The sequence below is a fragment of the Neorhizobium sp. SOG26 genome (genome assembly GCF_003491345.1).
GTDB classification, from domain to species: domain Bacteria; phylum Pseudomonadota; class Alphaproteobacteria; order Rhizobiales; family Rhizobiaceae; genus Neorhizobium; species Neorhizobium turbinariae.
Genome location: NZ_CP025512.1, coordinates 2525001 through 2581260 on the forward strand (window position 1 = coordinate 2525001; position 56260 = coordinate 2581260).

The window sequence follows — 56260 nt, forward strand, 5'->3', positions numbered from 1 at the left end:
ACAAACAAGTCAACACACCTCAAAACAAAAAATACCAAAATCAGACAACCTGTTGATGATGCTCGTGAAATTCGGACAATCTGTCGAAAGCGGCTCAATTTGCCTCTGTTCTCGCTCCGCAACCCTGACCTTTCCTCCACTCTTTGGGTGCCTGCCTCAAATCCGCCGCGACATCTCCACAATCGCGTGGTTACCCGGCATCATGTGGAGCGCGAACCATTGCGTCGCCCGCGGGTTCTTCCCCGTGGCAACCGGCGGCAACCTTGGTTTGACTCTCCCTGTCGAAACGGGCACATGTTTGGCCCAAGGTTCCAAAGGCAGTATGATAAGCTGCATGCGGTTATAACGAGTACGAGGGACTGGCTAAACTGGCATGACGACAGCCCGCAGCACAGCACGCGCGCTTGGCAACGAACCGCCGATCCTGGCGGACGGTCGTCGTGCACCCGATCGCCGCGAAATCTCGCTGCGCTGGCTGTCAGGCACCTTCCTGACCGGCATCACCTCCTCCATTCTCATGGGCGTGGCGCTTTTTGCAGCGCTTGACGGGCGCCAGCAGCTGGCCACCCCGGCCGAAGCCTCCGTTGGCATCATCGATGACGAGCCGGATACGGCCTCGCGCGGCAAGCGCCTGCTGGCGAGCAACATCGTCGCCATGCCGACCGACCGAAAGGTTCTGGAAGTCTCCACCGTCGTGCACGAGGGCAACAAGGAAGTCATTCGCCGACGCCCCTTTGCACATGTGAAGATGAACCTTGCCGCCAACCACGTGGCCCAGGAAGATTATCCGGACTTCAATCCCCTGACGATCTTCGCTTCGAGCGAGACCCTTCCTCCCCCCGCCGCCCGCACCGGCACGCTATACGGCTCCAATGTCGAGTCCGAAGTCAGCCTCCAGACGGTTTCCTTCCCCGCAAGCGGCATCACCTACGAATTTGCCCCGGCGATGACGCTGGAAGAGGTCGAGGAGAACGTCCGATCCAACGGTTCGGTGCTCACCGACGGCAATACCCAGCTCTCGGCCCTCTATTACGTCGACCCGCAGCGCTTCTCCTCCCGGGATGATGGCACCGGGCTCGATATCACCGCAGGGCTTGCGGCGCGCATCGTTGAGGAAAACATCTCCGTTTCGGCGCCTGAGCCGATCACCAAGCGCACCCGCGAATACGCGGAAGACGTCATCCCGGTCCGCAAGCCCCAGACCGTGACCCAAGCCATGGTCGAGGTCGGTTATCCGGAAGCCAAGGCCCGCGAGATCTCCGGTTACCTGCAGTCGCGCCTCGGCGAAGCGGATCTGGTCGCGGGCGACGTGCTGCGCATCGGCGTCATCCAGGAAGGCCAGATGGTCATGGTGGTGCGTGCCAGCCTTTACCGGCAGGCCCGTCATCGTGTGACGGTGGCGCTTGATGATCGCGGTCGCTTCGTCGACGGCGAGGAGCCGCCGATGCTCGACGCGGTTGTGTCGGCCTTCAGCGAACAGCCGCCGCAGGTGCTGACCGGTCGCGAATTACCGCGCGTTTATGACGGCATCTACCGGGCAGCCCTCTCCTACGGGATGAGCAAGGAAATGACCTCGGTGCTGGTCAAGCTGCTCGCCAGCAGCGTTGACCTTCAGGCGCAGCTGAAACCGACCGACAAGATCGAGGCCTTCTTCTCGGTTGCCGACGAAAAGGGCCAGGCGAACCGCAATTCCGAACTGCTTTACGTCAACGCCCGCTTTGGCGACACGACGACCCGCTTCTACCGGTTCCAGAATCCGGAAGACAACTCGATCGATTATTACGACCAGGACGGCAAGAGCATCCGGCAGTTCCTGCTGCGCAACCCGCTTCCGAACGGTCGCCTGAGCTCCGGCTTTGGCATGCGCAGCCACCCGATCCTTGGTCGAGCCCTGATGCATACCGGCACCGACTGGGCCGCACCGCGCGGCACGCCGATTATCGCCGCCGGCAACGGCGTCGTTGAAAAGGCAGGCTGGGATTCCGGCGGCTACGGCAACCAGACGATCATTCGCCACGCCAACGGTTATGCCTCGTCCTACAACCACCAGAGCGCGATTGCCTCCGGCATCCGCGCCGGGGTGAAGGTCACCCAGGGCCAGGTCATCGGTTATGTCGGCTCGACCGGACAGTCCACAGGTGCGCATCTGCATTACGAGTTGATGGTCAACGGTACCAAGGTCGACCCGATGAAGGTGCGCCTGCCGGGCGGCAGCTCGCTCTCCGGCAAGTCGCTTGAGCGTTTCGAGGAAGAGCGCCGACGCATCGACGCGCTTCTCAACACCCAGCCACCGGATGAAGTGGCGAGCCGCTGATCAGCTCTCATTTCCAGAACGTTCAAACGAAAATGGCGGCCGAGCCGCCATTTTCGTGTTCGTGCTGCCGGTTACGCAGCTTCACTCAGGTCGCCCTGCCGCTTGACGCGGAACAGAAGCCGGTCCGAGCCTGCCGATACGGCCACCGTCGAACCATCCGGCACGTGACCGCCCAGGATCTGTTCGGCGAGCGGATCCTGCACGTATTTCTGGATCACCCGCTTCAGCGGACGTGCGCCATAGACCGGATCGTAACCCTTCTCGGCCAGCCACTCGCGTGAATCCTCGCCGAGCTCGATGGTGATCTTGCGTTCGGCAAGCAGGTTGAGCAGGCGCTTCATCTGGATATCGACGATCGCACCCATCTCATCGCGCTTCAGGCGATGGAACAGGATGATCTCGTCGACGCGGTTGAGGAACTCCGGACGGAATGCCCCCTTCACCACGTCCATCACCTGGTCACGCACGCTGTCGACATCTTCGCCGTCGCTCAGGTTGGTCAGGTATTCGGCACCCAGGTTCGACGTCATGATGATCATCGTGTTCTTGAAGTCGACCGTGCGGCCCTGCCCGTCCGTCAGGCGCCCGTCATCAAGCACCTGCAGCAGGACGTTGAACACGTCCGGATGCGCCTTCTCGATCTCGTCGAACAGCACGACCTGGTACGGCTTGCGGCGAACCGCTTCCGTCAGCGCACCGCCTTCGTCATAACCGACATAACCCGGAGGTGCACCGATCAGCCGGGCCACGGAGTGCTTCTCCATGTATTCCGACATGTCCATGCGCACCATCGCCGTCTCGTCGTCGAACAGGAAGCGCGCGAGAGACTTGGTCAATTCGGTCTTGCCCACGCCCGTCGGGCCGAGGAAGATGAACGAGCCAATCGGCCGGTTCGGATCCTGCAGACCGGCGCGCGAACGACGCACGGCACGGGAGACAGCCTGGACGGCATCACCCTGGCCAACGACAGACTTCGCCAGTTCGTCTTCCATCCGCAGCAGCTTTTCACGCTCGCCTTCCAGCATCTTGTCGACCGGGATACCGGTCCAGCGGGAAACGACATGCGCGATCGCATCCGGATTGACGACTTCCTGAACCATGGCATTGGCCGAACTGTCGTGGGCTTCCGCCTCGACAAGCCGCTTTTCGAGATCCGGGATCACGCCATAGGTGAGTTCGCCGGCGCGCTGGTATTCGCCCTTGCGCTGGGCGGTCGCCAGTTCGTTGCGTGCCTCGTCGAGCTGCCGCTTCAGGTCCGCTGCCAGGCCAAGTTTCTGCTTTTCAGCCTGCCAACGCGCGGTCAGCGCATCCGCCTGCTCCTCGAGCGCGGAGACTTCGGCTTCAAGCCGCTGCAGACGGTCGGCCGAGGCACTGTCGGTTTCCTTCTTCAGCGCCTCGCGTTCGATCTTCAACTGCATGATGCGCCGGTCGAGTTCATCGAGTTCCTCGGGCTTTGAATCCACCTGCATGCGAAGACGCGAAGCGGCCTCGTCCATCAGGTCGATCGCCTTGTCCGGCAGGAAGCGGTCGGTGATGTAGCGGTTCGACAAGGTCGCCGCCGCAACAAGTGCCGAGTCCGAGATTCGCACCTTGTGGTGCTGCTCGTACTTCTCCTTCAGGCCGCGCAGGATCGAGATCGTGTCCTCCACCGTCGGCTCATCCACCATCACGGGCTGGAAGCGCCGGGCAAGGGCCGGATCCTTTTCCACATGCTTGCGGTATTCATCAAGCGTGGTCGCGCCAACGCAGTGTAACTCACCGCGGGCAAGTGCCGGCTTGAGCAGGTTCGAGGCATCCATCGCACCGTCGGACTTGCCGGCACCGACCAGCGTGTGCATCTCGTCGATGAACAGGATGATCTCGCCATTTTCCGCCTGCACTTCGTTGAGCACGCTCTTCAGCCGCTCTTCGAACTCGCCCCGATATTTCGCGCCGGCGATCAACGCCCCCATGTCGAGCGCCATCAGCCGCTTGTCCTTGAGGCTTTCCGGCACGTCGCCGTTGATGATGCGCAGCGCCAGGCCTTCGGCAATCGCCGTCTTGCCGACGCCCGGCTCACCGATCAGCACCGGATTGTTCTTGGTGCGGCGCGACAGGACCTGGATGGTGCGGCGAATTTCATCGTCGCGGCCGATCACGGGGTCTAACTTGCCGTCGCGGGCTTCTGCGGTCAGGTCGCGTGCAAACTTCTTCAGCGCCTCGAAGCCCTGTTCGGCATTGGCGCTGTCAGCGGTGCGGCCCTTGCGGATATCGTTGATGACCTGGTTGAGCGCCTGCGCGGTGACGCCGGCCTTCTTCAGGGTCGCGGACGTCGACGCCGTGGTTTCGATCACCAGCGCGAGCAACAGGCGCTCGACCGTGACGAAGCTGTCGCCGGCTTTCTTGGCGGCGTCTTCGGCGGTCGCGAAAACCTTGGCAAGCGGCTGCGACAGGTAGATTTCGCCATTGCCGCCCGAAACCTTCGGCAGCTTGGCGAGTGCGGCGTCGTTGGCGATACGCGCTTCCTTGGCATTACCGCCGGCGCGTTCGATCAACGAGGATGCCATGCCCTGGTCGTCATCGAGCAGGACTTTCAGCACATGTTCTGGCGAAAACTGCTGGTGGCCTGATGCCAGCGCCTGCGTCTGCGCCGATTGAAGGAAACCGCGGACGCGCTCGGAATATTTTTCGATGTTCATACTTCGACCTCCTGAATCGCCCTGCCCTTATAAGGCGCAGGCCGATGGTTGAGATTGAGCTCCCTCAAAGGCGAGCCCTGCCGGCGAACCGGCTTGACGAAGATATGGTGGGTTTTCAGTACGATTTAAAGAGCCGAACCGGTCTGAAACATGCGCTCCGAAACGCAAAAAACTCCAGCCTTTCCGGCTGGAGTTTTTCTGTTTGCTAGGTCCGTGAGGAGCTTATTCGCCGGCGGCTTCCGCCAGTGCCGGCTGGTCTGCCTCTCCGTCACCGCTGGCGTCTTCGCCAGCGCCTTCACCACGGCGCGGACGACGCGGACGGGCGCCGGCTGCACGGCGGCGACGCGGTGCCGCTTCGGTCTGTGCGGCTTCTTCGGCAACCACTTCCGCAGGCGTGCCTTCGATGACCGGCTGAGGGCCGGTGCCATCGACGGTTACCGGTGCTGGAGCAGCCGGTGCAGGTGCTACACCTTCGCCACCCTCACCGCCCTCGGCGGCAGCAGGACGCTGCGGACGGTCGGGGCGCCGTTCGCGGCGCTGATTGCGGTCGCCATCGCGACGGTTTTCGCGCGGCTGCTGATCCTGGCCCTGCGCCTGCTGTTCGCGGCGCGGCTGCTGGGATTCGGAAGCCTCTTCGCCAACCGTCGGCTGCTGGGAATTGCCCAGTTCGTCGCCATCGGCCGTGTCCAGGTCGTCCTGGTCAATCGAATTGCCGTCGCGGTCCTGGAAATCGCTGCGGTCCTGATGCTGGAACCGATCCTGCATCTGCGCCTGTGCGGCTGCGATGATGCGGTTGTAGTGTTCTGCGTGCTGCAGGTAGTTTTCCGCCATGACACGATCGCCGGAGCTTTGCGCATCCCGGGCAAGTTGGGCGTACTTTTCGGCAATATGCTGAGCGGTGCCACGGATCTTGATGTCCGGTCCGGAGCTATCGTAGGTCCGGCTGAGGGGATTGCCCCCCTTGCGGTTGAAATTGTTATTGTTGCCGCCGCCGCCGTTGTTGTTATTGCCGCGCCCTCGACCGCGATTTTTCTGCTGTCCTGGCCTCATATATCGTTCACCAACTCTCTGTCTTCGCTGATAAGGGCCACGCGGCCTTCCGGTCCAAGCCGGAACAAGACTTCGCGTGCCGCGCACAGGCCGACTTTGGCGTCCTGCCGCTTGTTCTAAGTCAAATTAACTGAATCACACACAAGGGACCGTTCAACCTTAGCAGTTCCCCGAAAAGAACTGGTTCAAGGGTTGACCTGATAACCCGAACGAATCGCTGTTCATTCCCAGCCGTCCCAGTGCGTGCTTTTCAAGCTATCCCGCTTCCTCCGGGAATCCAAGCCTTTTCTTTTGCTATGCAAAATCATGACTTGGCCACGGAAAACACGAGTACACGATCATTGTCACCATAGTCCCGTCTTGCTTGCGCGAGCGTAAAGCCGGCGGAGCAAAATATCGCAGAAACAGTGTCCTTCTGATCGTATCCAATTTCGACGCCGATCACGCCGTCCTTCTCAAGGAAATCTGCCGCCTGCGCGGCGATCGCGCGATAGGCTTCCAGGCCATCGGGCCCGCCGTCTAGTGCGGCCATGGGATCGTAATCCCTCACTTCCGGTTCAAGTTCCGGAATGACATCGCTGCGTATATAGGGCGGATTTGACACGATTATGTCGAACCGCCCGGAAATCTTGTCGAACCACCGACTGTTGATCGCGCTGAACCGCTCGGCCAAACCCAGTCGTTCTGCATTTCGCTGTGCCGTTGCAAGAGCATCGTCTGAAATATCACTGCCGATGCCTTGGGCTTCAGGACATTGCGCAAGAAGCGCCAGCACGATCGCACCGGTTCCGGTGCCAATATCCAGGACGCGTGCCGCACCCTTGGTTGCGACGATCTGCCTCAACTGGGGAAGAACGGTTTCAACCAGGACTTCCGTGTCCGGGCGCGGCTCGAGCGTTTCTTTCGAAAGCAGGAGCTCCAGTCCGTGAAACTCACGTGAACCTAATATGCGGTGCACCGGCTCCCTTTTCAAGCGGCGCTCAACCGCTTTCGAAATCCGCTCGTCTTCAGCCGCTGATACCGGCCGGTCCGTGCCGGTGAAGACTTCCGTGCTGGTCAATCCCAGCAGCCCGCCCACCAAAAGCCGCGCCTCGATGGCGGAGTCGGGAAAACCGGCTTCAGCAAGGCGGCTGCGGGCATCCGCGACAGCTTGCCCGAGCGTCCTCATCCCTGCTGCTCGCCGAGCTGCGCAAGCTGCCCAGCCTGGTAGTCAGAGATCAGCGCATCGACCACTTCGTCGATATCGCCCTCCATCATGCGGTCGAGCTTGTAGAGCGTCAGGTTGATGCGGTGGTCGGTCACCCGCCCCTGCGGGAAGTTGTAGGTGCGGATGCGCTCCGACCGGTCACCGGAACCGACCTGGCTCTTGCGGTCCGCGGACCGTTCGTTGTCGATCTTCTGCCGCTCCATGTCGTAGAGCCGCGAGCGCAGCACCTGCATCGCCTTGGCACGGTTCTGGTGCTGCGACTTCTCCGACGACGTCACCACGATGCCCGTGGGGATGTGGGTGATGCGCACCGCCGAGTCCGTTGTGTTGACGTGCTGGCCGCCAGCGCCGGACGAGCGCATCGTATCAACGCGGATGTCTTCGTTGCGGATCTCGATGTCGATGTCTTCTGCCTCGGGCAGTACGGCAACGGTTGCCGCCGAAGTATGGATGCGCCCTTGCGTTTCCGTGTCCGGCACGCGCTGCACGCGATGGACGCCCGATTCGAACTTCAGCTTGGAGAACACACCGCGGCCGGAGACATTCGCGATGATTTCCTTGAAGCCACCTGCTTCGCCTTCGCTGGCGGAAAGCACCTCCACCTTCCAGCCCTTGCCGGCGGCATAACGCTCATACATGCGAAACAGGTCGCCGGCGAAAAGTGCGGCCTCGTTGCCGCCCGTTCCGGCACGGATTTCCAGGATCGCACTCTTCTCGTCGGCTGCATCCTTGGGAAGCAGCAGGACCTGCATGTCCTTCTCGAGCGCCTCGACCCGCTCTTCCGCCTCTGGCAGTTCCATCTCGGCGAGTTCACGCATCTCGCGATCCGTCGACTTGTCGGCGAGCATCGCCTTCAGGTCGGAGACTTCAGCGATCGTCTTTTCGTAATCCCGGATCTTGCGCACTACGGGCTGCAGTTCGGAATATTCGGAGGCGAGCTTCACGTAGACATCGGCGGCCGGACCTTCGGACATACGCGCTTCGATTTCACCGAAGCGACGTTCCAGCTCACGCATTTTTTCGACAGGAAGCTTAGCCACCCTTCACGCTCCGTTTTCTTCTTATCGTTCTAGATCGGGATGTTGTTGGTTTCTGCATACCGGAGGAGCAAATCGCGGATCGTCTCGTTCGATCGCGTCTCGTCCAGGGCAGCATTGAGTTCGCCCGCCAGGTGATCGACATCCAGCCCAAGCAGCATCGCCTTGACTGGGCCGACCGAGGTCGCCGCCATGGATACCGAGCGGAAGCCGATGCCAAGCAACGCCATGGCCGAAAGCGGCTTGCCGGCCATCTCGCCACACAAGGTCACCGGCGTACCGTTGCGCTCCCCGGCGCGGGCAATATCGCGCAGGATACGCAGGAATGGACGGCCGAGGTTGTCGAAGCGATCCGACACCCGCGCGTTGCCGCGATCGGCCGCCATCGAAAACTGGAAGAGGTCGTTCGAGCCGACCGAGACGAAATCCACTTCCTGCATCAGCTCATCGAGCTGCCACATCAACGCCGGCACTTCCAGCATCGCCCCGAACTGCAGCTTGCGCGGCAGGCTGTGCCCAAACTTGGAGAGATGCTGCACTTCCTTCTGCATCAGGTCGCGCACCGCATGGATCTCGGAGACCTCCGTCACCATCGGCAACATCATCTTGAGTTCGGAGCCGGCCGATGCGCGCAGCAGTGCCCGAAGTTGCGTGCGCAAAAGCCCCGGCCGGTCGAGCGCCAGGCGGATCGCCCGCCAACCGAGCGCCGGGTTTTCTTCCTCATGTGCGCGGAAATAGGAGACGACCTTGTCGCCGCCGATATCGAGCGTCCGGAAGGTCACCGGCCGGCCAGCGGCCTGCTTGATGACATTGCGGTAGAAGGCTTCCTGTTCCTCGAGCTTCGGCATGGTCGAGGCGATCATGAACTGCAGCTCGGTGCGGAACAGTCCGATTCCGTCAGCGCCGGATTCGGCAAGTTGCGGCAGGTCGACCATCAGGCCGGCATTCATCTGCAGGCTGATCCGCTTGCCGTCCTTGGTCACCGGTTCGACATTGCGCAGAGCCCGGAACTGCTCCTGCCGGCGTGCCCGCAGGCGCACCTTCTCTTCATAAGCCTTCTGAAGATCGGCCATCGGCCGCAGGTGGATCTGCCCGTCGTCGCCATCGATGATGATCGGGTCGCCGTTTTCGGCAAGCGCCACCACGCCGGTCCCCTGCCCGACGACCGGGATGCCCATGGCGCGTGCAACGATGACCACATGGCTCGTCACCGCGCCGTCTTCCAGAACCAGGCCGCGCAGCCGTTCGCGCGGATAATCCAGCAGTTCTGCCGCACCCATGGCGCGCGCAAGAATGATCGCGTCGGCCGGGAAGCCTTCGCCCGTCATGCGGCCGGAATAGCCGGTCAGCTGCCGCAACAGCCGGTTGGCAAGGTCGTCGAAATCATGCATCCGCTCACGCAGATACGGGTCGGTCAGGCGCATCATGCGCGCCTTGGTATCGCTCTGGACCTTCTCGACGGCGGCTTCCGCGGTCAAGCCGTTGTGGATCGCCTCTTCCATGCGGCGCACCCAACCCTGGTCGTGCGCAAACATGCGATAGGTTTCCAGAACCTCGCGATGCTCGCCTTCCTGCGCCACCTCCCGGCGCGAAAGCATGTCATCAATGGAGATACGCAGGCTGCCGAGCGCTTCAGCCAATCGCTCGATTTCGGTGTCGGAATCCTCGTTCAGAAGATTGGTGACAACGATGCGCGGCTCGTGCAGCACCACATGGCCAAGCCCGATACCTTCGTTATAGCCGTCGCCATCGATCGTCACCGCACGGGTAAGGTCGAGCTCAAGCCCTGGACGGGTGATCTTCTTCAGCTCGCCGGTGGCGATCATCTCGGCGATCACCATCGCCGTTGTTTCAAGCGCCTCGAGCTCATCCTCGCGATAATTGCGACTCGCCCGGTTCTGCACGACCAGAACGCCAAGCGTCCGCCCGGCCCGCAGGATCGGCACACCGAGGAAGGAGTGGTAGATTTCTTCGCCCGTCTCGGGAAGGTAACGGAAAGCCGGATGCGCCTGTGCGTCGGAAAGGTTCAGCGGCTGCGCCGACGCGGCAATCGTGCCGACGAGGCCCTGCCCCATCTTCAGCTGGGAAAGATGCACCGCTTCCTTGTTTAGGCCCTCGGTCGCATAAAGCTCGAGAACGCCGTCTGAACGCAAGACATAGACCGAGCAGACCTCGGCCACCATGTTGCTGGCGATCTGTCGGACGATCCGGTCAAGACGCTCTTGTGGATCGAGCGGCTCCGCCATCAATTCGCGCAGCCGCTTCAACAGTACGCGCGGACCTGCCGACAGGTCTCTCATCGGCATCACTGCTCCCGAAACGAGATCATCCTATCCGGGATGGCACAACCTGACGGTGCACCGAACCGGCTCATGTTTAACTCTTATCGAGACCGTAGGAGGAATGCAAAGTCCGAACTGCGAGTTCGGCATATGCGCCGTCGATCAAAATGGAGATTTTGATCTCCGAGGTGGTGATCGCACGGATATTGATGCTCTTGTCGGCCAGCGCCTTGAAAGCCTGCGCGGCGACACCGGCGTGGCTGCGCATGCCGATACCGATGACGGACACCTTGGCGAGGCCCGATTCGGACTGCACGACGTCAAAGCCAATCTTTTCCTTGTTGTCCTCGAGCACGCGCAGCGCCTTCGGCACGTCACCGGACGGCACAGTGAAGGTCATGTCGGTGCGCGAGCCGTCCTCGGAAATGTTCTGGACGATCATGTCCACATTGATATGCGCGTCGGCCAGTGGCCCGAAGATCGCGGCCGAAACGCCCGGCCGGTCGGCCAGCCGCCGCAGCGAAATCTGCGCTTCATCCTTGGCATAAGCGATGCCGGTGACGACTTCCTGTTCCACGATTTCTTCCTCGTCGCAAATCAAAGTGCCGGGCGGGTTAAGCAGGTCGCCCATGCCCGGCGCATCGGGATCCTCGAAACTTGAACGTACGAATGTCCGCACCTTGTGGACCATGGCGAGTTCGACGGAGCGCACCTGCAGCACCTTCGAACCGAGCGAGGCCATTTCCAGCATTTCCTCGAAGGAAACCTTCTTCATGCGGCGCGCGGCCGGCACGATGCGCGGATCGGTCGTGTAGACGCCGTCCACATCCGTATAGATGTCGCAGCGATCGGCCTTCACCGCAGCCGCAATCGCCACCGCAGAGGTATCCGAACCGCCACGGCCGAGCGTGGCAATGCGGTTATCCGGGCCAATGCCCTGGAAGCCGGCGATCACCGCCACCTGGCCTTCGCCCATCCGCTTGATGATGTCGCTGCCGTCGATATCAACGATGCGGGCGGCGCCATGCGTGTTGTCGGTGCGGATCGGGATCTGCCAGCCCTGCCACGAACGTGCATTGATGCCCATCGACTGCAGTGCGATCGCCAGCAGGCCAGATGTTACCTGCTCGCCGGATGCCACGACGGCATCGTACTCGCGCGCATCATAGAAAGGCGACGAAGCACCGTTGACCTTTGGTGTTTCCTGGACCCAGCCGACCAGTTCGTTTGTCTTGCCGGACATCGCCGAAACCACCACGGCCACTTCATGGCCGGCGGCGACTTCGCGTTTGACGTGGCGCGCGACATTGTGGATGCGTTCGAGATTGGCGACGGACGTGCCGCCGAATTTCATGACGATGCGAGCCATACGACAAACCATTCGTTCGCCCGGACTTTGGGAGCGCCCCGGCGTCTGCTGACAAGAATCTTGGACGCCCGCCCTGAGGCGGGATCAACAAGTTGCCGGTCTCATATCGAAAAGGGTTTGCCGGTGCAATGCCTCCAAAGGCCGCAAACGGTACGGCTCCCAGGCTTATCATTGGCACACAGAAGAAGGGCCGCTCTGCGCGGCCCTTCGTGTTCATTCAGATGGAATATCGATCAGCCCGGATTCGGCAGTGCCGGGCATCCCGGGCCGCGCGGACGATCGGTCGGGCACGGGTCCGCACTACCGCCACCACGGTCTGGCCGGCGGATCTCGCGGTTCCTGTCGCGGTCGCGCGCATTGTCACGATCCCTGTCGCGGTCGCGGGCCTGTTCCCGACCCCGGTCCCGGTCCCGATCACGGGCTTGGTCACGATCCCGATCGCGGTCCCAGCGTGGGGGTGCCGGCGGCTGCCGATCGCCAGGGCGCCATTCGCCGCGGTCCCGGTTGCGATCACGGTCACGATCCCATCCGCCGCGGTCGCGGTCGCGGTCACGTTCCCAGCGGGGCGGCGGCGGCAGCGGACGTTCCGAACGCCAGTCGTAGCGGCGCCAGCGGTCGCGCTCGCGGTAGAAGTCGCGGTCGCGATAATGGCGGCCCCAATAGGTGTTGACGTCGAAGGTCACCGTCGGGATGCCGAGGCCGCGATAATAATCCGGCGCGATGTAGACCCGGTTGGAGCGATAGGTCGCCTGGATATAATTACCCGACACCCAGCCGCGTCCACCAGCAAAGGATACGTCGCACCAGTTGACCGTGCTCATGCAGCCATTGATCGTGATTGGCGAACCGACTGGAATGACCACCACGGCCGGGTACTGCGTGCTCGGCCCGGAACGCATGTTCACGTTGGCGGTTGCCTGCCCACGCACGGCCGCATCTGCGATAGTCGGCGCAACGAACATGGCGCCGATCGCTGCAAGCGACATCAGAAATTTCTTCACTTGGGCTTCCTCCTGAGAAACCAACAAAAGTCCAAGCAGGTTCATGACCCTGGACCACCACGCCTAACAATGTCGTGGCCGCATCATAGTTCCCTGAACGTCCTGAACCGTCGATGAATGATGTTCCCGACCTCATTCACGCCGGCTGGCGCGCCGGTCCGGTAGACTGCCGCTCGGCAATCCGGCAGGCCAGTTCCACCCGCCGCGCCGGATGCGCAAGCCCGGTGAGCGACTCCCTCAACAGGTCGAGCGCCACCCCGCCAAGCTCCCGCATCGGGATATGCACGGTGGTCAGCGGCGGATTGAGGAAGGCTGCTTGCGGCAGGTCGTCCATGCCCATCACCGAAACGTCGCCCGGCACCGTGTAACCCATCTGCTGCACGCCCATCATCGCGCCGACGGCGAGGCTATCACCGGCCGTGAGCACGGCGGTGAAATCAAGCCCGCGCTTCTTCACCCGCTCGCTCACCGCCTGCGCCGCGAGCTCCGGCAGCCAGTCGTCCACCTGCACCACCAGATCGTCGGGACAGTCGAGGCGATGCTGCCGAAACGCATCCTGCCAGCCTTCCCGGCGCCGCTCGATGGTGCGTCGACCCGGCCGCATCAGGAACAGGATGCGCTCGTGGCCAAGCCGGATCAGGTAGTCGGTGGCGACGTGCGCTGCGGAGCGATTGCAGGGCGACACGCTGGAAAGCAGCATGTTCGGATCGTCGCCATTGATCAGCACCACCGGCTTGCTGAAGCCGCGCGTCGCCTTGAGGATCCCCTCGTCGTCAACCGTGAGAAACAACAGTCCTGCGACATCCGGGTCGGCGCGGGCATCGTCCAGAACCAGCTTTTCTTCCGCCTGGTCGGCAATGGCGCGGGTAACGATCTCCAGCCCCAGCGCCTGCGCCCGGTCGCGCAAGCCTTCCAGCACATAGAGTGTGAACTGGTTGCGGACATAGTCGATCATCGCCGCACTCGAGGCCGCCAGCACCACCTTCTTGCCGGCGACGGAGGCGGAAACGGAATAGTTGCTGTCCTTGGCCGCCTCCAGGATCCGCTCTCGGATATCCGGTCGCACGCCTTTCTCGCCGGCAAGCGCGCGCGAAACCGTGCTCAGCGACACTCCAACCTTGTCGGCAATATCCTCCAGCCGAACGCGCCGGCTCTTCTTACCGCGCTTTCCCGGAACGACGCTTGCAGCCATGCAACCCTCCCACTTTTCGTGCGCAACCTGCAAAAAATTTTCATATTGCGCAATCAATTTCCCAATGTTTTGATAGGTTACCGTCCGGAGAGGCGGATAAATGATGCTGCCTTCTTCGCGGGGCGGTCATGGGAGGAGACATACGATGGGCCTGTTCGCCCGGGACATTCGTCACAAGCTCGACCTGTTGGTGGCCGGCATGACCGGGCTCAAGGCCGATGGTCGCTTTCACGAACCCAATCTCGATGGCACGGCCGGTGACTATATCTCTTTCGACAGCTGGGAATGGCCGCAGGGCGTCGGCCTTTACGGCCTGATCCGCCTTTGGCTCTTCACCGGCAACAATGACCTGAAGACGCTGATCGAGAATTGGTACACCTCACGCATCGAGGCTGGCCTGCCAACGCTCAACGTCAACACCACCGCGCCGATGCTCGGCCTTTCCGTCCTCTGGCGCGAAACCAGGGATCCCCGCTGGCAGCCGGTTCTGGACGCCTGGGCCAACCGCGTCATGAGCGAAATGGGTCGCACCCACGAAGGCGCCTTCGAACACCACGTTTCCGACAAGGTGAACAATGACGAGCTATGGGACGACACGCTTTACATGGTCGCCCTCTTCCTCGCCTCTTATGGCCAGGCAAGCGGGCGGAGCGAACTCGTGGATGAAGCGGCGCGCCAGTTCCTCGTCCACACCCGTTACCTCGCCGACAGGAAGACCGGCCTCTGGTTCCACGGCTGGACCTTCCAGGGCCACCATAATTTCGCTGAAGCCCGCTGGGCGCGCGGCAATGCCTGGATCACCGCCGGCATGCTCGATCTGTTCGATCTCGCCGACATGCCGACCCCGGTGAAGGATTACCTGCTCGGCGTCCTGATCGCCCAGGTCAACGCGCTGCTGCCTTTGCAGACCGCCTCCGGTGCCTGGCGCACCCTGCTGGACGATCCAAGCTCATATGAAGAGATTTCCGCGACGGCCGGCTTCGGTTACGGCTTCCTGAAAGGCTATCGCCTCGGCCTCGGCACGCCGGAATGGCGCACGGCTGGCCTGAAGGCAGTGGAAGCGGTGCTCGCCAACATCGACGCGAGCGGCACCGTCCTCAACGTTTCTTATGGTACGCGCATGGGCCATGATCTCCAGTTTTACCGGGATATCCCGATCCAGCCGACCGGCTACGGCCAGGCACTGGCGATCCTCTGCCTGTCGGAAGCCATCCGGCATGTGGACGCCCATGGCGACGAACAGGAGCAGGCGGCATGACGATGAAGGTTCTCTACGGGGCAGGCCCCAACGACATCAAGACATATGACACGCAGCGCCTGCGTGACGAATTCCTGATGGAAGACCTCTTCCAGGCCGACAAGGTGAGTTTCACCTATACCCATGTCGACCGCCTCATTGTCGGCGGCGCGGTTCCGGTTTCCTCGACCTTGTCCTTTGGCTCCGGCGAGGACATCGGCACGCCTTATCTCCTGTCGGCACGCGAAATGGGCATCGCCAATCTCGGCGGCACCGGCACGATCACCGTCGACGGCCAGAGCTTCACACTCGAAAACCGCGACGTGCTTTACCTCGGCCGCGGCGCAAAGGAAATCTCCGCACAGAGCGCCGACGGCGCCAATCCCGCCCGCTTCTACATGAATTCCGTGCCGGCCGGCGCCGATATCCCGCACCGGCTGATCAAGCGCGCCGAGTCCAAGATGCTGACTTTCGGCGACGCGAAGCGCGCCAACCTGCGCAATCTGCGCATGTACATCCACCCGGAGGTCGCGCCCTCCTGCCTGCTGCTCCTCGGGATCACCGATCTCGCGGACGGCAATGTCTGGAACACCATGCCGCCCCACCTGCATGAGCGGCGCATGGAAGCCTATTGCTATTTCGACCTGCCGGAAGACGAGCGCGTCATCCACATCATGGGCCGTCCGGAAGAAACGCGCCATCTCGTCGTCAAGAACCTTGATGCGGTGCTGTCGCCGGCCTGGTCCATCCACATGGGTGCCGGCACCTCGCCTTATGCCTTCGTCTGGGGAATGACCGGCGAAAACCAGGAATACAACGACGTGGCGCCGGTCGCGCTGAAGGAACTGAGATAAGCATTGCCATGAATCCCGAAGCGAACTGGATGCGCAAACCTTTGAAGCCGGGCGATGCCGTCCGATACTGGCAGCTCGGCCGTATTGCCGAGGAACGCTTCGACGTACCCGACGCGCCGATGAAGGGGGAGATGGACCCCTTTTTCTTCCTGACGAAGGTCAAGAACTTCATCCCGCACGAATATCCCTGCCGCACCATCTTTGCCCAAACCTATCGCGGCAAGCGTCCGGATGTGCGCGGCGAATTTGAAGCTGCGCGCTGGTGGCTGCCGTTCGGCTCGCCGCGGCTTGATCTGTCCGGCTTCTGGTTCCGTCCTACCCGGCTCGCCACCTGGAGCCACACCTATATCGAGGCCGATAGCGCCGGCACGGCGAAGATCCGGCTTGGCACCTGCGGCGGCGCGGTTCTCTGGTTGAACGGCACCGAAATCGGCTGGATGGCACCCTATAGCCGCAACCTCGAAGCCAAGCAGGAATTCGAACTACCGCTGGAAGCCGGCCTCAACGAGATCGTCATCTTCTTCGATGACCTCGCCGAGCGCGATGCGCGTTACTTCTACCAGTTCGACTACCTGTCGGGCCCGACCGCCAGCGTCGCGATCCCCGTACCCGTCGCCGGTGCTGTCGCCGAAAGCCTGGAAACGGCACTTGACGGCATGCATCTCGACCGCCAGCATTATTTCGGCGGCGACATCACCGTCCTTTTCGCTGAGCCGCTGCCGATCGATGTCGAGGTCAACGTGGCGATCGAAGGCGACTTCATGTCCCGCGAGCGCTTCGACTACGATTTTGCTCTTCCGGCCGGCTCCAGCAGCCTCAACGTCGGCCCCTCCGACAAGGCACCAGCCGACTTTCGCCACCTGCGCGTCACGCTGAATGCCGGCGGCTTCGTCGCCGCCCGCTCGGTCGGCGTAGAGATCTGCCATGCCGCCCGCCAGAGCAATGCGCCCGCCTCGCTTGCCGAGCGGATCACCGAAACGCTCACCGAAGTATCGGAACATTCCGAACGCGATACCGTCCGGGCCTTTGCCCGCCTTGCAAGCGGACGCGCCGGTGAAGATACGGATGCCATGATCGAGGAGATCCTTCCTTCGATCGAGGATTGCCACGACTGCGCCGATTTCTCGCTCGTCCCGCTTATCTGGTCGCGCACCGTCTGGGGCAAGGACATCAATGAGAAGACCCGCGCCCGCATCGACAACGCCATCCTCAACTATCGCTACTGGATGGATGAGCCCGGCAACGACGTGCAGTGGTATTTCTCCGAAAACCACGCGCTGCTCTTCCACACCTCCGCCTATCTTGCCGGCAGCCTCCTGCCCGACGCGACCTTCGTGCGCTCCGGTCGCAAGGGATCCGAACAGGCCAAGGTCGGCGCCGAACGTGTGCGCGCCTGGCTCGACCACTTCGAGAAATGGGAAATGGCCGAGTTCAACTCCGCTCCCTATTTCCCGATCGACCTGAAGGGCCTCACCGCGCTTGCGGCGATCTCGCCCGACAAGGACATCGCCGACCGCGCCACGGCCGGCATCGTTCGGCTGTGCGAAGTCATCGCCCGCTCCGCCCATCACGGCATGGTCACCGCCGCCCAGGGCCGCTCCTACGAGCACACGCTTTGCGCCGGCCGCTCGCTCGAACTGTCCGCCGTTGCCCGCCTCATCTGGGGCAAGGGTTTCTACGGCCGCCGCGTCCACTGCCTGCCGCAGATGGCGGTCTGCCTGCGCGACCACGGGCTGGAGATCCCCGCGGAATTTGCCGCCATCGCCGATCACCAGGATGCCCGGGACCAGGAATGGCGGTTCGCCCAGGGCGAGAACGCCTTTGCTGCCCTCTACCACTACAAGGGCCGCAACTACGCGATGGGCTCCACCGTCCACTATCGCTGGGACGAATGGGGATACCAGGAAACAGTCCTGCACCTGCGGATCGGCGACAAGCCGGAAGCGGCGATATGGATCAACCATCCGGGCGAGACCATCCAGTTCGGTTACGGCCGACCCTCATTCTGGGGTGGCTGCGGCACCATTCCGCGCGCCCAGCAGTATCGCGGCCTTGCGGTTCTTCAGTTCACCACTCATGAGGAACAGCCGGACTTCACCCACGCCTGGTTCCCGCAGGCCGAGTTCGATGAGAGCCGCGTGTCCGGAACTCTCGCCCTTGCCCGCTCCGGTCACGGTGCGGTCCTGCTGCGCTCGAGCGCAGAGCTGCAGGCCGTCACCGAAGGCCCCTCTGCCGGTGCTGAACTACGCCAATATGGCCGCAGCACCCGCTGGATCGTGCGCGTCTGCGAGGCATCCGATCTCGCCGCCGTCGAGGCCCGGTATGGCGCGCTTGCCGTGACCGAGAATTCGGATGGCGCCTTCATTGTCGAAGACCCGGAATATGGTACCGTCATCTTCCGGGCCGATGGGGCAGTGGAAGCCGAAGGACGCATCATCGAACGCAAGGATTACACCGTCCGCGGCGACACGATGATGCTCCAAAGAGCCTGAGGTCTCAATCATAACCAAAAGGGACGGAAGGAGGCTCCGTCCCGCAGAGGAGGAAGTAAAACATGACCATGAAATCGATCCTGGCGGGTGCAGCACTCGCCCTGATGTCCACGACGGCAGCCTTTGCCGGCGATGTCCGCATCATGTGGTATTCCGACGGCGTGGAAGGCGAGGTCATGAAGGACCTGGTCGACCGCTTCATGAAGGAAAATCCGGGCATCAACGTCATTCTCGACAACGTCGCCTATGGCGTCGTGCGCGAACAGCTGCCGGTGCAGCTCGAAGCCGGCAACGGCCCGGATATCGCCCGCGTGGCGCAGATCAAGGATCTGTCCCGCCACTGGCTCGACCTTCGCCCGCTCGTCAAGGATCCGGCCTACTGGGATGAGAACTTCGGCGCCCAGGCAGACTGGATGCGCCCCGACGGTTCCAACCAGATCTCCGGCTTCATGACGCAGATCACGCTGACCGGCGGTTTCGCCAACAAGACCCTGTTCGACCAGGCCGGCGTGCCGGTCCCGGGTCCGGAGGCAACCTGGGAAGACTGGGCAGCCGCGACCAAGAAGGTCAAGGAAAGCCAGCAGATCCCTTATGCCATGGCGATCGACCGCTCCGGCCACCGCATCACCGCACCGCTTCTGTCCTATGGCGCGAACTATATCGGCGCCGACGACAAGCCGGCCCCGATCGACGCAGGCGCCAAGGACTACCTCACCAAGTTCGTGGGTTGGGTCGAAGACGGCACCATGGCCAAGGACGTCTGGGTCTCGGCTGCCGGCACCACCTATCGCGCCGCCGCCGACGATTTCATCAACGGCCAGCTAGCCTTCTATTATTCCGGCTCCTGGCAGGTTGCGAACCTTGCCACCAAGATCGGCGACAACTTTGACTGGGTTGCGACCGGCAGCCCGTGCGGTCCGGCCGCCTGCACCGGCATGCCGGGTGGCGCAGCCCTCGTCGCCATCAAGTACACCAAGAACCCGAAGGACGTTGCAACCTTCATGGACTGGTTCGCTCGCGAAGAGATCGTCAAGGAATTCTCCGAGCGCACCCTCTTCCTGCCCGGCCACAAGGCCGTGGTTGAAAAGGGTGGCCTGAGCTTCAAGAGCGACAACGAGCAGGCCAAGGCTGCGCTCACCAAGTTCGTCGAAGCCAGCAAGACGACCTCGGACATCGCGCTGAAGCTGCCGGCCTGGCGCTGGTCGGATACTTTCTATGCCGCCATCGTCACCCGCGTCAGCCAGGCGCTCGCCGGCGAGTTGAAGATCGAGGACGCATTCGGCCGCATCGACGCCGACATCGCCCAGAAGGTCAAGGATGCCGGTCAGTAAGAACAAGTCGGGAGCCGGCGGAGCGGGTTAGGCCCCTCATCCGCCTGCCGGCACCTTCTCCCCGTTCTGACGGGGAGAAGGACGTATGCCGCGCCGTCCCGGTTTCCCCTCGCAGCGCTTGTGGGGTTTCCAAGGACGGGCGAGACACGTGGCTCTCTGAGCTGGGTGCACCGAGCGAAGCGGAGGCGGGGTGAGGGGCAGCCCCAGCGATGATCGTCGGGAGTGACTTTTAAAATATGACAAAAACAGCTTTCTCCTCCCTCCTGATGACACCGGTGAATGCGCTGATGCGCATCGTCGACGCGCCGCTGCGCCGCCTGCAGAAGGCGACCGGCATCAGCGGCATGGCCGCCTTCTTCCTGGCGCCGAACATGCTCATCTTCGGCATCTTCGTGTTGCTGCCGCTCGTCATCAACTTCGTCTACTCGATGACCGGCGGCACCGCCTTCTTCCTGTCCGAGCGCAGCTTCGTCGGCGGCGAGCAGTATGCCCGCCTTTTCAGCTGCGTCGATTACCTTGACCCTATGTCCTGCCAGGAGGATGCCTTCTGGACTGCGGTCGGCAACACCTTCTGGTTCGTGCTGTTGCAGGTCTCGCTGATGATCCTGGCGTCGCTGGTGACGGCGCTGATCCTCAACCGCGATCTCGTTGCCCGCTCCTTCTGGCGCGCCGTCTTCTTCTTTCCCGTGCTTCTGTCGCCGGTCGTCGTCGGCCTCATCTGGAAATGGATCCTGCAGCGACAGGGCCTGCTCAACTACATCCTCTACCAGTTCGGCGCCGAGCCCTACAGCTGGCTGACCGACCGCACCTGGACCTTCGCCGCCACCATCGGCGTCTCGATCTGGGCGCATATGGGCCTCTACACGCTCATCCTTCTCGCCGGCCTGCAGGCGATCCCGAAGGACCTTTACGAAGCCGCCGAAATGGACGGCACCCGTCCTGCCCGCGTTTTCTGGCGTATCACGCTGCCGCTTCTGGCGCCGAACCTTCTGGTGGTCGTGGTGCTTGCCCTCATCAAGGCCGTGCAGGTCTTCGACGAAGTCTATGTGCTGACCGGCGGCGGCCCCGGCACCAGCACGCTCTACCTCACGCAGTATATCTACGAGACCGGCTTTGCCTCGGCGCTGCGCAATCCGGGGCTGGCGGCCGCCGCCTCCATCCTCATGGGTCTCGTGCTCGTTGTCCTCACGCTGCTGCAACTGGGCGTCGGACGACGCAGTGAAAACAAGGGAAAACGCTGATGGGTGCGGCTGCGCGTTTCATTCTGCGCCGTAAAGGCGGCCCGGGCGGCAGAGGCTGGCACTGGACGGACATCGTCACGTGGGTCTGGCTCATCGGCGGGCTCGTCATCATGTTCGGCCCGGCCGTCTGGCTCACCTTCTCGTCCTTCAAGACGCCGGCGGCGCTCAACGAGTTCCCGCCGTCGATCCTGCCTTACGTCACCAGCCAGGCGACGGTCGAAGGTTACGACAAGCCGCTGCAGCTCTATGACGCCAAGATGCCGGACGGCTCGACACGCGTGCTCGCCGAAGTGCGCCGCATTGGCATCATGGCGCAGATGGTTGATCCGAAGGCGCCGGGCGAGATCATCCGAGTCAACATCAACGACCGCACACCGGTTCGCAGCGTCTCCTTCGCGACGGAGAACTACACCGAGCCCTTCGTGCATTTCGATTTCCTGCGCTACCTGTGGAACTCGGTCTTCGTCACCGTGGTGGCGACGCTGATCACCCTGATCGTCAATTCCATGGCCGCCTTCGCGCTGTCAAAATACGAGTTCAGGGGCCGCAACCTCGCCATGCTGATCATCCTGGCCACCCTCATGGTGCCGCTCTCGGTCATCATGGTGCCGCTTTATTCGATCATCTCGACGCTGGGCATGTTCAACAGCCTCTGGGGTGTCATCCTGCCGACGGTTGCCACGCCGACGGGGGTCTTCATTCTGCGCCAGTACATGCTGACGATCCCCGATGAACTGATCGATGCCGCGCGCATGGACAAGGCGTCCGAATGGCAGATCTACTGGCGCATCGTCCTGCCGCTCACTGCGCCGGCGCTCGCCGTGCTTGCCATCTTCTCGGTGGTCTGGCGCTGGAACGACTTCCTCTGGCCGCTGATCGTGCTGTCGCGCCGCGAGCTCTACACGTTGCAGGTGGGCCTCAGCATCTATTCCGGCGAGCTGAACGTCCAGTGGCACTTCATTCTGGCCATGACCGTCGTCACCATGATCCCGGTCGTCCTCGTCTTCATCTTCTTGCAGCGCTTCATCACCACCGGCATTGCCGGCACCGGCTTGAAATAAGGAATACCTATCGATGGGCGAAATCAAACTCAGCGATGTCAACAAGTCCTACGGCTCGGTGCATGTCCTCAAGGATATCGACCTCCACATCAAGGACGGCGAGTTCATCGTCTTCGTCGGTCCGTCGGGCTGCGGCAAGTCCACCCTGCTGCGCACCATTGCCGGGCTGGAGAAGATCACGTCCGGCGAGATCAAGATCGACGGCAAGCGCGTCAACGATGTTTCCGCTGCCGATCGCGGGCTCGCCATGGTGTTCCAGTCCTATGCACTCTATCCGCATATGACGGTGCGCCAGAACCTCGCCTTCGGGCTCGAAAACTCCAACATGCCGAAGGCTGAGATCGCCGAACGCATCGGTGAAGCGGCCCGCATGCTGGAAATTGACCAGTATCTCGACCGCCGCCCGGGCCAGTTGTCCGGCGGCCAGCGCCAGCGTGTTGCCATTGGCCGCGCCATCGTGCGCCGTCCCACGGCCTTCCTGCTCGACGAGCCCCTGTCGAACCTCGATGCCGAGCTTCGTGTTTCCACCCGCGCCGAGCTTGCCGCGCTTCACGCCCGCATCGGCTCGACGATGATCTATGTCACCCACGACCAGGTGGAGGCGATGACGCTCGCCCACCGCATCGTCGTGATGCGCGCCGGCAAGATCGAACAGGTCGGCACGCCGCTCGACCTCTACAACACGCCAGCGAACCGCTTTGTCGCCGGCTTCATCGGCGCCCCGCACATGAACTTCCTCTCCGCCCAGGTGGTTGAGGTCGACCCCGCGTCGGTGACGCTCACCATCGGCGGCAGCCACAGGCTCCTCGTGCCGCTGGCTGGCCACAAGCTGTCGGTCGGCGAGAAGCTGACCGTGGGTATCCGCCCGCAGCACATCACGCTGGCAAGCGACCCGGGCAGCCTCACGGTCAAGGTCCGCCTGGTCGAGGCGCTGGGCTCCGAAACGGTGATCCATGCCGACCTGCATGGTGAAAAGCTGCTCGCCGTCGTTCAGGGCCAGAAGCAGATTACGCCCGGCGACGAGGTGCATTTCTCGGTGGCCGGCGCGCCGCTGCACCTCTTCGACAACAACGGCCTGCGCGTCGGCGCCTGATCCACGCTGTCCTCGTTGGCAAGGATGGCGGGATCAAACTGAAGACAACCGATGTGCTCGGGGAGAGCGACCTCTTCGGCCTCATCGACCGCATGCCTATGCGCCAGAACGAGAAGAGCTAACTCGTCGCGTTGCGCAGCCATCGCCCTGATTGACCTACGTCCCTGCGTTGCCCCTCATCCGCCTGCCGGCACCTTCTCCCCGCCCGCGGGGAGAAGGGATATGCCGCGACGTCCCCACACGCCCCGACATCGAGCAGGGCACGTCCCCTCTCCCCGTTCAAACGGGGAGAGGGTTAGGGTGAGGGGCAACGACATCGCATAGACGAACTTGGTGAGGGGGTCACAAATCCGCCAACCTCGCTTGAAGCGTGGAAGTTTTTCCACCCCACCTTCAACAACATCAGCGACTTAACCAAATTATCGCCCCCGTTTATCCACGCTCTTCCGCCTGCCTCTACACTAAGCCCGTTCCGCTTCGGCTACACCGGTCCGCATAACCGGCGAGGCGGGACCGGTGGTCTGGGAAGGCGCCCTTATGCAGGCGCCCGCCCGGAAGCTGCGCAGAAAATGGTCTGCCCCTGAACAAGGCGTGCGTGTGTCGCACACAACCCGGCCCACCAAGAACAACAAGAGGGGCCGCCGCAGACGGACCGGAGTTGCGCGGAAAAACACACTGAACGGGGCGCTGAGAGGTGTCACATAAAACTAAAACTTAAGAGGCAGCTTTCAGCGCCCCGGCCGAAATCAAAAATCCGAGATCGCCAAGGGATGAGTCTGCCCACTGGGCCGCACAGGGATGCCGAACATGAGCCAGCAGGAACTTACCGAATACGAAGAGCGGCGCCGCGCCGATCATATCGAAATTTGCCGCGCCACAGCAACGTCCTTGTGCATCCGCAACCGACTCTGCAACCTGCGCGAATGCCGTCGCAAACGTGTCTGCAGCGGCCCCATGGTTGCCTCCCCGCATCAGGCATGGACTGTTCGCGCCCAACAGGAAGTCGGCCTCAGCGGAAAAGCCTGCGCCGACCTTCCCTTGTGCATTGCGCACAAGAGCAGGGAGACCTTCGCCATCTACATGACCGTCATGGGCACATATCGTAAGCTATGGCTCGATGACCCCATGACCGACCTTATGCCAACCGCCGTCATGTCTGTGGCCATGCGGCGCCTGTCTCCAAAGAGGTCTTGACTTCATGACCCCGCCGTCCGACTTCATCGACGACAAAAGGAAGGAATGAGCCCATGACCGAAGCCGCCAGAACGACCGTTGATCAGGAACAGGTGGAATGGTTCTCGCAGCGCGCGGCCGAGTGGTGGGATCCGACCGGCAAGTTCAAGCCGCTCCACAAGTTCAACCCGGTACGGCTTGGTTATATCCGCGACCGTGCCTGCGAAAATTTTGGTCGTGACCCGAAGGCGCATCTGCCGCTGTCGGGCCTGCGGGTTCTCGATATCGGCTGCGGCGGCGGCCTCCTGTCAGAACCGGTGGCCCGCATGGGCGCAACCGTGGTTGGCGCCGATCCGTCTGAAAAGAACATCGGCATCGCCTCCACCCATGCGGCGGAAACCGGAACCTCGGTGGACTACCGCGCCGTCACTGCCGAACAGCTTGCCGAAGCGGGCGAGAGCTTTGACATCGTGCTCAACATGGAAGTGGTCGAACATGTCGCCGACGTCGACTTCTTCATCAGCACCTGCGCCAAGATGGTCCGCCCCGGCGGCCTGATGTTCATCGCCACCATCAACCGCACCTTCAAGGCCGGTGCGCTTGCCATCTTTGCGGCCGAAAACGTCCTGCGCTGGCTGCCGAAGGGCACCCACCAGTATGAAAAGCTGGTCCGCCCTGAAGAACTGGAAAAGCCGCTCAATACCAGCGGGATGCATGTCATCCACCGCACCGGCGTCTTCTACAACCTGCTGCAGGACCGCTGGAATTTGTCGTCCGACATGGACGTCAACTACATGCTGCTCGCCAGGCGCGAGGGCTGATCGCCGATCGCGCCCTTGGCCTTTGAATGGCCGGGACGTCTGGCTGTCAGTTCGCGTCTTCCGGCAGGACCGGCAGCGGCGCAACGTCGATGCCTTCCTCGAGCAGTTCCTTCACCTCGACCAGGCTCGCCTGGCCGATGATGCCGCGGGCGTCCGCTTCGCCGTAATGGATCTTGCGGGCCTCTTCGGGAAACTTTTCGCCGACATCTTCCGCGTTGGATTTGATCTCGGCGATCACCTGCTTGATCTTGGCGATCGCTTCCTGGCGCGCCATGTCCATCACCATCTCGCGCTTGGCTTCCTTCTTGCGCGCGGTGGAAACGGAAGGCGACATCAGCGTCTTGGAGATCGACGCAGAATGGCAGGTTGGGCAGGTCAGGAAGCCGCTCTTCACCTGGCTGTCAAAATCGGCGCTCGTCGAGAACCACCCCTCGAACTGATGGGCGTTCTCGCAGGACAGGGAATACTTGATCAAGCGGCAACACCTCCAACCGCCTCGGTTACGGTTTGAAGCGTGAACTCGCGGGCGTTCTTGAGGTTCGGGATCTTGGCGCGTGCTGCATGCACGGCACTGAGATCGATGTCAGCGACGAGGATTTCTTCGCCTGCCCCGCCGGCCACGGCGAGCACCTTGCCCCATGGGTCGACGATCATCGAATGGCCATAGGTTTCGCGGCCATCCTCGTGCACGCCACCCTGGGCAGCCGCAATCACGAAGGCGCCGTTTTCGATCGCACGGGCACGCAGCAGGACTTCCCAATGCGCCTCACCCGTCTGGCGGGTAAAGGCCGCCGGCACGGTCAGGATCTCGGCCCCGGCCAGAGCCTGCGTCCGGAAGAGCTGCGGGAAACGCACATCGTAGCAGATCGCAAAGCCGAGCTTGCCGATCGGCAGCGTGGCAACGCGTGCCTCGGCGCCCGCCTGGTAGGCGGAACTTTCCCGCCAGCTTTCACCATTGTCGAGGTCCACGTCGAACATGTGGATCTTGTCATAGGTCGAGACCAGCTTGCCGCCCGGCGCAAAAAGAACCGCCCGGTTGGCGATCCGGCCGCCTTCCTGCTGCGGATCGTCGATCGCGATCGCCGTGGAACCAACATGCAGATAGATGTTCAGCTCCTGCGCCAGCCGGCGGGCGGTGGACACCACGACATCGGTCGCCTCGTCGCGCAGCTGTGCACGCATCGCCTTGCGGTCACGCTGCAGCGCGCCGGTCATCTCCGGCGTCTGGATATAGGTCGCACCTTGCCGGGCCGCCTCGCGCACCAGCCGCTCCATGTCGGCAGAATTGCGCTCGGTATCGACGCCGGAACACATCTGGATGGCGGCAGCCTTGAAGGTCATCTCGGTCCTCAGGCGGCAAGCATCGGATCAAGCTTGCCCGCGCGTTCCAGCGCATGCAGGTCGTCGCAACCACCGACATGCTCGCCATTGATGAAGATCTGCGGGAAGGTCGCGCGGCCATTGGCCTTGCTGATCATTTCCTGGCGCAGTTCCTGCGAATAGGTCGCGTCGTGCTCGGTGTAGGCAACGCCCTTGGATTCCAGCAGGGACTTTGCACGAGCGCAGTAGCCGCAATATTCGCGGGTATAAATGGTGACATCGGCCATGATCATCTCCAACGCGCCCGGCTGGGGAGGAAGCAGAAAACGGGCGTGGGTTTAAACTGTCATCACTTGTCATATAGGCCCGGTGACGGCCATTGCAAAGGTCAAAACCGTGACCTCGGCGGCACCTGCTTTCTTCAGCGCCCGGATTGCGGAGGCGACGGTGGCACCGGTCGTATAGACGTCATCGACCAGCACCAGCCGCTTGCCGAACACATCCGGCTCATGCCCCGCCGCCACCTTGAAAGCAGCGCGAAGATTATCCTCGCGCGCCGTCGCCGAAAGCCCCACCTGCCGTTTCGTGCGCTTCACGCGCTGCAGCGTCTCGGGAAGAAACGGCCGGCCCGACAGGATCGACAGATGTCGCCCGAGTTCTGCCGCCTGGTTGAATTTGCGCCACACGAAGCGGCTGCGATGCAAGGGAACCGGTATGATCCCGTCGCAGTTGGTGAGGTGACCTTCCGCGGCCCGCAACATCCATCCGGCCATCATCGGGGCAAGGTCGGTGCGGTCGCGATACTTGAGCGCATGGACGAGGTCGCGGGCCCTGCCTTCGAAGATCACCGAGGATCGCAGCCGATCGAAGACCGGCGGATTGGCAATCGCCTCGGCCGAAAGCATGCCGGGACCGGGGTCATAGGAGAAAGGCAGCCCGAGCACGTCGCAGAACGGGCGTTCGATGAAACGGATCTCGCTCCAGCAGGATGGGCAGAAGGCGCGATGCGTCCCGGTGATCACCGAGCAGCCGGGACAAACGGACGGAAAAACCAGATCGCCTAGCCATTTCGTCCACCCCGCGGCGAACGAAGCTATAGTTGAAACAGCTTGAGCCCCTGGTTTGGCGGACATGGGTTGACAATATGGGTTGCGAGACGCTTCTGCGCCTCCAGGAAACAAGTGGACGACAATGGACGTAATCTTCGACGAAAAACTCATCCAGGCAAGGCGGAAAAAGGCCTACCTGGCGCGGGATGAAAAGGCAGGCTTCCTTCTGGAGATCGCAAGCCAGGAACTGGCCGACCGGCTGGCTGTCGTCGAGCGTCATTTCGATGTCGCCGTCGAACTGCATGGCGGCAGTGGCGTCACCGCCACGGAAGCGACTGCCACGGGCAAGATCGGCAGCATCCGTCGCATCGAGACAGACGAGATCTACGCCCGCCCGGGCGAGCAGATCGAAGTCGCCGGCTTGGAAGAGATCCCGCTGGAACCGGCCTCCGTCAATCTTGTACTGTCACCGCTTGCCCTGCACCTCGTCAATGATACGCCGGGGGCGCTCATTCAGATCCGCCGCGCCCTCAAGCCGGACGGGCTGCTGCTTGCCGCCATCCCCGGCTCCGGCACGCTCGCCGAACTGCGCGACGTTCTGCTGTCGGCCGAGGCCGAGCTGACGGGCGGCGCCAGCCCGCGGGTCATTCCCTTTGCGGATGTGCGCGATATCGGCGCGCTCCTGCAGCGTGCGGGATTTGCCCTGCCGGTGGTGGATATCGAGACCTATACGGTCCGGTATGACTCGCTGTTTGCGCTGATGCGCGACCTGCGCGCCATGGGCATGGCCAATCCGCTGGTTGGCCGCAGCCGCACGCCGGTGACGCGGGCCTTCTTCATGCGGGCGGCGGAACTTTATGCCGAACGCTACTCTGACCCCGATGGCCGCATCCGGGCGACCTTCTCGATCATCTATGTCTCGGGCTGGGCGCCGCACGAGAACCAGCAGAAGCCGTTGCGGCCGGGTTCGGCAAAGGTGCGACTGGCTGACGCGCTTCGGGCGGCAACCGAAAGCGACGGCAAGGAGAACTGATCAGGGAGCCGGCTGCTCGATCTTGGTTTCGATCGCGCCGAATGTGTCCTTCAGGGCGGTGGCGAAGGTCCCGAAGCCGCCGATCAGGGCGACGGCCATGATCGCGGCAAGCAGCCCATACTCCACGGCAGTCGCGCCGCATGTATTGCGCATGAATGTCCGCAGGAGACGCATGAACCGCCTTTCGTTGTCGGCAACCACCGTTGATAAGGGTGATGATAGCCGCAAAGTGTTAATCAGCAGTCATCACCGTTGCTATAACCTTGCACAACACAGACCGCGCCCGGCGTATCCTGCAGAATGCTTCGGCGAATGGTGTAATTCTTCTTGCCCTTGTCGGAGGGCTTGATCGAGCCCGTGGTCAGAAGGTCAAAATCCTGATGGATCTGCGCCATGCGCTTGCCGTCATCGCGGTTGGCAAGCATGGGGGTGACGATGAGGGACAGAGCAATGGCAGCGGTGCCAAAAAGCAGCGCGATGTTCAGCGCGCCGGTCCTGCTGGAACCATGTGCCCGCTTGCGGACCGGCACGGTTCTCCAGAATTCCTCGTCCATGCCTCAAAAACCTCGTCTACGCGACACCTGAGATAGCTCAAGGAGAGTGGCACGTTCGCCTAAACGATCAGTTAACGCGAGGTGAATTCGAAGCTTCTAATTTGACCGGTTTCTGCCGTGATCAGAGGAGATCCTGGAGGATCGGGATCAGCGGCTCGTCGGCGGGCGGCATCGGGTAGTCGCGCAGCGCGTTCGGCCGCACCCACTTGATCGCCTGGCCTTCGCGGCCGGTCGGGATGCCCTCGAAGCGACGGCAGACGTAAAGCGGCATCAACAGGTGGAAGGTCTCGTAACTGTGGCTCGCGAAGGTGAGCGGCGCAAGGCACGGGATGCGGGTGGTGATGCCGAGCTCTTCCTCGAGTTCGCGCACGAGCGTTTCTTCCGGAGTCTCGCCCGGCTCCACCTTTCCACCCGGAAACTCCCAGAGCCCGGCAAGCGCCTTGCCTTCCGGGCGCTGCGCCAGAAGGATGCGGCCGTCGCTGTCCACCAGTGCGCAGGCGGCAACCAGAAGCAGCTTGCGTGGGGTCTCGCTCATGCGCCTGATCCTTCCTTTGCCGACCGCCAGTAACGGTACTGGTAGGCCCGGCGGAAACCGAATTTTTCGTAGAGCGCCAAGGCCGGCAGGTTTTCTGAGACGACTTGCAGCCAGGCGGTGCGGGCGCCGCTGATGCGGGCCCAGCGAAGGGCCGCGGTCAGGATCTCGGTGCCGATCCCGGCCCGTCTCGCACTCTCGGCAACCGCAAAGGACATGATGCCGGCAAGGTCGTTGTCCTGCACGCAAAGGAGCGTGGCGACCGAACCGAGATTGCGATCCTGCTTGATGAAGAAACCGGAATTCGGCCGGATCCCGCTCAGGATCTGGCAAAGCCCGTCCCTGTGCGTCGGATCTTCCGCGCCGACCGAAAGGCTCGCTTCAATGAAGCGGTTGACATCATGGCTTGGCAGGTAATCCAGCGTGTCTGGCAATTCCATGCCAACGAGATCCGCCGTCAGGACATCGACGGTCTCGAACACTCGCCAGCCGATCCTGTCGAGATGTTCGAGCATCGGAACCGGAGCCAGTGGCGTTTCACGCACCAACAGCCGGCGCCCCCCGGCAGCAAACTTTGCGGCAGCCTTTTCCAGACGCCGGTCCATGTCCCGATGGTCAGACGGGTCGAGCGGCACGATGCAGTTCAGGCGCTTAGACGGATGGCCGGGGGTGAGCCGCACCTGCCAGCTGCCGTCATAAACGACGGATGCCGCAGGCCATGCCCTGAACCCGACCGCTTCGAGCCTGCGCACGAGCGGCAGATCGTTTCCTGATGATAGGCTTTGGATCAACGTCAATCAGCTCCGGTAGTCGCCGTTGATCGCTACATATTCCTTCGTGAGGTCGCAGGTCCAGACGGTGGCACGCCCTTCACCAAGGCCAAGATCCACCCGCACCGGAATGTCCTGCTGCTTCATCACGTTCGACGCCGCTTCCTCGGAGTAATCCGGATCGCGCTCACCGTTGACGGCAACCCGCACGTCGCCGAACCAGATCGCCAGGCGGTCGCGGTCTGCAGCCTCACCCGCCTTGCCGACGGCCATTACGATACGACCCCAGTTGGCGTCCTCGCCGGCAGCCGCCGTCTTGACGAGCGGGGAATTGGCAATCGAAAGCGCGATGGTCTTTGCCGCCGCATCGCTTTCTGCGCCGGTGACGGTGATCTCCAGCATCTTCGTCGCACCTTCACCATCGCGCGCGACCTGGATCGCAAGGTTCTTCAAGAGGTCGTTGAGTGCGGCACGGAAGCCTTCCAGCGCCGGATCATCGGCGGTTTCGATCCGCTTCTGGCCATCGGCAGCCGCGGCACCCGTCGCAAACAGCATCAGCGTATCGGAGGTCGAGGTGTCGCTGTCGACCGTCATGGAGTTGAAGCTCGGGCCGACACCCGCCGAAAGCAGGGCCTGAAGGGCAGCAGGGGCGATATCGGCATCGGTGACGACAAACGAGAGCATGGTCGCCATGTCCGGCGCGATCATGCCGGCACCCTTTGCGATGCCGTTGATCGTGATCTTCACGCCGCCAATCTCCGCGGTACGGGTCGCGACCTTCGGATAGGTATCCGTCGTCATGATCGCCTTGGCCGCTTCGTGCCAGAAGTCGCCGGTGGCGGTCTTGTTCATGTCGCCGAGCACGCCGGCAAACTTGCTTGCATCGAGCGGCTCGCCGATAACGCCGGTCGAGGCGAGGTAGACTTCATTCTCGCTGCAGCCGACGGCTTCGGCTGCCGACTTCGCCGTCAGCGCCGTCGCAGCCTTGCCCTTCATCCCGGTAAAGGCGTTCGCATTGCCGGAATTGACAACAACGGCACGGGCGACGCCGTGCGGCAGATTGGTGCGGCAGAAATCGACCGGTGCCGAGGGGCACTTCGACTTGGTGAACACACCCGCGACCGCGGCCGGCTTGTCGAACACCATCAGCAACACGTCGGTGCGGTTCGTATACTTGATGCCGGCTGCAGCCGTTGCCATGCGAACGCCGCGCACTGCCGGCATGTCAGGATAGGATTTGGGAGCGAGCGGAGAAATGGAAGCTGACATGGGCGGAGAACCTGCAAGGACATATGGAAAAGGCCCGGAGTGATCCGGGCCTGGTTTCGCGAAACGATGGCTTACTGCTGGGCCGGAGCCGCCTCGGGGGCGTCTGCGCCTTCCTGCATCTTGCTCACATCCTCATAACCCTTCTTGAGGGCCGGATCGACGATCTCGATCTGCTGCTCGGCCTTGGCCTTGTTGATCAGCGCGATGTACTTGTCGCGCATGACGAGCTGCTTCACCTGGTCCTGGACCTGTTCGAAGGCCGGCGGCGGCGCGTCGCGCTTTTCTTCAAGCTTGATGACGTGGAAACCGAACTGGGTCTGCACCGGAGTCTTGGTGTAGGCGCCCTTCTCAAGACCGAAGGCAGCCTCTTCGAATTCCGGAACCATCTGGCCACGGCCGAACCAGCCGAGATCACCACCTTCGTCCTTGTTGGAATCCTGCGACTTTTCCTTGGCGAGCGCTGCGAAGTCACCGCCCTTGTCGAGGTTGGCGATGATGTCCTTGGCCTCTTCCTCGGTCTTCACCAGGATGTGGCGTGCATGGGCTTCTTCCTGCTTCGGAAGGGCCGCAATTTCCTTGTCGTAACGCGCCTTCACCTCTTCAGGCTTGGTGGCGTCGATGACGTGCTTGCGGAAGTATGCGTTATGAAGCTCGCGGCCTTCGATATAGGCCATGCGCTTCTTGAAATCCTCGGAGTCCTTGAGGCCTTCCTCAGTGGCGCCGGATGCCAGGAGCTTCACGTCGATTGCGCCGGAAAGGGCTGCAACCTTCTTCTGCTCGTCCGGAAGCTGCGCCAGCTGCGGGTCGAGGTTCTGCACGGCCAGGTCGAGTTCGGACTGACGGATCTCAAGCGCGCCGACCTTGGCAACAACGGGATCTTCGGCCGCGAATGCTGGTGCTTGGCATAGTATCGCTGCGGCAAGAGCAGCCGTTGCGAGGAATTTATGGCGCAACATCAAGTTACCTTTCAACATAGGTGCCGGTCTCAGCCTAGCCTGATTCCGGCCGGAAATGCTTCACAAACACCGGATTGTGGCCATTCTGTATCGGCCATCACCGTTGACATCATTCGACCCCCCTCTTATCTGTCACGCAACTTCGCGTCCAGCAGAGTTTCCGGGCGTTCCGGCTCATTTTGTCGTCATCCGAATGCGACTCCCCGTCGGCTTCGAGATAGACTGGAGCACGGTCCGCACCACACGAAACTGATACCAGAAAGGACCATTTGCATGGTCAGCTTTGGCGGCATTGCCCGCAAACTGTTCGGTTCGGCCAACGATCGCCGCGTCAAGGGCTACAAGCCCAAGATCGATGCCATTAATGCCATCGAGGAAAAGACGAAGGCGCTGACAGACGAGCAGCTAGCCGCACAGACGGCCGAGTTCAAGAAGCTTCTGGCGGAAGGCAAGACGCTCGACGACATCCTCGTCCCGGCCTTTGCCGTGGTTCGCGAGGCATCGCGGCGCGTGCTTGGCATGCGGCCCTTCGATGTCCAGTTGACTGGCGGCATGATCCTGCATGACGGCGCCATCGCCGAAATGAAGACCGGTGAAGGTAAAACCCTCGTCGGCACCCTGCCCGTCTACCTCAACGCGTTGTCCGGCAAGGGCGTGCATGTCGTGACGGTCAACGACTACCTCGCCCAGCGTGACGCTGCCACCATGGGGCGCCTCTACGGCTTCCTGGGGCTGACGACCGGCGTCATCGTGCATGGTCTCGACGACGACCAGCGCCGCGCGGCTTACGCCTGCGACATCACCTACGCGACGAACAACGAACTCGGCTTCGACTACCTTCGCGACAACATGAAGTACGAGCGCTCGCAGATGGTCCAGCGCGGCCACAACTATGCGATCGTCGACGAAGTGGACTCGATCCTCATCGACGAAGCGCGCACGCCGCTGATCATCTCCGGCCCGCTCGACGACCGCTCCGACCTTTACACCACGATCGACGCCTTCATCCCGAAGCTGTCGCCGGAAGACTACGAGATCGACGAAAAGCAGCGCTCGGCCAACTTCTCCGAAGCCGGCACCGAGAAGCTCGAAGGCCTGCTTCGCGAAGCTGGTCTCCTGAAGGGGGAATCCCTCTATGACGTCGAAAACGTCGCGATCGTCCACCACATCAACAACGCGCTGAAGGCCCACAAGCTCTTCACCCGCGACAAGGACTACATCGTCCGCAACGACGAGATCGTCATCATCGACGAGTTCACCGGCCGCATGATGCCGGGCCGCCGCTATTCGGAAGGCCAGCACCAGGCGCTCGAAGCCAAGGAAAAGGTGACGATCCAGCCGGAGAACCAGACCCTCTCCTCGATCACCTTCCAGAACTACTTCCGCATGTACACCAAGCTTGCCGGCATGACCGGCACGGCCTCGACCGAAGCGGAAGAGTTCGCCAACATCTACAAGCTCGAAGTGGTCGAAGTGCCGACCAACTTGCCGATCCAGCGTATCGACGAGGACGACGAGGTCTACCGGACCTTCGACGAGAAGTTCAAGGCGATCATCGCCGAGATCAAGGACGCCCACCAGCGCGGCCAGCCGGTGCTTGTCGGCACCACCTCGATCGAGAAGTCCGAACTTCTCGCCAACATGCTGCGCCAGTCCGGCTTCAACGACTTCAACGTCCTGAACGCCCGGTACCACGAGCAGGAAGCCTATATTGTCAGCCAGGCGGGTGTTCCCGGCGCGGTGACAATCGCCACCAACATGGCAGGCCGCGGTACCGACATCCAGCTCGGCGGCAATATCGACATGCGCCTGGAGCGTGAGCTGGAGGGTATCGAGGACGAAAACGAACGTCGCGCCAAGGAAGCTGCTATCCGCGAGGAAGTAAAGCAGCTTAAGGAGAAGGCGCTCGCTGCCGGCGGTCTCTACGTCATCGCCACCGAGCGGCACGAAAGCCGCCGCATCGACAACCAGCTGCGTGGCCGCTCCGGCCGCCAGGGCGACCCGGGCCGTTCGAAGTTCTACCTGTCGCTTCAGGACGACCTGATGCGCATCTTCGGCTCCGACCGCATGGACAGCATGCTGCAGAAGCTTGGCCTGAAGGAAGGCGAGGCAATCGTCCATCCGTGGATCAACAAGGCGCTTGAGCGTGCACAGAAGAAGGTCGAAGCCCGCAACTTCGATATCCGCAAGAACCTTCTGAAATACGACGACGTGACCAACGACCAGCGCAAGGTCATCTTCGAGCAGCGCATCGAGATGATGGATGCCGAGGACCTGTCCGACGTCGTGGAAGAAATGCGCAACGAGGTCATCGATGTCCTCGTCACCAAGCACATTCCCGAACGCGCCTATGCCGAACAGTGGACGGCAGCCGAGCTTCGCCAGGATGTGGCCCGCTTGCTCAACCTCGACCTGCCGATCGAAGAATGGGCGAAGGAAGAGGGCATCGGCGAAACCGACATCCGCGAGCGCATCACCGAAGCGGCCGACAAGGCTGCTGCCGATCGTGCCGAACGGTTCGGCCCCGAGATCATGCGCTATGTCGAGCGCTCTGTGCTGCTCCAGACGCTGGATCACCTGTGGCGCGAGCACATCGTCAACCTCGACCACCTGCGCTCGGTTATCGGTTTCCGCGGCTACGCTCAGCGCGATCCGCTGCAGGAATACAAGGCGGAAGCCTTCGAGCTCTTCCAGGCGCTTCTGGCCAATCTGCGCGAAGCCGTCACCTCGCAGTTGATGCGCGTCGAGCTGGTTCAGAACCCTGAGCCGCCGCAGCCGCCGTCGGTCTTCGACGAGCAGCATATCGACCCGCAGACGGGCACGAACGAGGCAAACGGCTTCAGCGGCGAAGACTTCATCGCCGCACCGGAAGACCGCCGCCCCGAAGATCCGTCGACCTGGGGGCGCGTCGGCCGCAACGAGGCCTGCCCCTGCGGTTCGGGCAAGAAATACAAGCACTGCCACGGCGCCTTCGAGCAGGCCTGAGGCAGGAAGCTTCAGAAGTTGAAACGCCGCCTTCGGGCGGCGTTTTGCGTTGTGGACTACCAGTTCCGCCAAGGTTCCGGCGAACCGTTTGTTAACCCTGCTGTGGCAACACTTGCCCGCATTGTCCCGTCGGCTCTACGAGTATTGCGTGCCCCTCATGGCGGTCATTGAAACAGCGGAAAGATTGCTTCCGCCTGGCTTGAGGGCCCGGCTTTTTCCGCTTACGCAAAAACTCCAGTCGATGCTGACGAGCGATAGCGACACAGCGCAGGCGCAACGGCGCGCGCTCACCGCCTTCGTTATCCGCATTGCCAGTGCCGCCATCGCCTTCATCTCGCAGATCGTGCTGGCGCGGCTGATGGGCGAGTTTGAATATGGCATCTTCGCCTTCGTCTGGGTGCTGGTGATCCTCGCCGGCAACCTCTCCTGCCTCGGCTTCCACACCTCGATCATCCGCTTCCTGCACCAGCATATGGCTGAGGGTGATATCAATACCGTGCGCGGCCTGAACCTTGCCGTACGCGTGATCGCAGTCGGTTCGGCCAGTGTGGTTGCTGCGCTCGGCTTCCTGTTCCTTTCCATCTTCGGTGAGACGATCGAGCCCTATTATCTCGTGCCGGTGACGCTGGCGCTCTTCACCATGCCGATGATCGCGCTCGGCGACGTGCTTGACGGCACCGCCCGCTCCAACAACTGGACGGCGGTGGCGCTGACGCCGACCTACCTGATCCGCCCGACGCTGATCCTCGTCTTCATGCTCATCTCGCTTTGGCTGGGCGCGCCGCATACGGCGATGACTGCCATGGAGGCGGCGCTTGCCGCAACTTATGTCACGACGCTTTTCCAGTTGCTGCGACTGACGTTCCGGCTTCGCAAGCTCTATGGCAGGGGCGATATGCGCTTTGCGCCACGGCCATGGCTGCGGGTCTCCCTGCCGCTCTTCCTGGTCGACGGCATCGGCTTTCTGCTGACCAATGCCGACGTCGTCGTCGTTGGCCTCTACCTGCCGCCGGACCAGGTCGGCATCTATTACGCTGCGGCGAAGACCATCGTGCTCGTGCAGTTCGTGTATTTCTCGATCAAGGCGGCTGCCGGTCCGCGTTTCTCCGCCCTGATGGCCGAGGGCGACATGGCTTCGCTTTCCGCCTTTGCGGGTCAGACGGTGCGCTGGACCTTCTGGCCATCGCTTGCCGTCGGGCTTGCCGCGCTGGCACTCGGGGAGCTGCTGCTGTCGCTCTTCGGCAGCGCCTTTACCGCCGGCTACCCACTGATGGCGATCCTGTTTGCCGGCATCCTGGCCAAGTCTCTCGTGGGGCCGGGCGAAGTGCTGCTGTCGATGACGGGACGGCAGAACCTCTGCGTGCTCGTTTACGCCGCCACCCTTCTCGCCAGCATCGGCCTTTACATGGTGCTGATCCCGCGCTTCGGCCTGACGGGCGCGGCGATGGCGGCCGCGCTCGCGATGATGATCGAGGCGGTGCTGCTGCATCTCGTCGTGCGCCGCACGCTGGGTATCGTGCTTTTCGCCTTCGCCTCCCCCTCCCCTTCCGCATCTTCAAGGGCCTTGTGACCATGGCGCAACCTCCCATCGGCCAGGATCCCATAGGCAGCGGCGGCAGCCTTCTTTCGATGATGCAGCCATTCCGCGCCAACCGCCCCGATGCCGACATGCGGCTGCAGATCGGCCGCCCGAGCCGCGAGCTCTGCCTTTACCCGGCAGCCTTTGGATACGACCTTCAGGAAGAACTGGAATTTCTCTCCAACCGGGCGATGGAACCCAACATCTTCTTCTCGGCCCGACTGCTGGCACCTGCCATGCCACGCGTCGAAGACAAGCAGGTGCGTTTCGCATTGATCCGCGACGAGCAGGGCGAGCGCAGCCGCATGCGGCTTCTGATGCCGTTCACGGTGGAGAAGCCGGGCTTTTCCATGGGTGCCTCGATCATCCGCGTCTGGGCAAACCCGTTCGGTCCGCTCGGCACGCCTTTGGTGGATGCCGAAGATGCGGCCGAGACCATGGACAATCTTCTCGAGGCCTTGGCTTCGCGCGAACTGCGGTTGCCGCCGGTGCTCGTGCTGCCGGAGATGCGGCTGAACGGACCCTTTGCCCAGTTGATGAAAGCGGTCGCGATTGGTCGCAACCTGCCGGTCTCCGTTACCAGTCCTTACCTGCGGCCGATGCTGCAGAGCGACCAGGATGGCGAGACCTACCTGAAGCACGCCGTCTCGCCGCATCACTTCCGGGAACTGCGCCGCACCTGGCGCAATCTTTCAGCCCAAGGCGATCTCACCTATTCCGTCGCCCGCCAGCCGGAAGAGGTACGCTTGCGGATGGAGGAATTCCTGGCGCTTGAGGCAAAGGGCTGGAAGGGTCGCCGCCGCTCGGCGCTGATCAACGACCGCTACCGCTCGGCGTTCGCCCGCGAGGCCATCACCAACTTGGCCGAAATCGATGCCGTGCGCATCCACACCGTCGACCTCGACGGGCGCGCCATCGCCTCGCTGATCGTCTTCATCATGTCCGGTGAAGCCTATACGTGGAAGACGGCCTATGACGAGGCCTATGCCCGCTACTCGCCCGGCAAGCTGCTGATGATGAAGCTGACCGAATGGCATCTGGAAGACGCCAACATCATGCGCACCGACAGCTGCGCTGTGCCGGACCACCCGATCATGAGCCGCTTTTGGGAAGAGCGCGAGGAGATGGGAACGCTGGTGATCGGCCTTGACCAGAACGGCGACCGCGACGTGCGCCAGGTGGGCGCCCAGCTTCACCTTTACCGCAACACGCGCAACGTTGCCCGGCTGTTGCGCGAAAAGATCCTGTCAATCGCCGGCCGTTCAGAATAATTCCTGCTCGGCCGCCGCCTGTTCGCGCAGCAGCCGGCGGATGACCTTGCCGGTGGTGGTGAGCGGGATCTCGTCCACGAAAACCACCTCGCGCGGATATTCGTGCATGGAAAGCCGCGTCTTCACCCATTCGCGGATCTCGGCCGCCAATTCATCGCTCGGTGAATACCCTTGCGCGAGCACAATACAGGCCCGGACAATCTCCGTGCGCACCGGGTCCGGCTTGCCGACCACGGCAGCGAGTTGCACTGCTGGATGGGCAATCAGGCAATCCTCGATCTCGCTCGGGCCGATGCGATACCCGGACGAGGTAATGACATCATCGTTCCGGCCGACGAACTCGATGTAACCGTCCGTATCCTGCCGCCCGAGATCGCCCGTCAGCAGCCAGTCGCCCGCGAACTTGGCTCTGGTCGCCGCCTCATCGTCGAAATAGCCGATGAACATCACCGGATCCGGCCGTCGCGCGGCGATCTGACCGATTTCGCCAACCGGCAAGACGTCACCATCCTCGTCCACGATCGCTACCTCGTGGCCCGGCACCGGCTTTCCGATGGCGCCGGCTCTCGAGATACCGAGGCCCGCAGATGAACCAAGCACGAAATTGCACTCCGTCTGGCCAAACAGCTCGTTCACTGTTACGCCGAGTGCTGCCCTCGCCCACTCAAACGTTTCGCGACCGAGCGCCTCCCCAGCCGAGGTGACCGTGCGCAGGTCGAAATCGAAGCGACGGCGCGGATCGGCAACCGCCTTCATCAGGCGCAGCGCCGTTGGCGGGATAAAGGCATTGCGCACCTGCATTTCGGCCATGATGCGGAAGGCCATCTCCGCTTCAAACTTCTGCGCCGGCGACGACACGACCGGGATGCCGAGCATCAGGGCAGGCAACAGCACGTTGAGGAGGCCGCCAGCCCAGGCCCAGTCGGACGGGGTCCAGATGCGGTCGTCGGGCTGGGGCGCCTGCTCATGCCCGAACTGGAAGCCGGGGATGTGGCCGGCCAATACCCGGTGGCCATGCACCGCCGCCTTCGGCGGACCGGTGGTGCCGGAGGTAAAGATCATCAGCGCCGGATCGTCAGGCCCGGTCTCGACAACATCGAAACGCGACGGGTGCGCGCAAACAAGCTCCTCGAACGACAGGGCACCGGGCACCTCGGCTTCGTCGCCGCAGAAGATCACATGCTTGAGATCGGCAAGCCGTTCCGCCAGCCCATCAAGCCGCGTCAGCCCGAACTTGTTGGTGATGATGGCGACCGCACCGGCAGCCCGCAAACGGTATTCCAGCGCTTCCGCGCCGAACAGCAGCGCCAGCGGCAAGGCGACAGCGCCCATCTTGTAGATCGCCACATGGGCGATCACCGTCTCGAAACACTGCGGCAGGAGCAGCGCGACGCGATCGCCTTTCTGCACGCCAAGCGAGACGAAGGCATTGGCCAGCGCGGCGGAACGGGCCGAGAGCTCTCCGTAGGTGAGGCTGAGGTGCCGGCCATCCGGCGAAAAATGCTGCAGGCAGACCCGGTCGGGCGACGTGGCCGCGCAGGCATCGCTGACGATCTCGCCGATGTTGAATCGCGCCGGGATATTCCAGACGAAGCTCTCGCGGAGCTCCTGGTATGATGTGCCGGCAGGCAGTTTCATCGGCGGTCATCTCGCTTTTTGCCGCAGCTAACATCGTTGAAGCTTGAAATACAAGCGGGTGCACCCGGGACTTGGCGGCTCCTGTGTGGTCATCGAGATCCTGCAGTTCAGCCTTGCAAGGCGAGGCAGGGCCATGTTAGAGCGCTTGACATACCGACCGTGCCCCGTTGGCGGAATTGGTAGACGCGCCTGACTCAAAATCAGGTTCCGAAAGGAGTGCTGGTTCGATTCCGGCACGGGGCACCACCTCAATTTTTCGGCATTGTTTTTATTGGTCTTTCTGGTACCGAGTGACCAGATAATTTAAATGACCAGAAATTTCTGGACACATTTGTTCTTGTTCAGTCCCTCTCCTCCTCTTCCTGATCATCGTCCAGAAGATTGATCGCGCTCTCGGCGAGAAGCCTTTGATTCGCCGCTTTGGTGTACCGTGTCACCTCCTTCGAGGTGGTGTGGCCGGTCACCGACATGATCTGCTTCTCGGTCGCGCCACGCTCCGCCAAGCGAACTGATGCTGCCTTGCGCAGGCCGTGAGCGCTGCAATGCGGAAGGCCTGCAGCATCGCACTGGTCGCGGAACCAGTTGCCGAAACCGGCCGACGTGAACCCTTTGTTGAAGGCTGTGACCAGGAACGTCAGGTCTCCCACTGGCGAGGCATCGATGATGCGCTGCAGCTTCGGGTGGATCGGGATCTCCAGCGTGATCGGCTTCCGGTTCCGCCCCTTGAACTGAGTGAACTTCAGGCTTCCGTTGCTAATGTGCTGCCGGCCGAACTGGACAATGTCGCTTCGGCGCTGGCCGGTGTAGAGCATCAAAGCCAAGGCGAGCCGCGCCTTGGTGCCGATCGGATGCGCGGCCTCGAAGGCGGCAATCTCTTCCTCCGTCCATGAATGAAAGCCGTCGCCGTGCTGCGGGAAGTAGGCCACGTCGCGCGCAGGGTTGTTCGGCATCAGCTCAACATCGGGCTTGCAGGCCCATGACAGGACGGCGCGCAGAGCCTTGATGCGGCTGTTGGCAGCCTCGGGCGTCTCAGCCTTCCTGTCTCGCAGAACGCGCACGGCCTTGGCCGTGAATGCCGACAGCGGCATATCCTCGTACAGCCGTTCGCTGTCTTTCTTGAGGGGTTCGGCCCACATGTGCTCGATGATCAGCTTACGCACATGGCGGGTGCGCTGATCGAGACGCTTGTATTCGGCGGACTGGAAGTATTGCTCGCAGAGCCACCGGAAGGTGTTCTTGGTGGACAGCTTCGGGCCTCTTGGCTCGGCATCACCCGTGCCGTTCAACGCCTTGTAGTAGGCCTCGTTGAACTCGTCGCTTCCCGGCACGCCCGGAAGGCGCACCTTCTTCTGGCCGCGCCTCCGGAAGTAAAAGCGCAGCACTCCATCGGTGGTATCTTCAACGATGTATTTCTTGGCGAACTTCTTTGGCATCAGACTTCCACCGACCAGTCATCCGCGTCGTCGGTATCTCCACCAGGCAGACGCGTGAACGCCCGGTCAAGCGCCAGGCGGTCCCAGATCGTGCGGGCGTTCGCCTTCTTCGGCTTCGGCATTCTGCCATCGCCTACCATTTCGTCAAACAAGCTCGCCGATACGCCGACATAAGCCGCGGCCTGTTCTCGCGCGAGGCCGCGTGGTGGCAACGAGATCGGAAGAACCTCAGCGCGCTGTGCTCTCATCTTTGCCTTCCTTGTTTTTGCGGATCGCGCTGGTCTTGTGATCGAGGCGAACGTTCGTCAGGATAGCCGGCCGTCGACTGGGGCGCGGACATAGCTCGTCGGGAGTAGCCCCTCCGCCCAAATGAGTAGTGCGGTCGGACTCGCGCTTATTGTAGAAAAAGAGAATATATCTTCCGAGCTCGCGCAGATGAGCTAGGGGGAGAAAGCAATGTCCAATATCGTTCCGGTGCTGTTCGGTGCCCGGTGGTACCCGCCGGTGAACATTCTCGACAAGAAGCGGGTTCGGCAGATCCGCGGGCCTGCAGAGGCTGTTCACTACATGCGGGCCAACTTCAAGTTTGCCGGCCCTGCACTCTCCAGGGCGGTGAGCGTGTGTTTCGCAGCGCTCCGCCTCGAAGCGGAGAGCGATACTGCCAAGATGTTCTTCCTGGCGGCATACGAGAGCGAGATCCAAGCCAGAAAAAGCCATTAGTGGGTCTCCTCCCTCGATTGCGGCGATGGGGTGCGGCGGTTCCAGCCGTCTGGGTTCAAAACGCCATGGTTTCGGCTGGTGTCCTGATACTCCACGACATGGATGTATTCGATGATGCACGGCTCCACGTCATCCTCGAGCAATGGATGCATGTAGTGAGTTTGACCGCGGGTTGAGAACGCGTCGTTGCGCTCGAGGCGCTTGCCGCAGAACGGGCATGGTGAAAGATCAGCCATCGGCCTGTCCCTCCGATGCGAGGGCGGCGTGCAGCGCCTGCATCGTTGTGCAGAGGCGTTCAAAGTCTTCCGGTCTCTGCCGTTTATGGTCCGCGGCTAATTCATTGCCGTTCATCCAATCAAGCAAAGCCTCAGTTGCGCCCATGAAGTCACGAGCGGCCCCATCCACATTCGTCTCGGGCGCGGGGAAACGGCGGTTCCAAGCGTTGATGTTCGCCATGGCGCCGCAATTCGCATCGAGACACGCGATCACGAAGTGCGCCTTCTCATCCTGCTCGATCTGATCTCGATGCGCAGGACCGCCGCAGAACGGGCAAGGCAACAGCTTATCGGTCATTGCGCAAAGCTCCCGTGATCACGTAAACGTCGCCATTCTTCATGTGCAGCTCGCACTGGTCGCCCCGCTCAATGCGGGTGAAGATGGCTTCAAGGTCGCCGCGAGCCTGACGAATAGAGGTCTCCAAAACCTTGATTGTCGCCTCCAGTTTCGCGACCTTGATGGCCTCGTATTCCCAGCGGTCACCCTGATCTGGATGATTGATGTTAATGTGGTCGCTCATTCTGCCTGTCCCTCCGATGCGAGGGCTCGGATGCGCTTGGCGACGACGCGGGCGGACGAACCGTCAGTGTGGCCCCACATCGCGGCTTCTTCGTCGGCAATCTTGGCCGCTTCTTCCAAGATCGACGCCCGCACATTCGTCTGCGGCGGCGGGGGTGCAAAAAGGGCCTCATGGATCCTCTGTACTAAATCTTGCTGAGCCGCAGACTTGGCATCAGCCTCATAGCTGAGGGGACCGGCGATCTCTTTGCCTAAGCCGCCCAAAAGGATCCACCACTTATCGTCAGCGTCCTTCTCCAAGGAGTAGCTGCCGTAGGGATGTTTAGCCCGTGCTACGATCCGGCGACCGGTGTGGCCATCGTGCGAGACATAGTCGAGCGGGGTCCATTCGAGCGGCCGCACATTCGTCTGCGGCGCTGGGTCAGGATAAGCGCAGCCGTCGTCGCAGTTGTATCCATCACAGTCGCGGCAGCGTGTCTGTCCCTCCGATGCGATGGCGGACAGGATGCGGCGCTCGTAGTCGGCTTGGGCGGCTGCTACGACGTCTTCTCTCTTCTCGAACCACGTCTGTGTCTCGAACAAAAAGAACTGCTCGCCTAAGCCAGGGCGGAATTTAAGGGTGAAGCGGTAACTAATCGCCGCTCCCTTGGATGACCACTGAGGTTCGTCGTTGCAGTTGAGAGACTTCTCCCATTCCAGCGCCTTCACTCGCGCTTGCGACTCGGGTGGTGGGGTGATGACGTCCAGGACCACGCGGGCGTAGTCACGAGCATCCGGCCAATGCATCGCGTAACGATCGTCGGCGGAGTTCGGATGCTCCATGATTGCCGTTGCGGCAAGTTCGACGAGATCTACGTTGATGGTTGGCGGGAGGGGGTGACGACCCCCCTCCCTAGCAGTCTCTCCGGTTATGGCACGGTTTCCCGGTGACTGCTTATCCTGTGGCGCCACGTTGGCGCCGAAACCTGATGTAAGGCCGCTCTCGTCGAGCGCGGCCGCAACGTTCTCATGCACGCCTGGCGTAGGCTGACGCTCCGTCATTATGGCATCCTCTTCCATGCTTCGAATTCAGCGCGGAGGGATATCCAGCGCGCGGCGGCTTCAGGATCACTGTTGAGTTCTGCGCGCGACGAGACGGCGAGCATGCTGCGCACCCTTGTCGCAACCCGCTCCAGATCCGACGTCTCCAGCCCATGCTGCTCGGTCAGGAACCGGCGAAACATCGGGTCATTGCAGCGCATGCCGCACTCGGCGGCATAGTCCGGCGCCTTTTCCGATTTCGCTGGCGCCGACGCCAGCTTCCGGTATTCCCTGACGGCTTCCTCACGCAGCAGCAGAAGCGCGCGCAGGTAAGTTGGAACCTTCCGGATGATCTCGCGTGCATCACTCGGGCACGACTTGTGGATCGTCACGAGCGGGTAGACCTCGCCCGTTTTGACATTGACGTCGCAGACCTGTGACGAGCCGGACTTGACGTCGTAGCTCTCAGCCCATTCGGGGCCAATCGTTTCCAGGTTGAGCCTGATCTCCGGCAGCAGGGCCTTTGCGGTGGCAATGTCCATCACAGCCTCCTCGGCATGAGGACGAACTGCTCGTCGCGGTCGATTGTTGGACGAAACAGCCCCGGAGTGACGGCATCCGAGAGATGCATCTCGACGTCCTGCGTGCCGACGCTGGAGAGCATCGCCGTGAGGTAGCGGCCATTGAAGCCAACCTCGACGGGTTCTCCGCTGTAGTCCACAGGCATATCTTCTGCCGCCTCTTCGCCAGCCGTCGTGTTCATCGACACTTTCAGGCTGCCGGGGGCGAGCTGCAGTTTGATCGTGTCCTTCTCCAGATCGCCGGCCACCAGGCAGACGCGCGAGACAGCTGCCTTGAAGGTGGCGACAGATGCAACAGCGGCATGGTTGGTGCGCGGCGGGATTACCCGGGCGTAGTCGGGGAAGATCCCGTCGACGAGCTTCGAGACCAAGGTTACGCCGTTCAAAGCGATCCTGATCATCGCGTCGCTGATCGTTACGTCCGCCCGCCCCTTGCTGTCGCCAAACAGCTTCTTGACCGCTTTCACCGTCCTGATCGGAACGATCACCGGTGGAAAGGCGACCTCTGCCCCCGCCTCCACGCGGGAGGCGGCAAGGTTATGGCCATCACATCCTACAACCGAGATCCTGGTGCTATCATGGGGGTGAAGGAAGGCACCCGAGAGATAGTTGCGCGTCTTGTCTTCTCGTATCGCGTACAGCACCCGCATGAACGCGTCGATCAGTGGCGCGATCTCCAGCTGAAGGTTGGAGCCGCTCACCTTGTCGCCGATAAGCGGGAAGTCCTTTTCAGGCAGGGTCAGGAGCGAAAACCGCGACCTTCCAGACTGGATCCGCACCTGATCCGGGAAGGCTCCTGGAGAAAAAACGACCTCAGCGTTTTCAGGCAGGTTCTTGACGATATCCCGAAGGCCAGAGCCGGCCACTGTGAGGCCGGATCCTGAAGCCGCCTCCAGCAACTCGCAGCTCGTCTCCACTTCGATAGCGAGGTCGGTTGCGCGCAACGTCAGTTCGCTGCCTTTCGGAACAAGCAAGATGTTGCCAAGGATCGGGATCGTCGCGCGCTGATCGACGGCCTCGATAACGGCATCTAGAGCAGGAAGCAGCGCGGAACGGTGGACGCGAAACAAGAACTCAGGCACGTGCATCACTCCCGCTCGCGCATCGACGCGCAAGGTTGAGTTCGGCAACCGGGCTTCGTAGCTGGCACCTGTCGCCGAAGAGATCGTAGATCATCTGCATGATCTCGCGCTGCGGTTCGCCGTCCGCAACCGCACGGTAAAGCCGCTCGACAGCGGGAACGTCGCTGGTGTCCAGTTCCAGATCTTCTTCGATGGTGTCGCCGCATTCAGCGCAAACGGGCATTTTGCTTTACCTCCGCAAACTGTTCCACACGGTAGATGCGGGCGCAGTTGCGCTTGCGCACATAGGCCATGGCGTCTTCCCGTCGTGCGGCCAGGACGTCGAATAGGACGCCGCCGGCGCAGTGCACGCGGAAGTGAAACATCGCCAGATGCGGCTTCACCGGCGCGGCGACATTCTGGAAACGGACGTGCTGGTTCATTGCAGCTGCCCCCACGCCTGAATGCCGATTGCCAGCATGATCAGCAGCACGAGCAGCCCGGTCATGCCGTCGAAAACGGCTCCGTTCGCTTCGATGAGTTGCTTCTTGAAAGTCCCAAGGTCCACGCGGCGCTCTTCAAGCTCCGGGCTCGACGTTGTCATTGGCGTGATATGGATCATTGCCATCAGCTCCCGATTGATCCGGTTCGGATGCCGCACCACACTCGGTGCGGTCACCGAAGCGGATCAGGCCGCCCGAGTGGAGGGAACGGAAACGCGGACGTGCCGCGTGCTGCGCGCCGTCGCCAAAGCGCGTGCATCATCAACCACGGACAGCAGATCTTTCCTGGTGATGCCGAGGGCATTCTGGATGTCGGTGTCCGTGCATCCTTCGCCCAGGTGTGTTTCGGCGTGGAATATTGACCCCTCTGGCGGGGTGATCGGCGTCCAATTTTGACCCCCCACCTGTTTCGTCTGACCATCCGCCTTTTGCTGGCGGATGGAGGGGGAGTTGAAGCGAGTGGATACGATTGCGCGTGTTCGTCGGGCCTTCCATGTGCAGGGGTGGTCGGTGAAGAGGATCGTCCGGGAGTTGCATGTGTCCCGCAACACGGTGCGCAAGATTCTACGATCCAATGAGACGGACTTTTCCTACGAGCGAGAGCGGCAACCTTTACCGAAGACAGGCCGGTGGAAGGCCGAGATCGAGCGCTTCCTGGCTGCGAACGAAGGCAAACCATCTCGTGAACGGTTGACGCTGATCCGGATTTACGAAGAGCTTCGGGCGCTGGGTTACAACGGCAGCTACGATGCGATCCGGCGCTATGCGAAGGGATGGTCGAAAGATCGAGGGGCTGTGACGGCGCAAGCCTACGTGCCACTCTACTACGCGCCCGGCGAGGCCTACCAGTTCGACTGGAGCCACGAGATTGTTCTGATCCAGGGCGTGACGACGACAGTGAAGGTTGCTCATGTCCGGCTCTGCCACAGCCGGATGATGTTCGCCCGCGCCTACATGCGTGAGAGCCAAGAGATGGTCTTCGATGCCCACGACAAGGCCTTCGCCTTCTTCCGTGGCACCTGCACGCGCGGCATCTACGACAACATGAGGACGGCAGTCGAGACAGTCTTCATCGGCAAGGAGCGGCTCTACAATCGCCGCTTCCTGCAGATGTGCAGCCATTACCTCGTTCATCCAGTTGCCTGCACGCCTGCATCCGGTTGGGAGAAAGGACAGGTCGAGAACCAGGTCGGCCTTGTGCGGGAGCGCTTCTTCACGCCGCGCCTCAGGGTCAAAAGCCTGGAGGAATTGAATGTCTGGCTGCTCGACAAGTGCATTGCCTATGCCAAGGCTCATAGCCATCCCGAACAGACAGCACAGACGATCTGGCAGATGTTCGAAGCTGAACGCGGCAGCCTCGTGCACTATGTGGGACCCTTCGACGGCTTCCACTGCGTGCCCGCCTCAGTGTCAAAGACCTGCACTGTCCGCTTCGACAACAACAAATACTCGGTCCTGTCGACGGCCGTCGGCCGCCCAGTTGAGGTTCATGCCTATGCGGATCGGATCGTCATCAAGCAGGATGGCGTGACGGTCGCTGAACATCAGCGCAGCTTCGGCCGTGGTGATACCGTCTATGATCCCTGGCACTATGTCCCTGTCCTTGCTCGCAAACCCGGTGCATTGCGCAACGGCGCTCCCTTCCGGGAATGGGTTTTGCCAGCCGCGATGGAGAAGGTTCGCAAACGGCTGAAGAACGTAGACGACGGTGATCGGCAGATGGTCACCATACTCGGATGTGTTCCCGCCGATGGCTTGGCGGCAGTTGAGGCTGCCTGCCAGGAAGCGCTTGATCACGGTGTCTGCTCGGCCTCGGTGATCATCAACATTCTGGCTCGAAGCCGCGATCCGGCTCCCGCTGTAACCCTGCAAATCCCGGATGCGCTTCGGCTTGCCCATGAGCCGGTCGCCGACTGCGCCCGTTACGACAGGCTCAGGAGGGCAAGTTGATGGAACGCACGCAGGTTCTCGAACTGATGAGCACGCTGAAGCTCTATGGAATGCGCAGCGCCTACGACGAGGTCATGGGAAACGGCATCAAACGGCAGCACGAGCCACCGCGCATCGTCGGTGACCTCCTGCAGTCGGAGATCGCCGAGAAGCAGGCCCGCTCAATCCGGTACCAGCTCAGCATCGCCAAGCTTCCACTCGCCAAGGATATCGACGACTTCAACTTCGATGAAACGCCCGTCAATGAATCCCTGGTCCGGGAATTGGCCACGGGCACCTTTGTCGCCGACCAGCGCAACGTCGTTCTCGTCGGCGGCACGGGAACCGGCAAGAGCCATCTGGCCATCGCAATTGCCCGCGCACTCATCCGCAACAGCACGCGCGGCCGCTTCTTCAACGTCGTTGATCTGGTCAATCGGTTGGAAACGGAAACGCGCAACGGCAAGCAGGGACGGACCGCCGATTACCTCACACGCCTTGACTTCATCATTCTCGATGAACTGGGATACCTACCGTTCGCCCAGGCCGGAGGCCAACTCCTGTTCCACCTGATCAGCAGGCTCTACGAGCGCACATCAATCATCGTAACCACGAACCTTGCCTTCGGTGAATGGCCGTCGGTGTTTGGCGATGCCAAGATGACGACGGCACTCCTCGACCGTTTGACCCACCACTGCGAGATCGTCGAAACCGGTAACGAGTCCTGGCGCTTCAAGAACCGCTCTCAAGGCTAAAGCCGAAGATAACCATCACCCGCACTTGGCCTGCCCTCTGCAACCCAGGCCAGCGCCGGGCAGGCCAAGCGCTGATCGTCTGTAGGAGGGGTCAATATTGGACGCCGATATGGAGTGCGCCCCTTGGGGTGGACAAGGATCAGGCTGCTGATTTGCCAGTCTGCCGGATGTGTTGATCCTCGAACTGTTGCGGGCTCAAATAGCCGAGCGCTGAATGGAGCCGGCGTTTGTTGTAGACCTCCTCGATGAAGTGGGGAAGGTGCTCGGTGATCTCTTCGAAGGTTTCGAAGGCCATCGGATAGACCGCCTCGACCTTCAGCGTTTTCATGAAGCTTTCGGCCTTGGCGTTGTCGTACGGATTGCCGCGGCGGCCCATCGAGCCGATCAAGCCGTTGACGGCCAGTGTCTCGCGGTAGAGCTCGGCAGCATACTGCGAGCCGCGATCCGAATGGTGGACCACGCCCGGCGGCGGCTTTCTCTGGTCAATGGCCGCCTTCAAGGCTGCCATCGTCAGCCGTGCGTCGATCGACCGACCGATGGCGTAACCGACGATCAACCGCGACCAGGCATCGAGGATGATGGCGACGTAGATGAACCGGGCCGGCAAAGCGACATAGGTGATGTCGCTGACCCAGAGCTGGTTGGGACCGCTCGGGATGATGTCCTTCGCCAAGTTCGGGAAGATCGGGCCGTCGTGGTCACTGTCGGTCGTGGCAATGAAACGTCGCTTGATCTTCGGACGCAGATCGTGTTCGCGCATGAGGCGACGGATCTTCTTGTGGTTCACGACAAGACCCTGCTGTCGCAGGGCCGCACCGACACGGCGGTAGCCGTAGAACTCGAACTCGTCGCAGATTGCGAACATCGCTTCAACGATCGCGGTGTCGTCGGCCGGCCGTTCTGGACAGTCATAATAGGTGGAGCGCGCCATTCCCATCAGCCGGCATCCTTCCGCGACGGAGATGCCGCGGGGCCGGTGATGATGGATGTAGTCCCGTTTTTCCGCCGCGGTGCGCTTTTCAGAGCCCCCTTTAGAAATTCCAGTTCCAGAGCCTGCTTGCCAACCAGCCGCTCGAGGGCGGCGATCCGGGCCTCGTATTCCTGGATGAGATCGACCGCCTGCGCATCGTCGTCGAATGCGCCTTGCTCATACTTCTGCACCCAGATGCGGATAAGGTTGCGCGACACGTCGTGGCGTTTTGCCAGACCATGCAGCGTTTCGCCGGCCAAGAATTCCTGCGCGAGCTGACGTTTGAATTCGACGCTGTGACTGCGGTGTTTTGCCATGGGTCTTCTTTCCGAAAACCCGGTAGGCCGGTCAATTCCTCATCCCGATCTGTCCACCCCAAGGGGCGCACTCCAATAAGGGGTCAACATTCCGCGCCGATTGACAGGCGTGCGAGGAAAAACGGTATGGAAGAACGTCGCCGACAACTGGCGGTGCCTCGTTTCTGTCCGCGAGGGGAAGAACTGGTCGATCCAAGACATCATTTTCGACGGCGACAGGTACAACCATCCTTCGGTAGCCGCTTCAACTGACGCTGTCCGCGGCGATGCGATTATCTTCTGGAACGAAATCTCACCGGTCGAAAAGGCGCTCATCAAGGGTTGCGGCGTAAAGAACACCAGCCACTACGGGATCGGTATCCAGAACGTCAGCGTAAAGGATCTCGATATCCTTGAGAACTGGGGTTACGACTGCGGCGGTGACTTCGTCGACATCAAGGCGTTTGCCGCACACCCCAAAGAGAACCTACGCATCATCGGAAACACTGCCCGCAGGATTGGTACGAACTGGCAGGGGCGGCTCGCGGACGGCGATGGTCCGCAGGCTGCTTTCGACATCCGCGGCGCTTGCCAGGTGGCGCACAACACGGTTTACGAGCTCGACAGCTACGATGCGTCGCAACTTGGCAACGATGGCTTCCGCGTCAATGCCGATCTCAACAGCAACGAAAGCCGGAAGGGTGGTGCCCGGTCCATCCTGACGGGGAACCGTGTCATCTCCTCCAAACTTTCCAGCGAAGGCTCCGGTGATGTCAAGCGCGTCCGTGGCCTCGTCATCAACGATGAACGGGTAATCGTCCGCGGGCACTACAACCGCAACTGCTATATCGGCACCCTCATCGAGAGCGCCGGCGACAGTGTCGCGAACTATGTTGATATTTCCGGCGTCATCAACGAGGCCTGCCGCGGCGCGGCTGCGGGCTCTGGCATGGGTACGCAGATCGGGAATGGTACGAAAGGGCATAGCATCTACGCTACCAACATCGACTGCGGGACGGGCTTTGTTGCCAACTGCCAGTTGTCCAGCGGAACGATCATAAATGTCGGGTGCGACCTTGGCCACAGCATGAGCGTGCTGGGGCTTTCTCTGAGCAGCTTCGAGTTCATCAGCATAGACAACGTCTCCCCGGCCAACATCCCTGGCGCTAGCAATAACAAGCGCGGCGATTTGACCGTTTGGGACAGCATCCAGCCAATCATTAACCTGCGTACAACGTTCAACGGCAATTGGACTGCGCCCTTCCTCGCCGGGGCTATCCGGTTCTGGAAAGAAGACACGAGCGGGGCGGGCGCCGGCATGTTCGCCAGCATAGACTATCGCTTCAACGCAACTGCCGGTTCAACTGGCGGGTATTATTTCACGTCGGTTGTCGACGGTGCCGTTGCGGACATTGCCTATGTCGGCTTCGATCAGGCTAGGTTTTACAAGAATGTGCAGGTCGACGGAAACATCACTGTCATCGGCATCCTCTCCGCCAGCGCGAGAGGGTTGAGCCTTGCGGCAGGCAATGTTCCGGCGAGCGCCAGCGCTCAGGGAATTGCCGGTCAGATCGCGCGCGACGCAAACTTCATCTACGTATGCACAGCTACTGACACATGGAAGAGGGCAGCGCTGTCGACTTGGTGAAGTTAGTCTTCCAGTGACATCCAACTGGATCTGACGAGCATTATCGAACTCGACGAAGCATTTCGTTTCCGAAGCTCCTCCTCGAGACGCTTCAGCTTCGTGATCATCTCTTTGTCTTTTTGCATCGCCGCCAGCATGACGCCGATGATGGCCGCCAGCGCGTTCACCTGATGCTGAAGCTCTGTCAGTGCGTGTTCTTCATCCATAGGGCTTTTCTTCAAAAAATAATCATTGCATTAAGAGCCGTCCATTAGAATACGTAGATCAACATTACTAGATCGCGGAGACGGCAGGGTGACCATGATGGGGCGCGTAAGCCAAGATGATATCAAGCTGGTCAAGGCTTCGGGCCTTTTTGACGAGCAGTGGTATCTAGAAAAATATCGAGACGTCGCGATGCTAGGCATGGACCCGGTCGAGCACTATCTGTGGCTCGGGTGGAAGCTGGGGAGAGACCCCAGCTTAAAATTCTCTACGGCTCAATACTTACTGACTAACCCAGATGTCGGGCGTTCAGCCATGAACCCCCTTCTCCACTTCTTGAGGCATGGGAAAAATGAAGGGCGAACGGCGGGCGAAGAGACCGTGGTCAGGACATCGTGGAGCAAAAGCAAACGCGTAGCTATCTTTGCCTCCTTCTCCGCCAAAGGTAAGATCGAAGACTACGTGAAGACGTATCTCCGCCACTTGTCCGATGTCTGTGAACGAGTGGTGGTGGTGTGCGACAATGACCTTCGGGGCGAGGACATGGTGTTCCTCACTGGCCGAGGGTATCACGTCATCACCGGCCGGCACGGCGAATATGATTTTGGCTCTTTCAAGCGCGGAATTTCGCTTGCCAGGGAGCAAGGGCTCCTTGATCAAGCAGACGAGCTAATTCTGTGTAATGATAGTTGCTACGCTGTGAAAGATTTCTCGGACGTGTTTCGTGAGATGGGAGGGCGCGGCATAGACTTCTGGGGAATAACTCAAAACGACGAGTTCCGCCCTCACATCCAGAGCTTCTTTGTTTCGTTCTCTCGTCGGGTGTTCAACCATCCGTCCTTCGCCGCCTTCTTCTCGGCCGTTGAGGCAAAGCCGGACGTGTCTCAGGTCGTGCTTTCCTATGAAACGCGCATGACTGCCTACTTCAACGCGCTCGGCTTCACTTGGGACACGTTCATCAATGCGAAAACCCCTGGGTATCTTGCGCATGTGAATACGAAAAAGAACATAACCCAGCGGCCGCTATTCCTTCTGGACTCGGGCTGCCCTCTGGTGAAGGTAAAGGCGCTGAACAAACCTTTCGCGAACCACGACGGCATCCGGTCAACATTTGCCGCGGTCGGCAAGATAAACTCTTTCAGTCAATCCGAGATACTGCAACACCTGGAGGACCTAAAGGGCATTATCGACGCTTCGAATGACATCATGTTCTCTCTGGTCATGCCGTTTTACAACCGGTCGACTGTGATCCGCAGGGCCATTGACTCGGTTCTTTCGCAGACGCACCAGAGCTTCGAACTGATCCTGGTAGACGATGGGTCTGACGACGGCACTGCCGATATGGTCAGGGACGCATATAAAAGCGAAATCGAACGTGGCCGGCTTATTTTACTCGATAGCGAAGGCCGCAAAGGCGTGTCAGCCGCTCGCAACCGGGGCCTTGCAAGAGCAACATCGCCGTGGATCGGCTATGTGGACTCTGACAACCTAATCGTGCCGGAGTTCCTGGAAGTATTCTCCCTGTTGATCCAGGCACATCCGAAACACCAGTTCTTCTATTGCTGGCACAGAAACGTATCGACCGGAGAGATCGGCGGAGGGCACTACAACCGCGCTCAACTCCTCGACGGGAACTTCATTGACCTTGGGGCTATCGTGCATTCGAGGAAGCTGTTTGAGCAGAGGGGCGGGTTTGACGAGAGTTTGAAGAGATTGGTCGATTGGGATTTAATCATCCGTTATACCCACGAACTTCAACCAGTCTGCATCGGGGCGCCGATGTTGCTTTATTCTGACGATCAGAGTGATGCGTCACGGATCAGCGTCAGGGAGTCCATGGACGACGCCCGGATTGCCATCAGGCGAAAATACAAGATGCACTTCCGGGTCACGACTATCATCCCGACATATAACCACGAGCGCTTCATCGAAGCCGCCATCGAAAGCGCCGTGGCTCAGACAGGCCATATCGTCCACACCGTTCTGGTGTATGACGACGGCTCTACAGATGGCACGCGAGATATCATCAAGAAGATGGTGGAGAAGTATCCGAAGATCGTTCGGGACATCTCGCGCGGCGACAATCGCGGCATCTCCGAGACGTTCAAATACTGCATCAAAAAGGCTGTGGGAGACTTCACCGCCATCCTTGAGGGTGATGATGTCTGGACGGACAACGAGAAGATATGGAAGCAGATCAACTTCCTTTTGGAGAATCCGCAGTGCTCCATGGTCTTCTCTAAAATTCTCGTTAAGGAGCTACCGAGCGGCAAGGAACGTACGCTAGAACGTCAGGAAAAACTAGTTAAGTCGATCCTCGATGGCGGTGACTTCCTGGCCGAGCCTACGATGAACCTGATCGCTAATTTCTCAAGTTGCCTTTTCAAGGGTGCGCTCTTGCGTTCGGTCCCTGAAAGGCTTTTCGAGGGGCGCTTCAACGAAATTGCTCTAGCCTTCTTCATGGAGCGCCACGGTCCGATTGGCTTCCTGAACGAGGCTCTAAGTATCTACCACCAGCACCCGCAAGGCGTCTGGACTGGCAGCTCGAAGGCGGAGCAGTTGCGAAGCGGTAGGAGAACGCGCGAAATGGTGATGGATGTCGCACGAGACATCTACCAGCCAGCAATCGCGGACATCATCCACAGCCGGTACAGACCCCGATTGGAGGCGGCAAGTTAGCCGCAGGTCACTACTAGTTAGTTAAGTAATGAAATGCCGCTCAGCATACAAAATCTTTACAGCACCTGATCGATTCTTCATTTGTACCGGCGTTTTTCAGCGTGCCCAAAGTGCAGATAATGCTTGCGCGGGTTAATCCCCACGTTTCTGACGTCGAGATGGATCGACAGGTAGAGATCATCATCGAAATCACGTGGCACCCTGACCGGTATATCTAGTACCGGCCATGTGAACATGGAGTTGTCCTGAAGGTGTTCGTGGATGCTGGTGAAGCGCAGGTCCAGAAGCCAAGCTACGAAGTTCCATGAAAGTTGGTCTCGCTTCGAGAAGCGTAGAATTTGGCTATGCCATTCGGTCATCGCGCGTATGACAGCTGGATCTGAGTGCTTGCGGAGGATGAACGTACCTGCGTTCAAGCCAAACTTCTCCGGGAACCCCGCTTGCCGGTATATGTTTAACTGCTCCGCGATGATCGCCGGACTGTCCAGGCTCATGCTGATCACGGCTTCAGCCTCTTTATAGAGGCAATCGCGGTGAGGGTGCCGTAACATCGCAAGTTTATGGCTGCTCAAACGACGAAATATGGCTGACGGGTCAACCTTCAGCTTCACAGTGTTATCGATGTAAAGGCTTTCCTCGTAGTCGGCCAGATACACGTGGGGAAGGTGTTTGTAACGCTTAGAAAGCCGCGACGGATCAAGCGTTGGATCTTTTATGAGGATGGGGCGCCACGTTTCGCTCCGGAGCTCAGGATCATCCGTGAATACGACATAGTCGACGTTCGGATCGCTATAATCTCGGTCAGCAAAATGTTCCGAGTAGCCGAACATGCATGTGTAGATGACTTTCCTATTCCTTGGCTTTTGCCGTGGGCGGATCAGTCGGGACGCTAGCGGTCTGAGAGTCTTCAAAGGCGTCTCCAAATTGTCATGCCTATTGAAGCCTCTCACGAGGGTATAATCCCGTCAATGACGTGGCATCCGATCCGAGGTATCGTAAGCACCCGAGGTTCTTTCTATTACCCATCCATAAGGCGACGTCTCGCGACTCGTTCAAAGCCAAGTCCGCAGAAGAGGAACCCCAGCCCGGTCCAGAGGACGTATGCCTTGTCCAGAACCTTGTCGCTATAGGTCGGATAGTAGGCGGTGCGCATCCACTCCACGCAATGCAGCACAGGGTTCCATGAAAGGGCGTAAGCCACCTGTTCAGGTAGCTTTGACACAACAAAAAGGGTTCCGGAACCGATGTACAGCACCAGGCAGATGATTATCCAGGCG

The 56260-nt window shown here is 61.2% G+C and carries 55 protein-coding genes, 1 tRNA gene and 1 pseudogene (1 of these 57 running past the window's edge); 22 read left to right on the plus strand and 35 right to left on the minus strand.

Annotation, left to right across the window (positions count from 1 at the left end; genetic code table 11):
• The first annotated feature begins 373 nt into the window (after nt 1-373).
• Nucleotides 374-2314 carry a M23 family metallopeptidase gene (locus tag CYG48_RS12495; RefSeq protein ID WP_118850679.1) on the plus strand — a complete coding sequence of 647 codons (1941 nt, stop codon included), beginning with the start codon at nt 374-376 and terminating at the stop codon, nt 2312-2314.
• A gap of 71 nt (nt 2315-2385) precedes the next feature.
• Here the strand turns inward: CYG48_RS12495 and clpB are convergent, their stop codons facing one another.
• The 8 genes from clpB to CYG48_RS12535 all read right to left on the minus strand — a co-directional run bounded on the left by clpB (nt 2386) and on the right by CYG48_RS12535 (nt 14130).
• Nucleotides 2386-4992, minus strand: coding sequence for an ATP-dependent chaperone ClpB (gene clpB / locus CYG48_RS12500; RefSeq protein ID WP_118850680.1), 2607 nt, complete (start codon nt 4990-4992; stop codon nt 2386-2388).
• Between the two features lie 222 nt (nt 4993-5214).
• Nucleotides 5215-6042, minus strand: a complete 828-nt coding sequence (locus CYG48_RS12505; RefSeq protein WP_118850681.1) for a DUF4167 domain-containing protein — start codon at nt 6040-6042, stop codon at nt 5215-5217.
• A 304-nt stretch (nt 6043-6346) separates the two neighbouring features.
• The gene (gene prmC, locus CYG48_RS12510) at nt 6347-7210 is read right to left on the minus strand and encodes a peptide chain release factor N(5)-glutamine methyltransferase (RefSeq protein WP_118850682.1); all 864 of its coding nucleotides are present in this window, start codon (nt 7208-7210) and stop codon (nt 6347-6349) included.
• A complete protein-coding gene (gene prfA / locus CYG48_RS12515; protein ID WP_118850683.1) occupies nt 7207-8289 on the minus strand; it encodes a peptide chain release factor 1 in 1083 nt (360 codons plus the stop codon). The genes prmC and prfA overlap by 4 nt, the downstream gene beginning before the upstream one ends.
• Before the next feature lie 29 nt (nt 8290-8318).
• Nucleotides 8319-10586 (minus strand): phosphoenolpyruvate--protein phosphotransferase, encoded by a 2268-nt coding sequence (ptsP, locus tag CYG48_RS12520; protein WP_118851641.1) that lies wholly within the window; start codon nt 10584-10586, stop codon nt 8319-8321.
• Between the two features lie 76 nt (nt 10587-10662).
• The gene (locus tag CYG48_RS12525) at nt 10663-11937 is read right to left on the minus strand and encodes an aspartate kinase (protein ID WP_118850684.1); all 1275 of its coding nucleotides are present in this window, start codon (nt 11935-11937) and stop codon (nt 10663-10665) included.
• Between the two features lie 233 nt (nt 11938-12170).
• The gene (locus CYG48_RS12530) at nt 12171-12938 is read right to left on the minus strand and encodes an SH3 domain-containing protein (protein ID WP_313791083.1); all 768 of its coding nucleotides are present in this window, start codon (nt 12936-12938) and stop codon (nt 12171-12173) included.
• A gap of 136 nt (nt 12939-13074) precedes the next feature.
• Nucleotides 13075-14130, minus strand: a complete 1056-nt coding sequence (locus tag CYG48_RS12535; RefSeq protein WP_118850685.1) for a LacI family DNA-binding transcriptional regulator — start codon at nt 14128-14130, stop codon at nt 13075-13077.
• Nucleotides 14131-14275: 145 nt separating this feature from the next.
• On the opposite strand from CYG48_RS12535, the gene bglB reads away from it, so the two are divergent.
• The 10 genes from bglB (at nt 14276) to ubiG (ending at nt 25433) form a co-directional block, all read left to right on the plus strand.
• Nucleotides 14276-15388, plus strand: a complete 1113-nt coding sequence (gene bglB, locus CYG48_RS12540) for a beta-galactosidase BglB (RefSeq protein WP_118850686.1) — start codon at nt 14276-14278, stop codon at nt 15386-15388.
• The gene (gene kduI / locus CYG48_RS12545) at nt 15385-16221 is read left to right on the plus strand and encodes a 5-dehydro-4-deoxy-D-glucuronate isomerase (RefSeq protein ID WP_118850687.1); all 837 of its coding nucleotides are present in this window, start codon (nt 15385-15387) and stop codon (nt 16219-16221) included. The genes bglB and kduI overlap by 4 nt, the downstream gene beginning before the upstream one ends.
• An 8-nt stretch (nt 16222-16229) precedes the next feature.
• Nucleotides 16230-18713 carry a hypothetical protein gene (locus CYG48_RS12550; protein WP_118850688.1) on the plus strand — a complete coding sequence of 828 codons (2484 nt, stop codon included), beginning with the start codon at nt 16230-16232 and terminating at the stop codon, nt 18711-18713.
• A gap of 62 nt (nt 18714-18775) precedes the next feature.
• Nucleotides 18776-20044: an ABC transporter substrate-binding protein gene (locus tag CYG48_RS12555; RefSeq protein WP_118850689.1), complete on the plus strand. Its 1269-nt coding sequence runs from the start codon at nt 18776-18778 to the stop codon at nt 20042-20044.
• Nucleotides 20045-20280: 236 nt separating this feature from the next.
• Nucleotides 20281-21285, plus strand: a complete 1005-nt coding sequence (locus tag CYG48_RS12560; RefSeq protein ID WP_118850690.1) for a carbohydrate ABC transporter permease — start codon at nt 20281-20283, stop codon at nt 21283-21285.
• Nucleotides 21285-22346 (plus strand): carbohydrate ABC transporter permease, encoded by a 1062-nt coding sequence (locus CYG48_RS12565; RefSeq protein WP_118850691.1) that lies wholly within the window; start codon nt 21285-21287, stop codon nt 22344-22346. Before CYG48_RS12560 ends, CYG48_RS12565 begins: the two co-directional genes overlap by 1 nt.
• A gap of 13 nt (nt 22347-22359) precedes the next feature.
• On the plus strand, nt 22360-23439 hold the full coding sequence (locus tag CYG48_RS12570) for an ABC transporter ATP-binding protein (protein WP_118850692.1): 1080 nt from the start codon (nt 22360-22362) through the stop codon (nt 23437-23439).
• Nucleotides 23439-23561: a DUF4174 domain-containing protein gene (locus tag CYG48_RS22895; RefSeq protein WP_445304339.1), complete on the plus strand. Its 123-nt coding sequence runs from the start codon at nt 23439-23441 to the stop codon at nt 23559-23561. The genes CYG48_RS12570 and CYG48_RS22895 overlap by 1 nt, the downstream gene beginning before the upstream one ends.
• A gap of 685 nt (nt 23562-24246) precedes the next feature.
• Nucleotides 24247-24633, plus strand: coding sequence for a hypothetical protein (locus CYG48_RS12585; RefSeq protein WP_150132718.1), 387 nt, complete (start codon nt 24247-24249; stop codon nt 24631-24633).
• Nucleotides 24634-24686: 53 nt separating this feature from the next.
• Entirely contained in the window at nt 24687-25433 is a 747-nt protein-coding gene (gene ubiG, locus CYG48_RS12590) for a bifunctional 2-polyprenyl-6-hydroxyphenol methylase/3-demethylubiquinol 3-O-methyltransferase UbiG (RefSeq protein ID WP_118850694.1), read from the plus strand.
• A 46-nt stretch (nt 25434-25479) separates the two neighbouring features.
• On the opposite strand, the gene CYG48_RS12595 is transcribed toward ubiG, so the two are convergent.
• From CYG48_RS12595 to CYG48_RS12610, 4 genes are all read right to left on the minus strand, one after another.
• Nucleotides 25480-25908 carry a DUF1178 family protein gene (locus CYG48_RS12595; RefSeq protein WP_118850695.1) on the minus strand — a complete coding sequence of 143 codons (429 nt, stop codon included), beginning with the start codon at nt 25906-25908 and terminating at the stop codon, nt 25480-25482.
• Nucleotides 25905-26774: a carbon-nitrogen hydrolase family protein gene (locus CYG48_RS12600; RefSeq protein WP_118850696.1), complete on the minus strand. Its 870-nt coding sequence runs from the start codon at nt 26772-26774 to the stop codon at nt 25905-25907. The genes CYG48_RS12595 and CYG48_RS12600 overlap by 4 nt, the downstream gene beginning before the upstream one ends.
• A gap of 8 nt (nt 26775-26782) precedes the next feature.
• Entirely contained in the window at nt 26783-27040 is a 258-nt protein-coding gene (gene grxC / locus CYG48_RS12605; protein ID WP_118850697.1) for a glutaredoxin 3, read from the minus strand.
• 69 nt (nt 27041-27109) lie between these two features.
• Nucleotides 27110-27886: a ComF family protein gene (locus tag CYG48_RS12610; RefSeq protein ID WP_118850698.1), complete on the minus strand. Its 777-nt coding sequence runs from the start codon at nt 27884-27886 to the stop codon at nt 27110-27112.
• Nucleotides 27887-27944: 58 nt separating this feature from the next.
• Here CYG48_RS12610 and CYG48_RS12615 point away from each other — a divergent pair, with 58 nt between their 5' ends.
• Nucleotides 27945-28835, plus strand: a complete 891-nt coding sequence (locus CYG48_RS12615; RefSeq protein WP_118850699.1) for a methyltransferase domain-containing protein — start codon at nt 27945-27947, stop codon at nt 28833-28835.
• Here the strand turns inward: CYG48_RS12615 and CYG48_RS12620 are convergent, their stop codons facing one another.
• From CYG48_RS12620 to CYG48_RS12645, 6 genes are all read right to left on the minus strand, one after another.
• Nucleotides 28836-28988, minus strand: coding sequence for a Flp family type IVb pilin (locus CYG48_RS12620; RefSeq protein WP_390920348.1), 153 nt, complete (start codon nt 28986-28988; stop codon nt 28836-28838).
• An 83-nt stretch (nt 28989-29071) separates the two neighbouring features.
• Nucleotides 29072-29389, minus strand: a complete 318-nt coding sequence (locus CYG48_RS12625) for a hypothetical protein (protein ID WP_118850701.1) — start codon at nt 29387-29389, stop codon at nt 29072-29074.
• Nucleotides 29390-29510: 121 nt separating this feature from the next.
• Nucleotides 29511-29924: an 8-oxo-dGTP diphosphatase MutT gene (gene mutT, locus CYG48_RS12630; protein ID WP_118850702.1), complete on the minus strand. Its 414-nt coding sequence runs from the start codon at nt 29922-29924 to the stop codon at nt 29511-29513.
• Nucleotides 29921-30709 carry a GNAT family N-acetyltransferase gene (locus CYG48_RS12635; RefSeq protein ID WP_445304340.1) on the minus strand — a complete coding sequence of 263 codons (789 nt, stop codon included), beginning with the start codon at nt 30707-30709 and terminating at the stop codon, nt 29921-29923. Before CYG48_RS12635 ends, mutT begins: the two co-directional genes overlap by 4 nt.
• 9 nt (nt 30710-30718) lie before the next feature.
• Nucleotides 30719-31960, minus strand: a complete 1242-nt coding sequence (gene argJ / locus CYG48_RS12640) for a bifunctional glutamate N-acetyltransferase/amino-acid acetyltransferase ArgJ (RefSeq protein ID WP_118850703.1) — start codon at nt 31958-31960, stop codon at nt 30719-30721.
• A 71-nt stretch (nt 31961-32031) separates the two neighbouring features.
• Nucleotides 32032-32916: a peptidylprolyl isomerase gene (locus CYG48_RS12645; protein ID WP_118850704.1), complete on the minus strand. Its 885-nt coding sequence runs from the start codon at nt 32914-32916 to the stop codon at nt 32032-32034.
• A 273-nt stretch (nt 32917-33189) separates the two neighbouring features.
• Between CYG48_RS12645 and secA the strand changes: the two genes are divergently transcribed.
• The 3 genes from secA to CYG48_RS12660 all read left to right on the plus strand — a co-directional run bounded on the left by secA (nt 33190) and on the right by CYG48_RS12660 (nt 38751).
• Complete coding sequence (secA, locus tag CYG48_RS12650; protein ID WP_118850705.1) at nt 33190-35901, plus strand: preprotein translocase subunit SecA; 2712 nt, start codon at nt 33190-33192, stop codon at nt 35899-35901.
• 157 nt (nt 35902-36058) lie between these two features.
• Nucleotides 36059-37471 (plus strand): lipopolysaccharide biosynthesis protein, encoded by a 1413-nt coding sequence (locus tag CYG48_RS12655; RefSeq protein ID WP_118850706.1) that lies wholly within the window; start codon nt 36059-36061, stop codon nt 37469-37471.
• A 59-nt stretch (nt 37472-37530) separates the two neighbouring features.
• A complete protein-coding gene (locus CYG48_RS12660; protein ID WP_245450491.1) occupies nt 37531-38751 on the plus strand; it encodes a GNAT family N-acetyltransferase in 1221 nt (406 codons plus the stop codon).
• On the opposite strand, the gene CYG48_RS12665 is transcribed toward CYG48_RS12660, so the two are convergent.
• Nucleotides 38743-40389 (minus strand): AMP-binding protein, encoded by a 1647-nt coding sequence (locus CYG48_RS12665; protein ID WP_118850708.1) that lies wholly within the window; start codon nt 40387-40389, stop codon nt 38743-38745. The genes CYG48_RS12660 and CYG48_RS12665 overlap by 9 nt on opposite strands.
• A gap of 161 nt (nt 40390-40550) precedes the next feature.
• On the opposite strand from CYG48_RS12665, the gene CYG48_RS12670 reads away from it, so the two are divergent.
• Nucleotides 40551-40635 (plus strand) — tRNA-Leu (locus CYG48_RS12670).
• A 95-nt stretch (nt 40636-40730) separates the two neighbouring features.
• On the opposite strand, the gene CYG48_RS12675 is transcribed toward CYG48_RS12670, so the two are convergent.
• Nucleotides 40731-41822: a tyrosine-type recombinase/integrase gene (locus CYG48_RS12675; RefSeq protein WP_118850709.1), complete on the minus strand. Its 1092-nt coding sequence runs from the start codon at nt 41820-41822 to the stop codon at nt 40731-40733.
• The gene (locus tag CYG48_RS12680; RefSeq protein WP_118850710.1) at nt 41822-42070 is read right to left on the minus strand and encodes a hypothetical protein; all 249 of its coding nucleotides are present in this window, start codon (nt 42068-42070) and stop codon (nt 41822-41824) included. Before CYG48_RS12680 ends, CYG48_RS12675 begins: the two co-directional genes overlap by 1 nt.
• A gap of 208 nt (nt 42071-42278) precedes the next feature.
• On the opposite strand from CYG48_RS12680, the gene CYG48_RS12685 reads away from it, so the two are divergent.
• The gene (locus CYG48_RS12685) at nt 42279-42542 is read left to right on the plus strand and encodes a DUF982 domain-containing protein (protein ID WP_118850711.1); all 264 of its coding nucleotides are present in this window, start codon (nt 42279-42281) and stop codon (nt 42540-42542) included.
• Here CYG48_RS12685 and CYG48_RS12690 read toward each other — a convergent pair.
• The 9 genes from CYG48_RS12690 to CYG48_RS12730 are packed head-to-tail and all read right to left on the minus strand — an operon-like array spanning nt 42539 to nt 46621.
• On the minus strand, nt 42539-42778 hold the full coding sequence (locus tag CYG48_RS12690; protein ID WP_118850712.1) for a hypothetical protein: 240 nt from the start codon (nt 42776-42778) through the stop codon (nt 42539-42541). The two genes, CYG48_RS12685 and CYG48_RS12690, sit on opposite strands and share 4 nt — an antisense overlap.
• Nucleotides 42771-43115, minus strand: a complete 345-nt coding sequence (locus CYG48_RS12695) for a Lar family restriction alleviation protein (protein ID WP_118850713.1) — start codon at nt 43113-43115, stop codon at nt 42771-42773. The genes CYG48_RS12690 and CYG48_RS12695 overlap by 8 nt, the downstream gene beginning before the upstream one ends.
• Nucleotides 43105-43338 (minus strand): hypothetical protein, encoded by a 234-nt coding sequence (locus CYG48_RS12700; RefSeq protein ID WP_118850714.1) that lies wholly within the window; start codon nt 43336-43338, stop codon nt 43105-43107. Before CYG48_RS12700 ends, CYG48_RS12695 begins: the two co-directional genes overlap by 11 nt.
• Nucleotides 43335-44378 carry a hypothetical protein gene (locus CYG48_RS12705; protein WP_118850715.1) on the minus strand — a complete coding sequence of 348 codons (1044 nt, stop codon included), beginning with the start codon at nt 44376-44378 and terminating at the stop codon, nt 43335-43337. Before CYG48_RS12705 ends, CYG48_RS12700 begins: the two co-directional genes overlap by 4 nt.
• Nucleotides 44378-44899, minus strand: coding sequence for a hypothetical protein (locus CYG48_RS12710; protein ID WP_118850716.1), 522 nt, complete (start codon nt 44897-44899; stop codon nt 44378-44380). Before CYG48_RS12710 ends, CYG48_RS12705 begins: the two co-directional genes overlap by 1 nt.
• The gene (dnaN, locus tag CYG48_RS12715) at nt 44899-46020 is read right to left on the minus strand and encodes a DNA polymerase III subunit beta (RefSeq protein WP_199925135.1); all 1122 of its coding nucleotides are present in this window, start codon (nt 46018-46020) and stop codon (nt 44899-44901) included. The genes CYG48_RS12710 and dnaN overlap by 1 nt, the downstream gene beginning before the upstream one ends.
• Nucleotides 46013-46243: a hypothetical protein gene (locus tag CYG48_RS12720; protein WP_118850718.1), complete on the minus strand. Its 231-nt coding sequence runs from the start codon at nt 46241-46243 to the stop codon at nt 46013-46015. The genes dnaN and CYG48_RS12720 overlap by 8 nt, the downstream gene beginning before the upstream one ends.
• Entirely contained in the window at nt 46227-46442 is a 216-nt protein-coding gene (locus CYG48_RS12725; protein WP_118850719.1) for a hypothetical protein, read from the minus strand. The genes CYG48_RS12720 and CYG48_RS12725 overlap by 17 nt, the downstream gene beginning before the upstream one ends.
• Nucleotides 46439-46621, minus strand: a complete 183-nt coding sequence (locus CYG48_RS12730) for a hypothetical protein (protein ID WP_150132719.1) — start codon at nt 46619-46621, stop codon at nt 46439-46441. Before CYG48_RS12730 ends, CYG48_RS12725 begins: the two co-directional genes overlap by 4 nt.
• Nucleotides 46622-46723: 102 nt before the next feature.
• On the opposite strand from CYG48_RS12730, the gene CYG48_RS22525 reads away from it, so the two are divergent.
• The 3 genes and pseudogenes from CYG48_RS22525 (at nt 46724) to istB (ending at nt 49186) form a co-directional block, all read left to right on the plus strand.
• Nucleotides 46724-46864 (plus strand): hypothetical protein, encoded by a 141-nt coding sequence (locus tag CYG48_RS22525; protein WP_199925136.1) that lies wholly within the window; start codon nt 46724-46726, stop codon nt 46862-46864.
• Nucleotides 46865-46952: 88 nt separating this feature from the next.
• Nucleotides 46953-48446, plus strand: a pseudogene (gene istA, locus CYG48_RS12735) (IS21 family transposase); the annotation flags it as partial.
• A 5-nt stretch (nt 48447-48451) separates the two neighbouring features.
• Nucleotides 48452-49186 (plus strand): IS21-like element helper ATPase IstB, encoded by a 735-nt coding sequence (gene istB / locus CYG48_RS12740; RefSeq protein WP_118849513.1) that lies wholly within the window; start codon nt 48452-48454, stop codon nt 49184-49186.
• Nucleotides 49187-49325: 139 nt separating this feature from the next.
• On the opposite strand, the gene CYG48_RS12745 is transcribed toward istB, so the two are convergent.
• Nucleotides 49326-50225: an IS3 family transposase gene (locus CYG48_RS12745; RefSeq protein WP_340162642.1), complete on the minus strand. Its 900-nt coding sequence runs from the start codon at nt 50223-50225 to the stop codon at nt 49326-49328.
• Nucleotides 50123-50473 carry a transposase gene (locus tag CYG48_RS12750; RefSeq protein WP_118849511.1) on the minus strand — a complete coding sequence of 117 codons (351 nt, stop codon included), beginning with the start codon at nt 50471-50473 and terminating at the stop codon, nt 50123-50125. Before CYG48_RS12750 ends, CYG48_RS12745 begins: the two co-directional genes overlap by 103 nt.
• A 109-nt stretch (nt 50474-50582) precedes the next feature.
• Here CYG48_RS12750 and CYG48_RS12755 point away from each other — a divergent pair, with 109 nt between their 5' ends.
• Nucleotides 50583-52100: a hypothetical protein gene (locus CYG48_RS12755; RefSeq protein WP_150132720.1), complete on the plus strand. Its 1518-nt coding sequence runs from the start codon at nt 50583-50585 to the stop codon at nt 52098-52100.
• A gap of 2 nt (nt 52101-52102) precedes the next feature.
• Here the strand turns inward: CYG48_RS12755 and CYG48_RS12760 are convergent, their stop codons facing one another.
• Complete coding sequence (locus tag CYG48_RS12760) at nt 52103-52306, minus strand: hypothetical protein (protein WP_118850722.1); 204 nt, start codon at nt 52304-52306, stop codon at nt 52103-52105.
• Between the two features lie 94 nt (nt 52307-52400).
• Here CYG48_RS12760 and CYG48_RS12765 point away from each other — a divergent pair, with 94 nt between their 5' ends.
• Nucleotides 52401-54983 carry a glycosyltransferase gene (locus tag CYG48_RS12765; RefSeq protein ID WP_118850723.1) on the plus strand — a complete coding sequence of 861 codons (2583 nt, stop codon included), beginning with the start codon at nt 52401-52403 and terminating at the stop codon, nt 54981-54983.
• 77 nt (nt 54984-55060) lie between these two features.
• Here the strand turns inward: CYG48_RS12765 and CYG48_RS12770 are convergent, their stop codons facing one another.
• The gene (locus CYG48_RS12770; protein ID WP_118850724.1) at nt 55061-55813 is read right to left on the minus strand and encodes a glycosyltransferase domain-containing protein; all 753 of its coding nucleotides are present in this window, start codon (nt 55811-55813) and stop codon (nt 55061-55063) included.
• Nucleotides 55814-56001: 188 nt separating this feature from the next.
• Nucleotides 56002-56260, minus strand: the end of a protein-coding gene (locus CYG48_RS12775; RefSeq protein ID WP_245450340.1) for an ABC transporter permease. The gene runs 551 nt beyond the window's last position; only the last 259 of its 810 coding nucleotides appear in the window; its start codon lies off the right edge, out of view — the gene reads right to left on this strand; it ends in the stop codon at nt 56002-56004.

Excerpts from the sequence above, each read along its gene's own strand:
- CYG48_RS12695 (WP_118850713.1), bottom strand. The coding sequence starts at position 43,115 with ATGACCGATAAGCTGTTGCCTTGCCCGTTCTGCGGCGGTCCTGCGCAT.
- CYG48_RS12625 (WP_118850701.1), bottom strand. The coding sequence starts at position 29,389 with ATGGACGAGGAATTCTGGAGAACCGTGCCGGTCCGCAAGCGGGCACAT.
- istB (WP_118849513.1), top strand. The coding sequence starts at position 48,452 with ATGGAACGCACGCAGGTTCTCGAACTGATGAGCACGCTGAAGCTCTAT.
- prmC (WP_118850682.1), bottom strand. The coding sequence starts at position 7,210 with ATGAGGACGCTCGGGCAAGCTGTCGCGGATGCCCGCAGCCGCCTTGCT.
- ubiG (WP_118850694.1), top strand. The coding sequence starts at position 24,687 with ATGACCGAAGCCGCCAGAACGACCGTTGATCAGGAACAGGTGGAATGG.
- CYG48_RS12680 (WP_118850710.1), bottom strand. The coding sequence starts at position 42,070 with ATGAGAGCACAGCGCGCTGAGGTTCTTCCGATCTCGTTGCCACCACGC.
- CYG48_RS12525 (WP_118850684.1), bottom strand. The coding sequence starts at position 11,937 with ATGGCTCGCATCGTCATGAAATTCGGCGGCACGTCCGTCGCCAATCTC.
- CYG48_RS12615 (WP_118850699.1), top strand. The coding sequence starts at position 27,945 with ATGGACGTAATCTTCGACGAAAAACTCATCCAGGCAAGGCGGAAAAAG.
- grxC (WP_118850697.1), bottom strand. The coding sequence starts at position 27,040 with ATGGCCGATGTCACCATTTATACCCGCGAATATTGCGGCTACTGCGCT.
- CYG48_RS12690 (WP_118850712.1), bottom strand. The coding sequence starts at position 42,778 with ATGGCTGATCTTTCACCATGCCCGTTCTGCGGCAAGCGCCTCGAGCGC.
- CYG48_RS12645 (WP_118850704.1), bottom strand. The coding sequence starts at position 32,916 with ATGTTGCGCCATAAATTCCTCGCAACGGCTGCTCTTGCCGCAGCGATA.
- CYG48_RS12560 (WP_118850690.1), top strand. The coding sequence starts at position 20,281 with ATGACAAAAACAGCTTTCTCCTCCCTCCTGATGACACCGGTGAATGCG.
- CYG48_RS12655 (WP_118850706.1), top strand. The coding sequence starts at position 36,059 with ATGGCGGTCATTGAAACAGCGGAAAGATTGCTTCCGCCTGGCTTGAGG.
- mutT (WP_118850702.1), bottom strand. The coding sequence starts at position 29,924 with ATGAGCGAGACCCCACGCAAGCTGCTTCTGGTTGCCGCCTGCGCACTG.
- argJ (WP_118850703.1), bottom strand. The coding sequence starts at position 31,960 with ATGTCAGCTTCCATTTCTCCGCTCGCTCCCAAATCCTATCCTGACATG.
- CYG48_RS12565 (WP_118850691.1), top strand. The coding sequence starts at position 21,285 with ATGGGTGCGGCTGCGCGTTTCATTCTGCGCCGTAAAGGCGGCCCGGGC.
- CYG48_RS12725 (WP_118850719.1), bottom strand. The coding sequence starts at position 46,442 with ATGAACCAGCACGTCCGTTTCCAGAATGTCGCCGCGCCGGTGAAGCCG.
- CYG48_RS12495 (WP_118850679.1), top strand. The coding sequence starts at position 374 with ATGACGACAGCCCGCAGCACAGCACGCGCGCTTGGCAACGAACCGCCG.
- CYG48_RS12700 (WP_118850714.1), bottom strand. The coding sequence starts at position 43,338 with ATGAGCGACCACATTAACATCAATCATCCAGATCAGGGTGACCGCTGG.
- CYG48_RS12555 (WP_118850689.1), top strand. The coding sequence starts at position 18,776 with ATGACCATGAAATCGATCCTGGCGGGTGCAGCACTCGCCCTGATGTCC.
- CYG48_RS12765 (WP_118850723.1), top strand. The coding sequence starts at position 52,401 with ATGATGGGGCGCGTAAGCCAAGATGATATCAAGCTGGTCAAGGCTTCG.
- CYG48_RS12675 (WP_118850709.1), bottom strand. The coding sequence starts at position 41,822 with ATGCCAAAGAAGTTCGCCAAGAAATACATCGTTGAAGATACCACCGAT.
- CYG48_RS12610 (WP_118850698.1), bottom strand. The coding sequence starts at position 27,886 with ATGTCCGCCAAACCAGGGGCTCAAGCTGTTTCAACTATAGCTTCGTTC.
- CYG48_RS12720 (WP_118850718.1), bottom strand. The coding sequence starts at position 46,243 with ATGCCCGTTTGCGCTGAATGCGGCGACACCATCGAAGAAGATCTGGAA.
- CYG48_RS12710 (WP_118850716.1), bottom strand. The coding sequence starts at position 44,899 with ATGGACATTGCCACCGCAAAGGCCCTGCTGCCGGAGATCAGGCTCAAC.
- secA (WP_118850705.1), top strand. The coding sequence starts at position 33,190 with ATGGTCAGCTTTGGCGGCATTGCCCGCAAACTGTTCGGTTCGGCCAAC.
- bglB (WP_118850686.1), top strand. The coding sequence starts at position 14,276 with ATGGGCCTGTTCGCCCGGGACATTCGTCACAAGCTCGACCTGTTGGTG.
- CYG48_RS12570 (WP_118850692.1), top strand. The coding sequence starts at position 22,360 with ATGGGCGAAATCAAACTCAGCGATGTCAACAAGTCCTACGGCTCGGTG.
- kduI (WP_118850687.1), top strand. The coding sequence starts at position 15,385 with ATGACGATGAAGGTTCTCTACGGGGCAGGCCCCAACGACATCAAGACA.
- CYG48_RS12620 (WP_390920348.1), bottom strand. The coding sequence starts at position 28,988 with ATGCGCAATACATGCGGCGCGACTGCCGTGGAGTATGGGCTGCTTGCC.
- CYG48_RS12535 (WP_118850685.1), bottom strand. The coding sequence starts at position 14,130 with ATGGCTGCAAGCGTCGTTCCGGGAAAGCGCGGTAAGAAGAGCCGGCGC.
- CYG48_RS12660 (WP_245450491.1), top strand. The coding sequence starts at position 37,531 with ATGATGCAGCCATTCCGCGCCAACCGCCCCGATGCCGACATGCGGCTG.
- clpB (WP_118850680.1), bottom strand. The coding sequence starts at position 4,992 with ATGAACATCGAAAAATATTCCGAGCGCGTCCGCGGTTTCCTTCAATCG.
- CYG48_RS12665 (WP_118850708.1), bottom strand. The coding sequence starts at position 40,389 with ATGAAACTGCCTGCCGGCACATCATACCAGGAGCTCCGCGAGAGCTTC.
- ptsP (WP_118851641.1), bottom strand. The coding sequence starts at position 10,586 with ATGAGAGACCTGTCGGCAGGTCCGCGCGTACTGTTGAAGCGGCTGCGC.
- CYG48_RS12760 (WP_118850722.1), bottom strand. The coding sequence starts at position 52,306 with ATGGATGAAGAACACGCACTGACAGAGCTTCAGCATCAGGTGAACGCG.
- CYG48_RS12600 (WP_118850696.1), bottom strand. The coding sequence starts at position 26,774 with ATGACCTTCAAGGCTGCCGCCATCCAGATGTGTTCCGGCGTCGATACC.
- CYG48_RS12585 (WP_150132718.1), top strand. The coding sequence starts at position 24,247 with ATGAGCCAGCAGGAACTTACCGAATACGAAGAGCGGCGCCGCGCCGAT.
- CYG48_RS12505 (WP_118850681.1), bottom strand. The coding sequence starts at position 6,042 with ATGAGGCCAGGACAGCAGAAAAATCGCGGTCGAGGGCGCGGCAATAAC.
- CYG48_RS12730 (WP_150132719.1), bottom strand. The coding sequence starts at position 46,621 with ATGATCCATATCACGCCAATGACAACGTCGAGCCCGGAGCTTGAAGAG.
- CYG48_RS12550 (WP_118850688.1), top strand. The coding sequence starts at position 16,230 with ATGAATCCCGAAGCGAACTGGATGCGCAAACCTTTGAAGCCGGGCGAT.
- CYG48_RS12750 (WP_118849511.1), bottom strand. The coding sequence starts at position 50,473 with ATGGCAAAACACCGCAGTCACAGCGTCGAATTCAAACGTCAGCTCGCG.
- CYG48_RS12705 (WP_118850715.1), bottom strand. The coding sequence starts at position 44,378 with ATGACGGAGCGTCAGCCTACGCCAGGCGTGCATGAGAACGTTGCGGCC.
- CYG48_RS12770 (WP_118850724.1), bottom strand. The coding sequence starts at position 55,813 with ATGTTCGGCTACTCGGAACATTTTGCTGACCGAGATTATAGCGATCCG.
- CYG48_RS12685 (WP_118850711.1), top strand. The coding sequence starts at position 42,279 with ATGTCCAATATCGTTCCGGTGCTGTTCGGTGCCCGGTGGTACCCGCCG.